The sequence below is a fragment of the Gordonia sp. UBA7599 genome, assembly GCA_002477755.1.
GTDB lineage: Bacteria > Actinomycetota > Actinomycetes > Mycobacteriales > Mycobacteriaceae > Gordonia.
The window spans coordinates 1-57671 of record DLKD01000035.1 but is presented as its reverse complement, the minus strand read 5'-3'; the positions used below and the strand labels follow the sequence as shown (position 1 = coordinate 57671).

The 57671-nt window shown below is 66.4% G+C and carries 53 protein-coding genes and 1 tRNA gene (1 of these 54 running past the window's edge); 31 read left to right on the top strand and 23 right to left on the bottom strand.

Translation table 11 applies throughout. The features are described from left to right. The 6 genes from B4L26_RS04370 to B4L26_RS04345 all read left to right on the top strand — a co-directional run. On the top strand, positions 1-623 hold the 3' portion of the coding sequence (locus B4L26_RS04370) for an SDR family NAD(P)-dependent oxidoreductase (RefSeq protein WP_290716275.1). Its footprint begins 187 nt before the window's first position; the window shows 623 of its 810 coding nt (coding positions 188-810); its start codon lies beyond the left edge, outside the window; the stop codon is at positions 621-623. Positions 624-861: 238 nt separating this feature from the next. Further along, on the top strand, positions 862-3285 hold the full coding sequence (locus B4L26_RS04365) for a nitric-oxide reductase large subunit (RefSeq protein ID WP_290716272.1): 2424 nt from the start codon (positions 862-864) through the stop codon (positions 3283-3285). After that, positions 3282-3911 (top strand): hypothetical protein, encoded by a 630-nt coding sequence (locus tag B4L26_RS04360; protein ID WP_290716269.1) that lies wholly within the window; start codon positions 3282-3284, stop codon positions 3909-3911. Before B4L26_RS04365 ends, B4L26_RS04360 begins: the two co-directional genes overlap by 4 nt. Further along, on the top strand, positions 3908-4684 hold the full coding sequence (locus tag B4L26_RS04355; RefSeq protein WP_290716267.1) for a slipin family protein: 777 nt from the start codon (positions 3908-3910) through the stop codon (positions 4682-4684). Before B4L26_RS04360 ends, B4L26_RS04355 begins: the two co-directional genes overlap by 4 nt. 22 nt (positions 4685-4706) lie before the next feature. Continuing rightward, on the top strand, positions 4707-5774 hold the full coding sequence (locus B4L26_RS04350) for an AI-2E family transporter (RefSeq protein ID WP_290716265.1): 1068 nt from the start codon (positions 4707-4709) through the stop codon (positions 5772-5774). 317 nt (positions 5775-6091) lie between these two features. After that, positions 6092-7948 carry an alkyl/aryl-sulfatase gene (locus B4L26_RS04345; protein ID WP_290716263.1) on the top strand — a complete coding sequence of 619 codons (1857 nt, stop codon included), beginning with the start codon at positions 6092-6094 and terminating at the stop codon, positions 7946-7948. A gap of 66 nt (positions 7949-8014) precedes the next feature. On the opposite strand, the gene B4L26_RS04340 is transcribed toward B4L26_RS04345, so the two are convergent. The 5 genes from B4L26_RS04340 to B4L26_RS04320 all read right to left on the bottom strand — a co-directional run bounded on the left by B4L26_RS04340 (position 8015) and on the right by B4L26_RS04320 (position 11786). Then, positions 8015-8215: a hypothetical protein gene (locus B4L26_RS04340; protein ID WP_290716261.1), complete on the bottom strand. Its 201-nt coding sequence runs from the start codon at positions 8213-8215 to the stop codon at positions 8015-8017. A gap of 126 nt (positions 8216-8341) precedes the next feature. Continuing rightward, the gene (locus B4L26_RS04335; protein WP_290716259.1) at positions 8342-8626 is read right to left on the bottom strand and encodes a hypothetical protein; all 285 of its coding nucleotides are present in this window, start codon (positions 8624-8626) and stop codon (positions 8342-8344) included. 19 nt (positions 8627-8645) lie between these two features. Further along, positions 8646-8909, bottom strand: a complete 264-nt coding sequence (locus B4L26_RS04330) for a hypothetical protein (protein ID WP_290716257.1) — start codon at positions 8907-8909, stop codon at positions 8646-8648. A gap of 84 nt (positions 8910-8993) precedes the next feature. Continuing rightward, positions 8994-10490 carry a DUF4185 domain-containing protein gene (locus tag B4L26_RS04325; RefSeq protein ID WP_290716255.1) on the bottom strand — a complete coding sequence of 499 codons (1497 nt, stop codon included), beginning with the start codon at positions 10488-10490 and terminating at the stop codon, positions 8994-8996. 84 nt (positions 10491-10574) lie between these two features. Beyond that, positions 10575-11786 carry a L,D-transpeptidase gene (locus B4L26_RS04320; protein ID WP_290716252.1) on the bottom strand — a complete coding sequence of 404 codons (1212 nt, stop codon included), beginning with the start codon at positions 11784-11786 and terminating at the stop codon, positions 10575-10577. Between the two features lie 172 nt (positions 11787-11958). Here B4L26_RS04320 and B4L26_RS04315 point away from each other — a divergent pair, with 172 nt between their 5' ends. Then, on the top strand, positions 11959-14340 hold the full coding sequence (locus B4L26_RS04315) for a hypothetical protein (RefSeq protein ID WP_290716250.1): 2382 nt from the start codon (positions 11959-11961) through the stop codon (positions 14338-14340). 12 nt (positions 14341-14352) lie between these two features. On the opposite strand, the gene B4L26_RS04310 is transcribed toward B4L26_RS04315, so the two are convergent. From B4L26_RS04310 to bcp, 7 genes are read right to left on the bottom strand one after another with little or no spacing between them, the layout of a single operon-like run. After that, a complete protein-coding gene (locus tag B4L26_RS04310) occupies positions 14353-14682 on the bottom strand; it encodes a hypothetical protein (protein ID WP_290716248.1) in 330 nt (109 codons plus the stop codon). 49 nt (positions 14683-14731) lie between these two features. After that, positions 14732-15523 carry a cyclase family protein gene (locus B4L26_RS04305; protein ID WP_290716246.1) on the bottom strand — a complete coding sequence of 264 codons (792 nt, stop codon included), beginning with the start codon at positions 15521-15523 and terminating at the stop codon, positions 14732-14734. A 1-nt stretch (position 15524) separates the two neighbouring features. Next, positions 15525-16712 carry a PQQ-dependent sugar dehydrogenase gene (locus B4L26_RS04300; protein ID WP_290716244.1) on the bottom strand — a complete coding sequence of 396 codons (1188 nt, stop codon included), beginning with the start codon at positions 16710-16712 and terminating at the stop codon, positions 15525-15527. Next, entirely contained in the window at positions 16712-19594 is a 2883-nt protein-coding gene (locus tag B4L26_RS04295; RefSeq protein ID WP_290716242.1) for a TIR domain-containing protein, read from the bottom strand. The genes B4L26_RS04300 and B4L26_RS04295 overlap by 1 nt, the downstream gene beginning before the upstream one ends. Continuing rightward, complete coding sequence (locus B4L26_RS04290) at positions 19594-22521, bottom strand: toll/interleukin-1 receptor domain-containing protein (RefSeq protein ID WP_290716239.1); 2928 nt, start codon at positions 22519-22521, stop codon at positions 19594-19596. The genes B4L26_RS04295 and B4L26_RS04290 overlap by 1 nt, the downstream gene beginning before the upstream one ends. 43 nt (positions 22522-22564) lie before the next feature. Continuing rightward, positions 22565-23200, bottom strand: a complete 636-nt coding sequence (locus B4L26_RS04285) for a TetR/AcrR family transcriptional regulator (RefSeq protein ID WP_290716236.1) — start codon at positions 23198-23200, stop codon at positions 22565-22567. A 14-nt stretch (positions 23201-23214) separates the two neighbouring features. Then, complete coding sequence (gene bcp, locus B4L26_RS04280; protein ID WP_290716233.1) at positions 23215-23688, bottom strand: thioredoxin-dependent thiol peroxidase; 474 nt, start codon at positions 23686-23688, stop codon at positions 23215-23217. A 92-nt stretch (positions 23689-23780) separates the two neighbouring features. On the opposite strand from bcp, the gene B4L26_RS04275 reads away from it, so the two are divergent. The 3 genes from B4L26_RS04275 (at position 23781) to B4L26_RS04265 (ending at position 25367) form a co-directional block, all read left to right on the top strand. Beyond that, the gene (locus B4L26_RS04275; RefSeq protein WP_290716231.1) at positions 23781-24011 is read left to right on the top strand and encodes a DUF3618 domain-containing protein; all 231 of its coding nucleotides are present in this window, start codon (positions 23781-23783) and stop codon (positions 24009-24011) included. Continuing rightward, complete coding sequence (locus B4L26_RS04270) at positions 24011-25201, top strand: L,D-transpeptidase (protein ID WP_290716311.1); 1191 nt, start codon at positions 24011-24013, stop codon at positions 25199-25201. The genes B4L26_RS04275 and B4L26_RS04270 overlap by 1 nt, the downstream gene beginning before the upstream one ends. A 93-nt stretch (positions 25202-25294) precedes the next feature. After that, positions 25295-25367 (top strand) — tRNA-Lys (locus B4L26_RS04265). A gap of 27 nt (positions 25368-25394) precedes the next feature. Here B4L26_RS04265 and B4L26_RS04260 read toward each other — a convergent pair. Both B4L26_RS04260 and B4L26_RS04255 read right to left on the bottom strand, forming a co-directional pair. Next, entirely contained in the window at positions 25395-26615 is a 1221-nt protein-coding gene (locus tag B4L26_RS04260) for a tyrosine-type recombinase/integrase (protein ID WP_290716229.1), read from the bottom strand. Further along, entirely contained in the window at positions 26608-27066 is a 459-nt protein-coding gene (locus tag B4L26_RS04255; RefSeq protein ID WP_290716227.1) for a helix-turn-helix transcriptional regulator, read from the bottom strand. Before B4L26_RS04255 ends, B4L26_RS04260 begins: the two co-directional genes overlap by 8 nt. A gap of 124 nt (positions 27067-27190) precedes the next feature. Between B4L26_RS04255 and B4L26_RS04250 the strand changes: the two genes are divergently transcribed. The 7 genes from B4L26_RS04250 (at position 27191) to B4L26_RS04220 (ending at position 34767) form a co-directional block, all read left to right on the top strand. After that, the gene (locus B4L26_RS04250; protein ID WP_290716225.1) at positions 27191-27481 is read left to right on the top strand and encodes a hypothetical protein; all 291 of its coding nucleotides are present in this window, start codon (positions 27191-27193) and stop codon (positions 27479-27481) included. Further along, on the top strand, positions 27478-28005 hold the full coding sequence (locus tag B4L26_RS04245) for a hypothetical protein (protein WP_290716223.1): 528 nt from the start codon (positions 27478-27480) through the stop codon (positions 28003-28005). The genes B4L26_RS04250 and B4L26_RS04245 overlap by 4 nt, the downstream gene beginning before the upstream one ends. Before the next feature lie 73 nt (positions 28006-28078). Beyond that, a complete protein-coding gene (locus tag B4L26_RS04240) occupies positions 28079-28687 on the top strand; it encodes a hypothetical protein (RefSeq protein ID WP_290716221.1) in 609 nt (202 codons plus the stop codon). Between the two features lie 24 nt (positions 28688-28711). Continuing rightward, positions 28712-31717 (top strand): phage/plasmid primase, P4 family, encoded by a 3006-nt coding sequence (locus B4L26_RS04235; protein ID WP_290716219.1) that lies wholly within the window; start codon positions 28712-28714, stop codon positions 31715-31717. Position 31718: 1 nt separating this feature from the next. Continuing rightward, entirely contained in the window at positions 31719-33599 is a 1881-nt protein-coding gene (locus B4L26_RS04230) for a DNA polymerase (protein ID WP_290716217.1), read from the top strand. A gap of 5 nt (positions 33600-33604) precedes the next feature. Beyond that, positions 33605-33874, top strand: coding sequence for a hypothetical protein (locus B4L26_RS04225; protein ID WP_290716215.1), 270 nt, complete (start codon positions 33605-33607; stop codon positions 33872-33874). Beyond that, the gene (locus B4L26_RS04220; protein WP_290716214.1) at positions 33871-34767 is read left to right on the top strand and encodes a hypothetical protein; all 897 of its coding nucleotides are present in this window, start codon (positions 33871-33873) and stop codon (positions 34765-34767) included. The genes B4L26_RS04225 and B4L26_RS04220 overlap by 4 nt, the downstream gene beginning before the upstream one ends. Before the next feature lie 73 nt (positions 34768-34840). On the opposite strand, the gene B4L26_RS04215 is transcribed toward B4L26_RS04220, so the two are convergent. After that, on the bottom strand, positions 34841-36022 hold the full coding sequence (locus B4L26_RS04215; RefSeq protein WP_290716211.1) for a hypothetical protein: 1182 nt from the start codon (positions 36020-36022) through the stop codon (positions 34841-34843). A 355-nt stretch (positions 36023-36377) separates the two neighbouring features. Beyond that, positions 36378-36644 (bottom strand): hypothetical protein, encoded by a 267-nt coding sequence (locus B4L26_RS04210; RefSeq protein ID WP_290716209.1) that lies wholly within the window; start codon positions 36642-36644, stop codon positions 36378-36380. Positions 36645-36784: 140 nt separating this feature from the next. Between B4L26_RS04210 and B4L26_RS04205 the strand changes: the two genes are divergently transcribed. Beyond that, positions 36785-37960, top strand: a complete 1176-nt coding sequence (locus tag B4L26_RS04205) for a DUF7373 family lipoprotein (protein WP_290716207.1) — start codon at positions 36785-36787, stop codon at positions 37958-37960. A gap of 357 nt (positions 37961-38317) precedes the next feature. Further along, positions 38318-38650: a hypothetical protein gene (locus B4L26_RS04200; protein ID WP_290716205.1), complete on the top strand. Its 333-nt coding sequence runs from the start codon at positions 38318-38320 to the stop codon at positions 38648-38650. Here the strand turns inward: B4L26_RS04200 and B4L26_RS04195 are convergent. Next, positions 38647-39258, bottom strand: a complete 612-nt coding sequence (locus B4L26_RS04195) for a recombinase family protein (RefSeq protein WP_290716203.1) — start codon at positions 39256-39258, stop codon at positions 38647-38649. The genes B4L26_RS04200 and B4L26_RS04195 overlap by 4 nt on opposite strands. Positions 39259-40279: 1021 nt before the next feature. Here B4L26_RS04195 and B4L26_RS04190 point away from each other — a divergent pair. The 5 genes from B4L26_RS04190 (at position 40280) to B4L26_RS04170 (ending at position 44304) form a co-directional block, all read left to right on the top strand. Further along, the gene (locus tag B4L26_RS04190; protein WP_290716201.1) at positions 40280-41173 is read left to right on the top strand and encodes a hypothetical protein; all 894 of its coding nucleotides are present in this window, start codon (positions 40280-40282) and stop codon (positions 41171-41173) included. A 202-nt stretch (positions 41174-41375) separates the two neighbouring features. Next, the gene (locus B4L26_RS04185) at positions 41376-42683 is read left to right on the top strand and encodes a hypothetical protein (RefSeq protein WP_290716199.1); all 1308 of its coding nucleotides are present in this window, start codon (positions 41376-41378) and stop codon (positions 42681-42683) included. 10 nt (positions 42684-42693) lie between these two features. Continuing rightward, entirely contained in the window at positions 42694-43071 is a 378-nt protein-coding gene (locus B4L26_RS04180) for a hypothetical protein (protein ID WP_290716197.1), read from the top strand. A 205-nt stretch (positions 43072-43276) separates the two neighbouring features. Next, positions 43277-43636, top strand: coding sequence for a hypothetical protein (locus tag B4L26_RS04175; RefSeq protein WP_290716194.1), 360 nt, complete (start codon positions 43277-43279; stop codon positions 43634-43636). Then, a complete protein-coding gene (locus B4L26_RS04170) occupies positions 43633-44304 on the top strand; it encodes a hypothetical protein (protein ID WP_290716191.1) in 672 nt (223 codons plus the stop codon). The genes B4L26_RS04175 and B4L26_RS04170 overlap by 4 nt, the downstream gene beginning before the upstream one ends. Positions 44305-44383: 79 nt before the next feature. Here the strand turns inward: B4L26_RS04170 and B4L26_RS04165 are convergent, their stop codons facing one another. Next, positions 44384-44728: a hypothetical protein gene (locus B4L26_RS04165; RefSeq protein ID WP_290716189.1), complete on the bottom strand. Its 345-nt coding sequence runs from the start codon at positions 44726-44728 to the stop codon at positions 44384-44386. A 2-nt stretch (positions 44729-44730) separates the two neighbouring features. Then, positions 44731-45306, bottom strand: a complete 576-nt coding sequence (locus B4L26_RS04160) for a helix-turn-helix domain-containing protein (RefSeq protein WP_290716186.1) — start codon at positions 45304-45306, stop codon at positions 44731-44733. A 73-nt stretch (positions 45307-45379) separates the two neighbouring features. Here B4L26_RS04160 and B4L26_RS04155 point away from each other — a divergent pair, with 73 nt between their 5' ends. Continuing rightward, complete coding sequence (locus B4L26_RS04155) at positions 45380-46051, top strand: SMI1/KNR4 family protein (protein WP_290716184.1); 672 nt, start codon at positions 45380-45382, stop codon at positions 46049-46051. Positions 46052-46061: 10 nt separating this feature from the next. Further along, on the top strand, positions 46062-46835 hold the full coding sequence (locus tag B4L26_RS04150) for a hypothetical protein (protein WP_290716181.1): 774 nt from the start codon (positions 46062-46064) through the stop codon (positions 46833-46835). Between the two features lie 15 nt (positions 46836-46850). Here the strand turns inward: B4L26_RS04150 and B4L26_RS04145 are convergent, their stop codons facing one another. Then, entirely contained in the window at positions 46851-47069 is a 219-nt protein-coding gene (locus tag B4L26_RS04145; protein ID WP_290716179.1) for a type II toxin-antitoxin system Phd/YefM family antitoxin, read from the bottom strand. A gap of 45 nt (positions 47070-47114) precedes the next feature. Then, a complete protein-coding gene (locus B4L26_RS04140; protein ID WP_290716176.1) occupies positions 47115-48485 on the bottom strand; it encodes a HEPN domain-containing protein in 1371 nt (456 codons plus the stop codon). A gap of 246 nt (positions 48486-48731) precedes the next feature. Here B4L26_RS04140 and B4L26_RS04135 point away from each other — a divergent pair, with 246 nt between their 5' ends. The 5 genes from B4L26_RS04135 (at position 48732) to B4L26_RS04115 (ending at position 54097) form a co-directional block, all read left to right on the top strand. Continuing rightward, positions 48732-49034, top strand: coding sequence for a hypothetical protein (locus B4L26_RS04135; RefSeq protein ID WP_290716174.1), 303 nt, complete (start codon positions 48732-48734; stop codon positions 49032-49034). A 386-nt stretch (positions 49035-49420) separates the two neighbouring features. Next, positions 49421-52723 carry a type ISP restriction/modification enzyme gene (locus B4L26_RS04130; protein WP_290716171.1) on the top strand — a complete coding sequence of 1101 codons (3303 nt, stop codon included), beginning with the start codon at positions 49421-49423 and terminating at the stop codon, positions 52721-52723. Further along, positions 52720-52884 (top strand): hypothetical protein, encoded by a 165-nt coding sequence (locus B4L26_RS04125; RefSeq protein ID WP_290716169.1) that lies wholly within the window; start codon positions 52720-52722, stop codon positions 52882-52884. Before B4L26_RS04130 ends, B4L26_RS04125 begins: the two co-directional genes overlap by 4 nt. Further along, complete coding sequence (locus B4L26_RS04120; RefSeq protein WP_290716168.1) at positions 52874-53368, top strand: hypothetical protein; 495 nt, start codon at positions 52874-52876, stop codon at positions 53366-53368. Before B4L26_RS04125 ends, B4L26_RS04120 begins: the two co-directional genes overlap by 11 nt. Positions 53369-53656: 288 nt before the next feature. Beyond that, positions 53657-54097, top strand: a complete 441-nt coding sequence (locus tag B4L26_RS04115) for a GNAT family N-acetyltransferase (protein ID WP_290716166.1) — start codon at positions 53657-53659, stop codon at positions 54095-54097. An 11-nt stretch (positions 54098-54108) separates the two neighbouring features. On the opposite strand, the gene B4L26_RS04110 is transcribed toward B4L26_RS04115, so the two are convergent. Both B4L26_RS04110 and B4L26_RS04105 read right to left on the bottom strand, forming a co-directional pair. Next, positions 54109-54558 (bottom strand): holo-ACP synthase, encoded by a 450-nt coding sequence (locus tag B4L26_RS04110; RefSeq protein WP_290716163.1) that lies wholly within the window; start codon positions 54556-54558, stop codon positions 54109-54111. Then, the coding region (locus B4L26_RS04105; RefSeq protein ID WP_290716160.1) for a beta-ketoacyl synthase N-terminal-like domain-containing protein at positions 54555-57671 on the bottom strand (3117 nt) is incomplete at its 5' end. The genes B4L26_RS04110 and B4L26_RS04105, both read right to left, overlap by 4 nt.

The following is a 57671-nucleotide window of genomic DNA, read 5'->3' as shown; positions in this document are numbered from 1 at the left end:
CGGCGGCCGATCTGGCCGCTCGCGTCGGCCCGGTCGACATCCTCGTCAACAATGCTGGCGCCGGACTCGCCGCACCCGTCGCGACGATCGGCGACGACGAGCAGGCCCGCGCCGCCTTCGAACTCAACTATTGGAGCCCGCTCGCGCTGATCGGTGCGCTGACGCCACCGGTGATCGTCAACGTCACCTCGCTGGCGCCGGTCACCCCGTGGCCGCTGTCGGGCGGATACGCCGCCGCCAAAGCCGCACTATCGGTCGCCACCGAGACGCTGCGGATGGAGCTGCCCGACACCCATGTCATCGAGGTCGTCCCCGGTCCAGTCGATACCCCGGTGCAGGCCGAAGTACGTCTGATCCCGGGTAGCGCCCGCGTTCTCGACAAGTTGCCGACAGGCAGCGCCGAGCGACTGGCACGGCGCATCGCGACGGCGATCGAGCGCGACCGCACCCGAGTCGTCTTCCCCCGGATCTACTACCCCGCGCTCGCTCTGCCCACCATCGGCCGTCGAATCCTGCGAGTCCTGGCACGCAACGTTCGAACCGACGACACGGTGTTCCGGACGGGCTCGCAGGGGGATGCGGCGTCGATCGCCGCGCGCGCGAGTTGGCGCCCGCGCCGTTGATCGCTTGGCTCCGAGACTCGTCCGGAGCCTCCATGCAACGAACCATGCAAAAGCGGCGTGAGATGTGATGTGGCTCACACTTTCCATGGGTTTACAACCTTTTTACCCGTTTCGGGACCAAGGCCCATTCTTCGTCGGGACCAACGCCCCGACGATTTGATCGGCAAACCTGCAGGCCTCGCGCGGTCCTACCGTTATTGGCGCAGCTCCACAGCCCACCGGAGAGGTCAGCCCAGCCATGTCCGTCACCGCCACAGAGCCAGAATCCGCCCCACTCGAACCCATCGATCCGACCGAGGAGAAAGACCCGGTCATCAGCCGGGGCTGGGTCCAGGGCGTCGCCCTGGTCATGCTCTTCGGCTTCTTCGTGATGGGGATCCTCGCGTACCGCACCTACACCGCCTCGATGCCGCTACCTGACAAGGTGGTGACGCAATCGGGCGAACCGCTGTTCAGTGGTGCCGACATCACCCGCGGCCAAGAGATCTTCCAGGCCCGCGGCCTGATGCAGTACGGCTCGATCAACGGCCACGGCGCCTACCTGGGTCCCGACTTCACCGCCGACTACCTGCGCCGGTCGACCGAGAACGTCGGCGAACAGATGAAGGCCAAGGGGGTGCCGCAGGTCCACGACGCCGTGGTCAAGGAATTCCGGACCAATCGCTACAACAGCTCGACCAAAACACTCACCTACACCGACTACCAGGTCAACGCCTTCAACGCCCTGACCAAGCACTACGCCCAATTCCTCGGTCCCGACTCCCGGGCCAACGGACTGCCCGCCGATTTCATCACCGATCCCGGTGATATCCGCGACCTCACCGCCTTCTTCTCCTGGAGTGCGTGGGCCGCGGCCGCCGACCGCCCCGGGCACGACTACTCCTACACCAACAACTGGCCGGCCGAGCCGCGCGTCGACAATGGTCCCACCGCCGATCTCATCGTCTGGTCGGCCTTGTCGCTGATCGCCCTGCTCGGCGGCACCGGCATCATGTTCGCGGTGTATGGCCGGTGGAGCCAGCGCATCGGCTGGCATTCCAACACCCAGCAACCACTGGTGTCCTACAAGCAGCCTGGCGAGGTCAAACTCACTTCCTCGCAGCGGGCAACGGTCTTCTTCTTCCTGATCATCGCGGTGCTCTTCTTGATGCAGGCGCTGCTGGGCGCACTCACCGAGCACTATCGCGCCGACCTATCAAGCTTCTTCGGCCTGAATCTCAACGCGCTGTTGCCCTACAACCTCGCGCGCACCTGGCACGTCCAGCTCTCCTTGTTCTGGACGGCGGCGTCGTTCCTGGCCGCGGGCATCTTCATCACCCCGTTCATCACCAGGCGCGAGCCAAGCCGCCAGCACTGGCTGGCCTATGCACTTCTGGGTGCATTGGCCGTAGTGGTCTTCGGCTCGCTGATCAGCGAGGGTCTGTCGACCTTCGGAATCATCAAAGAGGGCACCCTGTTCTCCCAACAGTGGGAGTACCTCGACCTCCCCCGGTTCTGGCAAATCCTGCTGGTCATCGGGTTGTTCTTCTGGATCGTCATCCTGTGGCGCGGGTTGCGCACCACGTTGCGGAGCTCGGCCAAGACGGGCATGCCGTGGCTGTTCTTCCTGGCCGGCCTGGCCATCCCGGCCTTCTACGCGGTCGGCCTGCTGGCCAACAGTGACACCCACTTCTCAGTCGCCGATTTCTGGCGGTTCTGGGTGGTGCACCTGTGGGTCGAGGACTTCCTCGAACTGTTCACGACGGTGATGGTGGCCTACCTGTTCGTCCTACTCGGCGTCGTGCGCCAACGGATCGCCATCGGCATCATCTTCTTGGACATCATCCTGTACTCCGCCGGCGGTGTGATCGGCACGATGCACCACCTCTACTTCTCGGGCACTCCGGTCGAGCACATGGCTTTGGGCGCGTTCTTCTCCGCGGCCGAGGTGATCCCGCTGACCCTGCTGACCGTCGAGGCATGGACCTTCCTGCACCTGGGCTCGCGGCAGCAATCGGGCGACACCAAGCCCTTCCCGCACCGCTGGGCGGTGATGTTCCTGGTGGCGGTCGGCTTCTGGAACTTCCTGGGCGCCGGCATCTTCGGTTTCCTAATCAACCTGCCGGTGGTCTCCTACTACCAAATCGGCACCGCGCTGACCGCCAACCACGGCCACGCGGCAATGATGGGCGTCTACGGCATGCTCGCCGTCGGGATGGCCATGTTCGCGCTGCGGTATGCGATACCGGCCGACAAGTGGCCGGAGCGGGCCGCCAAGACCAGCTTCTGGTGTTTGAACATCGGTCTGGCGTGGATGGTGTTCGCGACGTTGCTCCCGCTGGGCATCCTGCAGCTCTACCACTCGGTGGACGAGGGCTACTACGAGGCCCGCTCGCTGGGCTACATCACCCAGCCCGACAACGTCCTGCTCGAATGGGCGCGCATGCCTGGTGATCTGGTGTTCATCATCGGCGGCATCCTGCCCTTCCTCTACATCGCCTACGTGGCGGTGCGACACTTCTTCAAGTCCGAACCGACTGAGCAGTTCACCGAGAACCCGTTGTTCGAGGTGCTGCCGTCCGACGGGAAGGTTGCGACTAAGGTCGGGGCGGGGGGCACGGCCGGCGCGACCATATCGGGGGCCGCCACGGCGGACACCGGCTCCGACGCCGACTCGTCATGAGTGCACCGTCGATCAGCACCTGGATGGTCGCGACCTATGCACTGGTCCTGGTGGGCGTCGCCTGGGCCTTCGACCAGATGGCAAAGCGCACCTCTCGCCGGGCCGCGCAGTGGCAAACCGGCGACTTCGTCTACCACGAGGACCACGACGCCTGGAAGTGCCCGGAAGACCAGTGGCTCTGGCCGACCTCCTTCGATCCGGAAAACCGGGTGATGCGCTACCGCGCCAAGCCGTCGGTCTGCAACGGATGCCCGGTAAAGGACACTTGCACGACCTCCACGACCGGCCGGGAAGTCAGCCGGGCGGTCGACCCGTGGCCACACTCGGAGGCCGGCCGCTTCCATCGCGGAATCGCCTGCGTGATCGCCGGGTTGGCTGGCATGCTGATCGTCGGCCAGGCCTTGATCTCCCACGCCGTGCCGGACCTGCTGGTTCTGGGCTCCGCCCTCATCGGGCTCGCTGCGTTGGCCGCGCCGTTGTTCAAACACCTGCTCGCCACCCCGGCCCACGCGCCCGACCACCTTCCGGCCCGCACCGCACACGAGGACTCGGTGGCGGCCGCAATCGACAAGTACTCGACGCGCTGGGGCACGGGCATGCGCAGCAAGGAGCCGAAGAATTCATGACGACCGCCTGGTTGTTGGTAGCTCTGCTCGTCGCCGTCACCCTAGGAGTCCTCGCCTGGATGGGCATCACCGTGCTGCGCGAATACGAGCGTGGCGTCGTCTTCCGCGCGGGTCGGCTGCGCCCCCTGTACGAACCCGGCGTGAAGTTCCTCATCCCCCTGGTCGACCGGATCGAACGGGTGGATCTGCGCGTGGTGACACTGACCATCCCGCCGCAGGAAGTCATCACCAAGGACAACGTCCCCGCCCGCGTGAACGCGGTGGTCATGTTCCGCGTCGTCGATCCGGTGCTGGCGATCATGGCCGTCGAGAACTACGCGGTGGCCACCTCGCAGATCGCCCAGACCACACTGCGCTCGCTATTGGGACGGGTCGATCTGGACACCCTGCTGGCGCATCGGGAGGACCTCAACGCCGATCTGCGCACTGTGATCGAAGCGCAGACCAGCGCTTGGGGGGTCCAGGTGCAGGTGGTGGAAATCAAAGACGTCGAGATCCCTGAATCCATGCAGCGGGCAATGGCACGCGAGGCCGAGGCCGAACGCGAACGCCGCGCCAAGGTCATCAACGCCCGCGGCGAGTTGCAAGCCTCCGAGGAGCTCAAACAGGCCTCTGACACTCTGTCGCAGAGCCCGGCCTCACTGCAGTTGCGCTACTTGCAGACCCTGCTGGAGTTGGGTGCCGACCAGAACTCGACGGTCGTGTTCCCACTACCCGTCGACATCATCACGCCCTTCCTCAATGCCGCCCGCGACGCCAAGCGCGACCGGTAACGCAGCGATGTATCCTGCGCCTGTGGGCTCCCCTTCCTTCGAATCCGCAGTCCGACGTCTCGGTGCGACCAGTTGGGCGGCACTCGGGATCATCGGACTGGTAGTGGTTGCGGCACTGGGTCTCAGCGCGGTCAGCGGCATCCTTATCCCGCTGATCGTCGCGGTGATCCTGGGGATGGTTCTCGAACCGGTCGCCGGGTTCTTCCGTCGCCACGGCCTGTCGCCGGCGGGCGCCACGGCCGTGACGCTGCTGCTGTCCATCCTCGCGCTCGCGGTCGTGCTCACCGTCGTGATCCAGGGGTTCGTCCGGCAGGTGCCCGAGATTTCGCGCCAGCTCACCACCGGGTGGAATTCACTGGTCGATTGGGTCCACAGCCACGACCTCGACCCGGAGCTGCTCGAGCGTGCCCGCTCCGCTTTCGACACCTATTCGGGCCAAGTGGGCCAGGGCGCGCTCGGGGCGCTGACGCACACCTTCTACGGTGCGATCTCGCTCTTCATCGGCATCTTTTTCTCGGTGTTCTTCCTCTTCTTCACCATTCGCGACGGCTACAAGTTCTCCGGGTGGATCGCGCGGTCCACGGGTCTCGACCACGACACGGTCAACGACGTTGTGCGCATCTCCCGAGACTCCGTGCGCGGTTACTTCCGCGGAACGGCGATCACCGCCATCCTGACCGCACCGATCTTCATTATCCCGCTGCTGATCCTGCGGATCCCGTTGGTCCTGCCCATTTTCGTCCTCTACTTCTTCCTCTCGTTCCTGCCGTTCGTCGGGGCCTGGATCACCGGGATCTTCGCGGTGCTGATCGCATTCGGCGCGGGCGGCCTGCCCGCCGCGCTCATCATCGGGATCACATTCCTCATCTCCAACGGCACCATCCAGAGTGCGGTCAGCTCCTGGGCGTTGGGTAACTCATTGCAGCTGCACCCGGTCTCGGTCCTGCTGGCGACGATCATCGGCGGAACCATCGCGGGCCTGCTCGGCATGGTTCTCGGCGCACCGGTCCTGGCCGCAACCATGAAGTCGATCAACGTCGTGAGGGCGCGCCAGGTAGCGCCCCCAGACTCAGAAGTCACCCCCGCCTGACCTCCCAGACTGCGACCTGAGGGGAACGATTCCAGGAGGTCGACGTTCCTCCTTACTCAGCGGTCACCCACCTGACCTGCGACGATGCGTATCTGACTCCCAAAGTTGCTCGAAATGCGACATACTGGAGACCTAACCAACAGGAGCCGCGCCATGACTGATCAGAGCCATACCGTTGCCGCAACCCGCTGCCCGTCCGAGTGGCACGGACGGCACCGCACGCGGCACAGCCCCCGTTGCGCTCTGCCCCTCGGTCATGACGGCCAGCATCGCGCGGAGACCCGCGCGGACGACAACACCAACGACCTATACGTCTGGTGACACCTGCGTCGGGGGGCGACGCACCGACGGGTGATGATTACCCGTTCAACGACACCCAGGATTTCGACGACGCTAACCGGGGGCTGATCGCGACGCTTGACGTCGGCGCTATCAAGAACGCCGCCGGAGACACGATCTGGGACCTGAACGCCTACGAGTTCCTCGACGGCGAGGCACCCGACACGGTCAACCCGAGCCTCTGGCGCCAATCTCAATTGTGCGCCAAGCACGGGCTTTACGAAGTCACCGACGGTATCTACCAGATCCGCGGATTCGACCTGTCCAATATGACGGTCATCGAGGGTGAGCGCGGGATCATCATCATCGACCCGCTGATCAGCACCGAGACCGCCGCGGCATCCCTGGCCCTCTACCACGCTCATCGGGGTGATCGGCCCGTCAAGGCGGTGATCTACACCCACTGCCACGTCGACCACTTCGGCGGCGTCAAAGGCGTCACCACCCAGGAAGACGTGGATGCCGGGCGCGTACAGATCATCGCGCCGACGGGCTTCATGGAACCGGCCATCGCCGAGAACCTGTACGCGGGCACCGCGATGGGCCGCCGTGCCGGCTACATGTACGGCGCCGCCCTCCCCCGCGACCCCCGTGGCGGCGTCGGTGCCGGCCTCGGGCAGACGACGTCGACGGGCACCGTCACGGTCATCGAGCCGACCGTCGATATCACCGAGACCGGGCAGGAACTGACCGTCGACGGAGTGCGCATGGTCTTCCAACTCGCGCCCGGTACCGAGGCGCCCGCCGAGATGCACTTCCACTTCCCCGACCGCCGAGCGCTGTGCATCGCCGAGAACGCAACGCACACGATGCACAACATCCTGACGCTGCGCGGCGCCGTCGTGCGCGACCCGCGCGCCTGGGCACACTACCTCGGTGAGGCCATCGAGATGTTCGGCGATGACACCGACGTCGTGTTCGCCAGCCACCACTGGCCGACGTGGGGACGTGAGCAGATCTTGACGTTCCTGCAGACGCAGCGGGAAATGTACGCCTACCTGCACGACCAGACGCTGCGCCTGCTCAACCGCGGCTACACGGGCATCGAGATCGCCGAACAGTTCCAGATGCCGCCGGGTCTCGAGCAGGCCTGGAACACCCACGGCTATTACGGCTCGGTCAACCACAATGTGAAGGCCGTCTACCAACGCTATCTCGGCTGGTTCGACGGAAATCCCGCGAACCTCTGGCAGCACCCGCCCGAGGCTTCTGCGCCGCGCTACGTCGAGTTCATGGGCGGTGCGGACACCGTTGTCGCCAAGGCGCGCAAGTCATTCGAAGACGGTGACTACCGCTGGGCCGCAGAGGTTCTCAACCACGTGATCTTCGCGCAGCCAGACCACGCGGAGGCCCTCGCACTGCAGGCCGACACCTTCGAGAAACTGGGCTTCGCCGCCGAGAGCGGGCCGTGGCGCAATTTCTACCTCTCCGGCGCGATGGAGTTGCGCAGCGGCAACTTCGGCACGCCCACCGCAGCCAGCGGCAAAGACATAGCCGCCAACCTGCAGCCCGAGATGTTCCTGGACGCCCTGGCCATCCAGCTCGACGCACAGAAGGTGTGGGACCTCGACATCACGCTGCGCTGGGTGTTCGGCGACGAGCGATTCCTCACCCGGCTGCACAACGGCGTCCTGCTGCGCGATCACGACAAGCCCGACGTGGCTGCCGCCGCGACCGTCACCGTCCCCGACGGAGTACTCGTGTACCTTGCCACCGGCGATCTCCCGGGTGCACAGGCAGCGGGACTCGCCGTAGACGGTGATCCGGGTGCACTGATCGGGGTGTTGGGCGCGCTTTCACCTCCCGATCCGAACTTCAACATCGTCACGCCGTAGCAATTGCAGATAGCACTCGACCCGCCGACTTTTGTCGACGGGTCGAGTGGCTGTGGCCCGGAGACCCTAGCTGCCGAAGGGTGAGGCAGGCGGCGGCGCCTTCTTCTGCTGTGGCGCATCGCCGCCGATCTTGCAGACCCACTGGTTGGTGCTCGGGCTCCAGATGTAGGTGCCCTTCGCGCCGTTCTGGTCGGTGCAGGGCGAACCGCCCGGGTCACCGCTCTTCGGCACGGCCTGCGCCGCGCCCGCACCGAGTCCAATCGCCACGGCGACCAAAGGTGCACACATCATTGCCTTACGGGAAATCGACACTCGCCACTCCCTTCTTCCTTGGACTGCAGGTCGGCGAACCGACTGCAGTTGGGGACCATCCCCGGAAACTCATTGAACTGATCAGCTGCCGAAGGGATCCGGCGGTGGCGGCGGCTTCTTGCGGCCCACGCGGGGAGCGTCACCGGTGATGTTGCAGATCAGGTTGTTGTTATAGGCCGTCTTGTCGTCGTTCTCCCAGACGTAGTAGCCCGGGGCCCCGTCCTGGTTGGTACACGGGGCGCCGTACCTGGGCTCCGCCGATGCGGCGCCAGCCGTCAGGCTTCCAATCCCCAGGCTGCCGACTCCTACGGCCATGCCGACTGCGGCAGCGGCGATACCGGCCTTCGTGAAATGTGTACGTGCCATCGTCATCTCCTTGCTTCGCTCAGCGCTTGGGCAGGCAGTGCCAGTGGTTGTGGGCTTTGTCGTAGGTGTAGGTCCCCTTGCCGCCATTCTTCAAGATGCAACCGTGACCGCTCGGGTCGTCTTCGTGCCAACCGCCGGCCGACGCAACTCCACCTCCAAGCCCAATCGCCACCGCGACGAGCGGCGCACACACCAAAGCCTTTCGGGTCATCGACATCCCCGTCGTCCCGCCTTTCTCCTTGATCTGCGGAGCGGCGAACCGGCCGCAATGGGACTGTTCCACATCGCAGAATAATCGATACTGATGTCTCACTCCGGAAAATCGACCGATTGGCACGGGATACGCAGAAACCCTGATTCGGCCTGTTCAGTACACGTGCGCGCGCATGAGGCTGACGTTGTAGGTCGACCACTGACTGAGTGTGAAGTACAGTTCGTCCCCGGTCGACCACGGATGCATGAAACCGCCGTACAGCTCCGTACGTGAGCCGGCGTCAACGAGGCGCGCCGGCTCCGACCATGCCCCCTGCGGTGTGCGGGACGTACGGATCATGATCGCGCTGCGCACCGGGTCGAGGTAGGTCATCTCCCACCGATCGGCGGCAGCGTTGTGGCGGACGGAGAGCTCTCCGGTCGGACCGCCGAAGAGCACCGAAGCGGCGTTGGCGTCCCGCGTCGGGGTCCAGCGGCCGTCCCGCCAATACTGGTAGGCCGTCTTGTTGAGCACGTCCTCCTTGCGAACGCGCGCCAAGCCGACCGAGCCGTAGCGCGAATTGGGTGTGCCGAACATGTAGACGTAGTCACCGTCGGGGACCATCGACGACACCTGAAACTGTGACGTCCCGAAGACGTTGTCCCACCGCATGTAGGGGTCCCTCGTCCAGATCGAGCCACCATCGTCGGAATAGGCCAGACCGCCGTAGTTGGTCAGCCACGTGTTCGCCAGCTGCCCCCACATGCGCACCGACATGTACGTCATGAACTGCCGGCCGCCGATCGCGAAGCCCGACGTCGGGATCGTCGTCAGCTCGTAATTGTTGATGTGGCGCGAGTCGACGACCTGCACCGCGTGGCAGCGGCTGTCCTGGATCATCGTGTCGATCGCCATGCCGTCGGAGAGCTTCTTGTCGGAACTGACGCCGATGACGTTGGAGCGCCAGTCGCCGCCGTTGGCCCCCGGCGGCCGGAAGCCCTTACCGAACGTGTCGCCGAAGGCCACCGCGATCTGGCCCGGCTTGCTCTCCCACATAATGCCCAAGTCGGTGCCCATCACCTGCCAGCGCTTGTCGGTGCGGCTTGTCGACCCCTGACCGGTCAGTGTCGACACCCACCGCACCAGCCCGACTCGCGGCGCGCGCGGCGCCCTCTCCAGCGGTGCACGGTCCCAGCCCGGATCAACCTTGGGCGGCGGTGGCGGAAGCTTCGGTGGATTGGGGTTGGGCACCGAGAAGGGAATGGTGATCGGCGACGGCTTGAGGGTCACCTTGGGTGCCTCGAGACTGCCCAGTGATCCGTTCCCCGAGGGCGCGGGTTTCTTGGGATCGGTGATGTCCGGGCACGGGTCGACGCACCGCTTCTTCTTCGACGGCGGTGGCTGCGACTTGATCCGGACCGGATTGGGCTGCGGCGCCGGCTCGGGAACCGGGAGGAACCGCAAATACGGCAAGTCAAGGCGGTATTCCTTGGGGATCATGTCACCCGGCCCGAACGGATGCGGTTGAGGCTTGGGCGGCAGATCGTTGATACAGCCCGAACTCGGCAGGACCGGTGCTGCGTGCACAGCCTGAGCAGAGGACAACACTGCCCCGGTGGCAAGCGCAGCCGACAGCGCGACTAGTGCTGCACGTCTACCTCCTTCGCCCATGGGGCGCAAGGTTACCGCGTCAGATTCTGGTGGACTCTCCGCGACGCGAGGCGAGACCCAACCGTGACGGGACCGGGAGAAGGCTTAGGCGTTGCCCTTCTTCCACACCGACCACGGGATGTTCCAGTCGCCGAGACCGTCGACGCCCGACAGTCGCGGACCCTGGGTGTACTTCACCGTGACCGGGTCGCCGCGCAGCGTGTTCTGCATGACCCACAGAGCATTGTCGGGGCTCAGGTTGAGGCAGCCGTGACTGGTGTTGGTGTTGCCCTGGGCCCACACCGACCACGGGGCGGAGTGAAAGTAAATGCCGCTGTAGGACATCTGCGTGGCGTAGTCGACCGGGGTGCGGTACCCGTCTGCCGAGTTCACCGGCACACCGTAGGTGGACGAGTCCATGACGAGTCGCGCGTGCTTGTCGCCGACGATGTAGATGCCGTTGTCGGTCGGGGTGCCGGGCTTGCCCATCGAGGTGGGCATCCGCCGGATGACCTTGCCGTCGCGCTCGAAGGTCACCATCTTGGTGCGATCATCGGCGGTGATGAGCATCTGCCGGCCGATGCGGAACGTCGACCTCACGTTCTTCTGGCCGTACACGCCGTCGCCGAGGTCCTTGCCGAACACGTTGACGGCGACGCTCACCTTGGTGCCGGGCTTCCAGAACTCCGCCGGGCGCCAGCGCACGTCCTGCGGGCTGACCCAGTAGAACGCGCCCTCGACCTTGGGCTCCGTGGTGATGGTGATCGCGTCCTGGACCGCCTTGCGATTGGTGATCGGCTCGTCGAACTTCACCGAGATCGGTTGACCGACGCCCACGACCTCACCGTTGCGCGGGACGAGGTAGGGCATCGTGAAGTTGTTCGCGGTGCTCGTCGTGAAGGAGCGCGAAACGTCAGCCGTGCCGCCGACGCCCTTGGCCTGTGCCGTCAGCGTGTACCGGCTCGCGAAGTCCATCGGCACGCTGTTGGTCCAGGTCGCACCGTTGTCGGTGATCTCACCCGGGATTACTTTTCCGCCGCTGGTGACCTTCACATCGGTCAGCGAGCCCTGCTCGACCTTCACCGTGACCGGCGAGCCCGGCTGGACGCCGATGGCGTTCTCCTTCAGCACGGCACCACCGTCGGTGATGGTCATCTCGGGAGCCGCAAGGTCGGAGAACCGCGACGCGTCACTGACAGCGTCGGAGTACGTCGGCGACTTGGTGCATGCGCTGAGGAGCCCCACCAGTGCCATCAGCACCGCCAAGACCGCCACGGGCAGGCGTCGAGTCTGACTCAAGCTATGGGGGTAACCCATCATTCTCCAACCATCGATTTCTTCACGATTCGAGCGCAGGTCGGTCAACCGGGTGCGGACACCGGGACAACCTGCGGTCTTGTGTCCAATTGTAGGCGAATCCGGCGAACTTGACACATCGCGCAGGTCGGGCCGGGTGTCGCCGATCGCGACGCGACTAGACTCGCCAAACATGACCCCTGACCCGCCGCGGCGTCCCGTCGGACGAACGGTCTTGACCGTGGTGACGATCGTGGTGGTGGGCTATCTCGCCCTCGTCGCGGCGCGGCCGTCGATTCTCGAAGGCCTGCCCGCGGCGGTGTCGTGGTTCGGCAGCCCGTACTCGGTGTGGTCCATCGTGATCGCCCTGGTACTCGTCCTGTCGCTGACGTACGTCTACACGCGCGGTCACGGTACGTCCGCAGCACCCATTGCGCTGGTCGCCGGTCTGGCAGCGCTGAGCGCGGTGCTCGGAATGGCGTCGTACATGCGTTGCCACGACGGTCAGCACCCCGCCTTCTTCACCGCGGTCATCGCGACGGCCAAACTGATGCGCGGCGACGCCGGCTACGGCAGCGAGTGCATCGCCCAAGCGTCGATCGAGACACCGGTGGCGGTCTATGTCGCGCAGTTGACCGCGCTGACCGCGGTCGTCCTGTCCCTGGTCGGTGTGGCCATCGTTCTCATGCGCTCCCGCTTCGACCGGCTCGCGATCTTCATCAAGACCCGCCTCAATCGGTCGGTCACCGCGGTGGTCGGAATCGACGACGACAGCGCCCCGCTGGTCGCGGCGATCGCCGGCGCACTGTCCCGCCGGTCGATACTCGTCGTGGTCACCGGCTCGCCCGAGCGCCCCTGCATCGTGGCGGCCCGCGCCCATGGAGCGCGCGTGGTGACCGTCGACTTCGCCCGCACCGACTCCTGGGCATCACTGCGGCTGTTCCGCAAGCTCGACGCGCTGTACCTGCTCGATGCGAACGCCACCCTCAACCTCACCAGACTCGAGGTTCTCTCCGAGGTCGGCGCGACGAACAGCCGCACGCGACTGCCGGTCGTCGTGCGCATCGACGACCCGTGGCAGGCGGCGGCCTGGCGCGCCGAGCAGTTCGACCGGGCACGGTCGGAGGCCGTCCCCGCCGGGGATCGCTGGGCCCGCGACACCGTCGGAATCTACGAGGTGACCGCCCGCAAGCTGGTGGACGAGATCACCGACGAGGGCGTCGAGAAGATCGTCATCTGTGGCACCTCTCAGCTGACTCTCGCGCTGTGCGCCGAACTCGCCGCCCGTCAGCTCGACGCCGACTACCACGGAAACACGCCATTGCCCGAGGCCGTTCTCGTCGACACCGGTGCCGACGAGGTCGTTGCCGATCATCATCGCTCCAGGACCGAGATGGGGTTGCCCGCCGAGCGCCCGCCGGTCACCGCCGTCGACGAACCTCCGACCGTGTCGACGATGTCGGGGTTGATCACCGGCGATCCCGGCAAGACCGCTGTGGTGCTGGTCGACACCGACCTCGACCCGACGCTGGCGACACGCATCGCGATGCGCTACCCGAAGACACCGGTCTTCGCACACACCGCCGCGCATGCGGTCGGTACGGCGCCGGTCGGCTACGCGCAGGCCCGTCCGGTCGTTGGCCGGTTGCACATGTTCGAGACGACCATGGAGATCCCCGACGGTCAGGCACACGATTCGTGGGAGGTCGCCGCGCGATCGATCCACGAGCGCTACGTCAATCCCGACGGCGGCGCGGCCGCGCAGCCCTGGGACCGACTCGACGAGTTCTACCGCGAGTCCAATCGGCGTCAGGTCGCCAACGCGCTGTGGATCGTGGAGACGCTGAGCGATCGGACCTGGCGCAGCACCGCCGACGCGCAGCCGTGGGTTCCGGGGCACTCCGATGCGCAACCATTGGACCAGCTCGCCGCCCTCGGCTTCGACGAGGCGACCGTACTGCGCATGGCCCAGGCCGAACACGAGGACTGGTGCCGCTTCTACCGTGCCAATGGCTGGACCCACGGGAAGCGCGACAATGGGCGCAAGCACCACGACTATCTGGTTCCCTGGTCGGAGATCGAGGCTGATCCGGCGAAGGTCACACGCGCGCTGACGAGCCTGGCAGGGACCCTGACGAAATTGCGCGAACTCGGCTACCAGACCGCGCGCAAGAACGACGACGACGTCAGCGCCATCGACGATTGGCAAACGTTCGAGCGCGTCGGCGAGGTCGTCGCGCGACAGCGGTTCGAGGATTGGACGTGGACGACGTCCGGTGGCGACGCGATGACCGCCGGCCCTGGCGACTGGGAGGTGCGCACGTCACCCGATGACCCGGTGCGGTCGGTGCGCGACGACGTCTTCACGGCGACCTACGAGCTCGTCGACGGCGATCGCTACCGCCGGATCGGCGAGGTGCGCGCTCGCCCCGCTCACGACGGCGAGATCATCGATACCCTCGAGGGCCCGGTGCCCGCCCAGCCCGGCGACTGGGTCGTCGAGGGCGGGGGCGGCGAGCAGTGGCCGGTGCCGGCCGATGAGTTCGCTTTGAACTACCGGCCGATCACCCGATAGGCCGAGCTGCGCTCAGGCGACGGGCACCCGTTCCCGCAAGAGTTCCAGCACGCGATCCGGATCATCCGGCGTGACGCAGGGCTTGACCCGCTTACCGACGCCGAAGACCAGCAACGTGGACTTCTTGTGCCGACGCTTGTCCAGCGGAAGCCAGAACCGGGGGTCGGTCGCGCCCCAGACCCGACCTTTACCGGTGGCCCAGTTCATCGTCTCCACAGCCACGCCCTTGATGTCGGCGTACTCGATCCGCTTGGCCGAGCCCAGTGGGAAATAATACTTGCTCAGGGTGAGGCCGCCGTCGTCCAGCGTGATGACATCGTCGCTGTAAATCTCGCCGCTCATGGTGGGGATGGTACCGGTACGACCGTCGGCCGGACGGAACTCAAAAGGTTCACGTCAGGGCGAGGACCCGCGCCGGGCCGCCGGTACCCCCGGCGAACTTCGGAGCCCCGACGACGACCCTCGCGCCCAGCGGCGGCACCGACGTCAGGTTCGCCAGCGTTTCGACGGCATAGCGGCCCGAACCCAGGATCGCGGCGTGCGCGCCTACCGCATCGCGGATGTCGACCGACATCGTGTCGGTCCCGATCGCGACGACCGCCCTCTCGACGATGAGCATGCGCACCGCGTCCGGGTCGAACCCGGCGGCGTCGGGACCGCCGGTGCTTGGCTGCCACCCGGTGTGCAGCGCCACCAGCGACCCACGCGGAATCCGTCCGTGGCGGTTCTCGAAGTCGGCGATGTCGCGTTCGGTCAGCAGCGCACGGGGGTTGCGGCGGGCCTTGCCCGCAATGCTGATGACGACCAGCGGCGCCACCAGATTGGCCGGCGCGATCCGATCGACGGTGATGCCGTTGCCGATCTTGTGCGCGGGCGCGTCGACGTGGGTTCCCGAGTGCTCGGCAAAGCCCAGCCACCGCGTGGCGTAACCCGAGTTCCTAGGGCCCACCGTCGACGTCTGAACGGCGGTGAATGGCGGGTTGCCCGGCCACATCGGGAAGTTCGGCGAAAGAGCGTGCGTGAGGTCGACGACCCGGCCCGACGGCGACGCCGAAGCCACCGCCGCACCTCCCACACCGGTCAGCACCAGCCCCGACGCGACGGCGGTCGCGCGCAACGCATCACGGCGCGAGAGACGGCGCGCCTCGGCGTGGGCGTGGCGCACGATCTCGTCGTCGCACATCTCAGCCGGTCCAGCGAACGCGCAGAACCTTGTCGGCGTGCTCGCCGTTGCTCGTCGTAACCAGCAACGCCCCGTCGGGGGTCACCGCCAACCCGCGCAACCGACCCTCGGAGTCCTTGAGCGCCTCGGCGGTCTCCACGACGTGGCGGCCGTCGGGCGACAGGCGCATGAAGACCAACCGCTTGCCCTTCAGCGTCGAGACGACTAGTCCGCCACTGAACCGGCCCCAACCGCTACGCGGCAAGAACGCCAGGGCGGCGGTGGCGAGAGTCGAGTTGCCGGTCCGCCACACCGGGAAGATCGCGCCCGGCACACGGTCGGGATCGGTCATCGGCACCGACTCGTCATAGATCAGCGGCGCCCGGTTGGGGCTGTAGCCATAGTTACCGCCGGCCCGCAGCAGGTTCAGCTCGTCGTCCTTGTCGGTGCCGTGCTCGATCACGTACACCTGGCCGGTCTCTGGCCGCACCGCAACGTCCTGCGGGTTGCGATGTCCCATCGTGTAGACCGGGCTCGCCGGATTGGGGTTCCCCGCAGCAGGCGTGCCGTCGAGGTTGATGTGCAGCACCTTGCCCTCGAACGTTGCAGGGTTCTGCGCACCGCCGGGACTCACGTTGTCACCGGTCGAGATCCACAGCGTGGAACCCCAAGCCGCGATCCCACACCCGGCATGGCGCCCCGACGCATTGGTGGGAATCCCCGACAGCACGGTGCGCTCACGCGTGAGTCCGGTCCAGTCGTCGGCGACCTTCCAGGCGACGATCTTGATCTCCTGACCGGTGTTCGGCCACGGCACCGGTAGGTCGGAGCTGCCCATCGGAATGGTCGGCGCGCCGGGCCGGGTGTACTCGGCCTGGCATGTGTATGCCCGACGATTGTCGGCGAACCCGGTGTCGAGCGTGACGCCCATCAACCCGGCTTCCTTGACGGCGAACAGCTTCGACAGGTCGGCGCGCATCACCTGCGTGCGACCGTTCGCGTGGACCGCGACGAACGGCCCGGCCCGCTGCGTCACCAGTGCCGTGCCGTCGGGTGCCACCGCGACACCCCACGGGATCTCCAGACCCCGGGACAACGCTGTGACGTCGAGCCGGGGTGCGGCGAGCGCCTCCGGCGGGACGGTCAAGAGGCTGGTAGCCAATAGCGATGCACCAATGGCGACAGCGGCGGACAGCGTGCGAATGGCCATTAGTCCCCTTCGATCGGCAGGTCAGGACAGCCTTTCACATAGTCGAACGACTTGCCGACGACCCGGTTCCACGTGTCCCGGCTCATGTTCGAATCGAGCAGGCCACAGACATCGTCGCGCGTCACCTTCACGCGGAACACCTTGTCGCCGACGTCGAGTCCCCTGCCGCCGGCCAAGAACTGCAAGCCCGAACGCCCGAGCGACTCGGGTAGTCGGACCGAGAAGACCTCCTGGCCGTCGGCGAGGCGCCACACGCGAATCGTGTTGCCCGCCTCCGCATTTCCCGACGAGCGGGCGGCGACCGTGGCACCGTCGGCACTCAGCGCTACGGCATCACCCTGACGCACGGGGAACATCGCCTGCTGCCTGGCCTTCCCCGCGTCGAACGCGCCGGAATAGACGTGCAGATTGCCCGCCTTCCACGAGACGGTGGCGAAGCGGCCGCCGACGATGGTGGCGGCCGACTGGCGCTCGACGAAGTCCTCGCGCGACCGCTCAGTACCGGTCAACCCGTCGACGACGGTCCGCGCGCTCGTCGCGATCATCGCCATCGTCAGTCCGCCGCGCCCTTCGTCGAGCGCGATAGCGAGCACATACTCGTCGTCGTCCTGCTCCCCGTGGTACTCGGCGACCATGCGGCGCTGATCGAGGTCCCAGATCTGGGCGTCGCTGCTGCAGTAGCCGATGGCGACGTAGCGCCCCGACGGACTGAACGCGGCCTTCGCCGACGCGGCGACCGGACAGCCGCGCGGCTCGGTGATCGTGGTTTCGACGATCGGCTGCTCCGCCCCCTGCAGCGCGAAGACCGCCACCTTGGTCTCGCCGGTCAATCCCTCGGTCATCGCAACGCGCATGCGGGTCGGATCGAAGGCGGTCACCGTCGACGGTGCTCCCGCGGGCAGGTCGCGCTCGAACTCGGTGCGCAGCGCACCGTCGGTGAACTTCGCGACGGTCACCCCGCTGCCGCTGGAGCGAGCACTCAAACCGCCCTGGTCATCGTCGACGCCGAGTCCGTCGACGGGCTGCGCGGGCCGCGACAGCACGACGGCACTGTCGGTGGACAGGACCAGGGTGCCGTCCTTGGTGTAGACGAGGTGTCGCACGGCGCCGGGGGCCGGCAGGAGGCTCGGCTTCTCCGAGAGCCACGCCCTGCGATCCGTTCCCTTGACCGGGATCAGCCGGATCCCGTCCGCCGTGGCGAGCGCCACGCGGGTTCCGTCGGAATTGATCGCGATGGCTGGATCTGGCCGACTGCCGCCGACCACCGGGTCGGTCACGATCGAGGTCGATGTGAACACATCCCCGGAGCGATCGCTGCCGTGGAAGATCCGGGCGCCGAACTTGCCCGCGGCGAGAAGCGACTTCTGGTCACCACTGAAAACGAAGGCCGTGCCGTACTGCTTGACGGGCAGGTCGAGGCGCCCGAGACGTCGGCGCTTGAGGACGTCCCACAGGGCGTAGGTCTGGTCGGGCTCCTCGACCACCGTTACCCCCGAGACCATGGTGACCACCGGGTCACCCGTCCCGACCTCAACCCTGGTGTCGGGGCCGTCGGAGTACAGCGACATCCGCCGCTCCTGCGGGCGGCCCGGGACCTGACGGACGACCAACAGCTTGTCGTCGGTCAGCGTCGCGAACCCGACGAGCAGCGGATCGTCGTCGGTCCAACGTCGCGCACCGGTCGTGACATCCCAGTTCTGGATCTGCGGCTTGGTCTCGTCGGGGGCGAAGAGGACAAGGCGGTTGCCACTGCTGGAGAAGTTCCCCTGGGGTGCCTTCTCGAACGTGCCGATCTTCCCGCCGAGCGGCTTTCCGGCGGCGTCGACGAAGGTGATCGTCTCCGTCGACGGATGCCACAGTGCGATCCGGGCGCCGTCGTCGCTGATCGCGACGACAACGGCATCGTCGCTGGTGGTGGTCTTGGCCGTCGTCGCATCGGTGATCCCGGTGCGATTCCCGACGGTGCTCACGACGGTGTTGCCGCCGACGAAGACGCGACCCGACCGCTGACCGCCACCCAGCTCGGCGACGTAGCGGTCGGCCGGACGGACAGCGACGGCACCGGGCAGTTGGTCGAGGAACAGGTCGTTGCGCGCCCGCTGCGTCGCGTCGGACCGCAGCGCCGAGGCGACGGTGATCTTCTGCACGCCCTCGACGGCGTTGGTGTCGATGGCCGAGGCCCCCTCGCCGGCGAGCAGTCGTGCCAGGCTCAGCTGTGACTGCTGCTGCGCTTCATTGCGCTGCATGAGGGCCAGCACGCCGGCACCGAGCGCCAGCACCAGGAGGAATGACAGGCCGACGATGGCGGCCCGGGCCATGCGCATCGTCTTGCGGTGCTGCGCGACGTTCTCCCCGACGAGCACATCGCGATCGATCCCGCGCACCGCCGACGACAGGTCGGCCACCGCGTTGGTGAACCGCGGGTCGTCGGGGTTGACGGTGCTACTCGACGATGTCAGATCGACCCAGCGTGGCTCCTCGGCATATGCACCTCGCAGAGCCTGGGGCACTGTGCTCTGTGCGGTGAAGTCGTTGCGGCTACGGTCCCACTCCAACGAGCCGTGCTGGAGGACCAGCAGGATGGTCTGCGAACCCTTGTTGGCGATCCACCACCCGATCTCCTTGCCGACGTATTCCGAGGCGGCCGACTCGGGCGTCACCAGCAGGATCAGGTGCGATGATTCGCGCAAGCCCCGCTCGATCGTCGACCACAGCGCGGTGTTCGCCGCCATCGACTGGTCGTCGCGGAACACCCGCACCGCCCGCATCTTGTTCCATGGCTTGGCGAAACGCTCCAACGACGTTTGCAGTTGCGAGGCCAGCGCCGTCGACGGTGCTCGGGCATAACTGATGAACGCCTCGTAGGCCTCCGGTGTCGGCACTACTCCCCCTCGATCGGCAGACCGGGGCACGCCTTCACGTACTTGTAGGCCTTCCCGACGGTGCGATCCCACGTCTCGTGGCTCATGTTCGCGTCGAGCAGACGGCACACATCCTCGACACTGGTCTTCAGGCGGTAGACCCGAGCACCGCTGGCCTTGAGGGTCACGCCCCGTCCGTCGTCGACGAACTCCGGGTTGGCGCCCGAACCATCGGCCACCGCGGCGGCGAGGAGCTCTTCGCCGCTGCCGACGGACCAGGCGTACAGCCTGTTGGCCGCCCCGCCGAGACCGACATAGCCGGCTGCCACCGTGTTCCCGTCACCACTGAGTGCGATCCCGCCCACGCGGTCCAGGCCCGTCTCGAAAAGCGCTCGTCCCAAGCGTGATGCCGCGGCGTTGCCGTAGACGCGGATCCGGGAATCGGAGGGGGTGTACAGGGCGATCCGACCACCGGCCAAGGAGGCATTGGCAATCGGATCGTCGAAGGTGTCTTCCACCTCGGTCTTGCCGGTTGCGATGTTGACGACGCTGCGCATCGCGCCGGTCACCACGATCAGCTTCGCATCACGACCAGACTCGTCGAATCCGCCGGTGACGACTTCACCGGTCGACGGCTGGAACTCGCGGACCCGCTGGCCCGAATCGAGGTCCCAGACCGTCGCCCGGTTTCCACAATTCGCGGTCGCGAGATAGCGGCCGGAGTCGCTGAACCAATACGAGATGGGCGACCTTGACGAGCATGCTGGCGGGTCGAGCAGGGTCAGTGTGCGGTTGGGCGCATCACCGCGGAGGGTGACCACCGAGATCTTCAGCCGGCCGGTGGAATCCGCGCTTGCGGACATGGCGATCTGCATCCGCTTGGGATTGAACGCCCGGATCGTCTCGTACGCCGGCGTGCCCTCCTTGCGGAACCAGGGCACGGCGACGCCGTTCTCGTACCGGTACACCTGCACACTGCCGTAGTCGTTGGACACGCCCAACCCCGCCCGGTCGGCGATCATCTCGGGGGCGACGGGGGTTTTGGGGATCTCGAACAGCAATACCCCGCCCTCGGTGGAGAGCAGCGCGCGGCCGCCCCGGCTGAACGAGACGTTGCGCACCCCGCCGGGAGCGGGCAGGGACTGCGGATCCCAACCGTTGGTCGGAACCATGAGCACGCCGTCACGGGTCGTGACGATCGCCTGCTGACCGTCGTGGCTCAGTGCTGCGTTGTTCTGGTCGAACATGGGAATCGACGCCGGGTCGTTGACGATCAGCTTGGCCGACGGTTGCTGCCCGTCGTCGGCGGGAATCGTGAAGACGATCGCCCCGAAACCGCCGGTCGCGAGCATGCTGCCCCCGTCGCCACTGAAGGCGAACTCCGAGAACGACGCCGATCCTGCCGGAGGTTTGACCGGCGCGATACGGCGCGCGGCAAGCAGGTCCCACAACGCGTACGAGCCGTCGACGGCCCTGATCACGGCACGCCCCCGCGGCCCGGTCCAGCTGTCGACTCCCCTGGTCACGTCCCGACGCGTCTGCGGCCCGTCGCCGTAGACCGCGAAGACCATCTCTCTCGTCCGCGCGTCCGGGGAGGCACTGGCCAGGTGCATGACGAGGAGTTTGTCGTCGGCCATCGTGGCGGCGCCCACAATCGTCGGAGTCGTGTCCTGCCACCGCAGAGTCCCCGACTGCACGTCCCACGCCTGGACTCGACGGCGGCTCTCGGAGAGCCCCAGGTTGAACAGAGTTTTACCGCTCGACGAGAAGGCCGCCTTGGGTGCCGCGGTGAACGGCCCCACCGGTGCACCCACGCGCTTGCCGTCGAGGTCGAGGACCTCCAGCATCTGCGTCGACGGACGCCACAGCGCGATCCGACTCCCGTCGGCGCCCACCGCCACGCCGACGGCGTCGGGGTGGCGGCTCACCTTCAGCGTGTCGGCGTCGGTGACGACAGCCACGCCGCCCACCGTCGACAGCAGTGTGTTGCCCGAGCTGAACACGCGGCCCGTCCCCACACCGCTGGCCTCGAGCCCCGACGCACGGTCGCCCTGCAGGATCCGCGCGACGCCGAACAGGTCCTGCTCCATCAGGTCGGTACGGGTGCGCTGCGTCGCGGCCGGCTCAAGCACCGATGCGACGGTGATCTTCTGCACCGCCTCGCGCAACGAGTTGCCGTCCAGCGCGGCGGTGCCCTCGACGGCAAGCCGCTGGGCCAGGCTCAGATTGGCCTGGCGCTGCGCCTCGTTGCCCCGGACGAACGCCAGCACACCGGCTCCCAGAGCGGCAACGAGGAGTATCGACAGTCCGATGATCGCCCCGCGTGCCATCCGCATGGTCTTGCGGTGCTGGGCCACGTTCTCGCCGACGAGCCGGTCGCGATCGATCCCGCGCACGGCCGAAGACAGGTCCGCCACCGCGTCGGTGAGCTTGTCACCGTCGGCCAGCTCGGCGTCGGTGAACGAGCTCAGATTCGTCCAACGGGGCTCCTCGGGGTACGCGCCGCGCAAGGCAATCGGTACCGCGCTGTCGAAGGTGAAATCATTGGTCGACCGGTCCCACGCCAGCGGGCCGCGCTGATGAACGAGAAGGATGGTTTGCGACCCCTTGTTGGTGACCCACCATTCGACTTCTTTGTTCACGTACGGTGACGCCGCCGCCTGGGGAGTGACCAGCAGGATCAGGTGCGAGGACTCCCGCAGCCCGCGTTCGATCGTCGACCACAACGCGGTGTTCGCCGCCATCGACTGGTCGTCGCGGAACACGCGCATCGCACGCAACTTGTTCCACGGCTTCGCGAAGCGCTCCATGGACGTCTGCAGCTGCGACGCCAGCGCCGTCGACGGTTCGCGTGCATAGCTGATAAAGGCGTCGAACCCGTCCGACGAGCCGCCAACGACTGCTGGCCCGCCGCTGGTTGATACCGCCTCGCTGGTGCCCCCGGTCATCCCGACAGTCTAAATTGCGCTTCGCCGTCGTCGATCCGACGCCTCAGCGCTCGAGCTTGCCCTCTTCCCGCAACAGGTAGCCGCCCATCATGCGTTTGAGCTCGGCGACCGTACTAGCGCGATCCTGCCCCTCCTGCACCGAGAAGCTCAGCGCCGAGAAGACGGTGTGCACCAACAGCCGGGCCATCGTCTTGCGGCGCTCCCGCTGGTGCGGGGTCAGCGGGGCCAGGATGTGCTCGACCTGCTCGGCCAACGCCTGCTCGTTGAGCGCTGCCGTCGCACGGGTCGCCGGGGTCGATTGCACCGCCAGCCAGACTGCTCGTCGGGACGGGTCGTGCTGCCACAGCGCGGCGAGATGGTCGAGGAAGCGCTCCAACAGTGCCGGCCAGTCCAGCGAGGGGATCGCCGAGCCCAGTTCGACCAGTTCGGCCTGCACCGCGACGGTGTCCTGGCGGTCGAGTTCGCAGACGATGACGTATTTGTTGGCGAAGAACTGGTACAGCGTGCCAATCGGGACGTCAGCGCGCGCCGCAATCTCCTCACACGTCATCGACTCGAACCCGACTTCGATGAGCAGATCGCGGGCGACGGCGAGCATGGTGTCGAACTTGCGCCGACTCCGCTCCTGGCTGGGCCGCCGCCGCGGTACCAGCGGGCTCGTCGTCGCGCGATTGACCACCGCTACGAACCGGTCTAGACGCCCAGGTCGCGACGCAGCTTGGCGACGTGGCCGGTAGCGCGCACGTTGTACTGCGCGACCTCGATCCGGCCGTCGGGGCCGACGACGAAGGTCGAGCGGATGACGCCGGTGACGGTCTTGCCATAGAGCTTCTTCTCACCGAATGCGCCCCAGGCGGTCAGCACCTTTTTGTCCGGGTCGGACAGCAGCGGAAAGTCGAGGCCGTCGGCGTCGGCGAATTTGGCCAGCTTCTCCGGTTTGTCCGGTGAGATCCCGACGACATCGAGTCCGGCGCCGTTCAACTCGTGGAGGTTGTCGCGAAAATCACACGCCTGCTTGGTGCACCCGGGGGTCATCGCGGCCGGGTAAAAGTACACGATCACGCGACGCCCAGCGTAATCGGAGAGCGATACCGACTTACCGGTCGAGTCGGGCAGGGTGAAACCGGGGGCCTCGTCGCCGACGGCCAGGCGCTGGTTGGCAGACATGCCTTGCAGGCTAACTGATTGGCGTGGGCCGGTGGGCCGCCCGCGGGTAGGCTCGAAGACCGAGTGCACCGACCATCCCGAAGGAGACCCCCGTGGCCGACGACACCGAGCGCATCGAGCAGGAGATCGCGCAGGCACGCGAGAACCTCGCCGCCACGCTCGACCAGCTGTCCGACCGCGTCAGCCCGCAGCGGCTGGCCGACGACGCCAAGACCCGCGCCGTCGACACGCTCAACAAGCCGGCCGTGAAGTACACACTCATCGGCGTCGGCTCGCTGACCGTCGTGGTGCTCGTTCGGAAAGTGACGCGGCGCCGACGGTGATGCAGACACGTAAAGCCCTCGCCCCCGCGCTTGTGGTGCTCGGGGTCGGCCTCGCCGTCACCGGTTGCACCAACGGACCGAGCTACCCCGACAACGTCGGTTCGGTCGGCACGTTCGGGAACCTGGCCAAGCCGGCACTGTCGGTGTCCGGTTGGCAGGGCCGCGCGTTGCGCGATTCGGCCGTCGGCGTGATGCCCGGGGCCCCGATCACGGTGAACACCCGCGACGGCCTGCTGTCCGACGTGGACATGGAAGGACCCGACGGCCGCGTGCCGGGGCGGATGATCGATGGCGGGCAGCGCTGGCAGTCGAATGGGACGTTGTCCTTTGGCGCCCACTACTCGCTGACCGCAGCGGCGCGCGGCGTCGCGGGCGAGCGTGCACAGAAGGTCGGCTTCACGACCAGCTCGGCGTCGAGCTTCGCCTCGCCGTCGACGGTGATCGGCGACGGCGAGACCGTCGGCGTCGGGCAGAGCGTGCCCATCAACTTCGACGCGCCGGTCGCCAACCGGCTCAATGCCCAGCGGGCCATCACGGTGACCACGGATCCGCCGGTCGAGGGTGCCTTCTACTGGCTCAACGACTCGATGGTCCGGTGGCGGCCCGAGCACTTCTTCGCGCCCGGCACAAAGGTGTCGGTCTCGGTGAAGGTGAAGGGCATCGACCTGGGCAACGGGGTGTTCGGCGAGAACAACCTCACCTCGCACTTCACCATCGGCCGCCGGCTGGTAGCGATCGCCGACGACAAAACCAAGCAGATCGTCGTCTACATCAACAACAAGCCGGTCCGCACGATGGCCACGTCGATGGGCAAGGACTCGACCCCGACGAACACCGGCGTCTACATCGTCGCCGAGCGCGTACCGCAGGTGATCATGGATTCGTCGACCTACGGTGTCCCGGTGAAATCGGCCGAGGGCTACCGCGAGGTGGTCTTCGACGCGTCACGGATCTCGTTCAGCGGAATCTATGTGCACTCGGCACCGTGGTCGGTGGGCCAGCAGGGCTACTCCGACGTCAGCAACGGCTGCCTGAACGTCAGCCCCGACAACGCTCGGTGGTTCCGCCAGAACACGCTGCGAGGCGACGTGGTGATCGTCAAGAACACCGTCGGACCGCCTCTCCCGGGCGACGACGGCCTGGGCGACTGGAACATCCCGTGGTCGGTCTGGAAGAAGGGCAACGCCTGAAATCTGGCTCTAACCTGGCCCGAGATCGGGTGGCCGGGAATGGATTTCGCGCCTGCGGCCGACGGTGATAATGTCTTGGAGTCGCATTCGCGAGCGCCATTAGCTCAATTGGCAGAGCAGCTGACTCTTAATCAGCGGGTTCGGGGTTCGAGTCCCTGATGGCGCACAGTTCATGCAGGTGAGGCGGGGTAAGCTACCCCGCCTCTTCCTGTTTCTGGGGCTCAGCGACAGACTTACGACAGGAATACTCCGCGAGAGCGGCGCGGTTATCGGGTGCAACGTCGCTGGGGTTCACGTAGTGACGACGCGTGGTTTCCGGCGTCGCGTGCCCGAGCTGACGCTGAGCTGCTTCGAGCCCCTTCGCCTCGTACACCGCCGTCGAGACCGTCTTGCGCATGGTCTTCGGGACCACCCACTCCATCTCCGCGCCCCGTGCAGCGCGGAGGTCGCGGCGAACGTTCGCCTCGGAGTGGGGTGTCCCGTTGCGGGTCGGGAACACCAGTGGGTACGGGATGCCTACCGACCGCTGTTCCTGTAGGGCTTCGACCGCGAGCGGGGTCAGACTCACCGTGTATGGGCGTCCCCCGCTCTTGCGTCCCTCCACCCTCCGCGCGGCCTTGTCCAGGTGCCAGCCGATGTACGCCGTCGGGTGGTCCGAGTCGAGGTCGTGGATGTCGTCCCAGGCGAGGGATAGCACCTCGCCGATCCTGATGCCCGTACCCAGGAGCACGTCCACGATCCGCAGGCGGTCGTAGCCGCGCTGGGCGGTGTCCTGCATTACTCCCCCGCGCCCACGGTGCTGCCACTCGCGGACCAGGCGACGAAACTCCACGGCGGCGTCGGGAGTGAGAGTGCGACGGTCCACCTCGGCGCGAGGCGGGACGTACCCGCGCAGAGTGGGGTTGATGTCCAGGGCTTCGTACTGCACCCCGAGGTCGCACATCTGGCTCAGCACGGTCTTCGCCATGCGCACGTTCGACGGCAGCGCCCGCAGGAATCGGTCCACCCGCTGCGGACGCAGCTCGCGGAGCCGCACCTTCGCCAAATCGGGCAGGATCACCTTCTCGATGCAGCGCGCGTACTGATCGAGCGAGTCCTGATTCGGCTTGGGCCGCGCGCCGATCTTGACCGCCTGGTCATGGGCGAGCTGCATGTGCGCGATCCACAGCGTCCCGAGGTCGGCGACCGTGCTCTCCGGTGTCAGCTCCCCCGTGCCGCCGTGACGCTTCTGGCGGTCCCTGAGCTTCGCACGGAGCTTCGCCTCGGCCTTGGCCTTGGTCGGCGCAAAGGCTCCGACGGGGCGAGTCACACCGTCGTAGTCGCGGTACTGCGCCGTGGCCCGCCACGCCCCGTTCGGCTGCTCCTTGCACGCAATCGTTCCATACGTGCCGAGGTCGAGTGTGGGTCTACCCATCGGACGGTCCCTCCTCATCTCTCTTTCGCTGGCGCTCGATCTGCTCCTCGCGCGTCCGTTGCTGCACGGCTTCCTCCATCGAGCCAGACTCGGCGGGGTCGGGGAACATCATCGCGATGTCCGCCTTCGCGGCGCTGCGCATAGGTGTCGCGGGGCCACTGTGGGCCTCACGGAGGTCCGCCGATCCACTGGGCAGCGGGAACCGCACCTCACCGAGGTCACCGTACGTGACAGGTCCGACATACCCAGGCAGGAAAACATCCAATGAGAACCCCAGGGAGGCAGCGATTCCCGCAGCCTCCCATAGCTTCGGCTCTCTCCCCGCCTCGATCTTGCTGATGGTCGTGCGCGTTAGCGCACGACCACCCGCAGCCGTCGCCTCGTCGGCGAGCGTGGCCTGATTCCACCCTCGTATCCCGCGTCCAGCGCGCATCACATCTCCGAAGTCCACGCCCGAGGACTGTACCGGATCGGCGACTATTGCGCTAGATCGGCGCAATCGCTACTATCGAGATATGCGCTAGATTGGCGCAGTCGTCGCCAGTATGGCGCGATAGGCGTCAAGGAGGCGCAACATGGGAATACCCACCATCGACGCCGCACTCGCGGCGATCCGCACCAAGCCAGCAGTCCCGCTGTCCACCGCGAGCGTGGCCCTCGGGATCGCATCGTCCACGGCGTCCGCCGCCGTGGCCCGCGACGACTTCCCCGTGCCGTTCGTGCGCATGGGCGCGAGGGTGATCGTTCCGACCCCTGCACTTAGGACACTGCTACAGCTTCCGTCGGACCCGCTCCCCGTGAGCACCCCGACCGTTCCCATGCCCACTCGCTCGGCGAGCAAGGCGCGAGAGGCGGTCGGAGCGTGATCCTCGACCGCAGCGACAACACACGGCCCGCGACCATCGACGGGCGCAAGCTCACGGAAACCGCCACCGACATCCTCTGGCAGACGCTGGGCCTTCTCGCACCCGCGACAGAAGAGATGCATGACGTACCCGAGGGCGCGTTGACCATCACAGTCCGCGCGCCTGGGCTCAAGTCCCTCACGCTCACGCCCCACCAGATCAGGGATGTGTGGGAGTGGATTTCGTCGTGGGACATGACGGGTCACACCGACCCCCTTGAACCCGACCCGCTGCCGACCTCCGTCGGCGAACTGGACCGCCTGCTCGTGCTGGTCGATGCGACGTACATGCCCGTCAGCGACTACGCCGCCCTGCTCGACATCCCGCTGGAACGCGCAGCGGCGGATGTCCGTGCCGCCGCTGCGAAGGGGCTCACGAGCGTGGAATCGACCGCACGCGAAGGACTGTGGGTCGAAGCACGCAGCGCTCTGTACCGCTTGCAGCACGCGGAATGGCCGCAGCCGCGAGTCCCGCGCACTGACTGACCCCAGAAAGCACGAAAGCCACCCCCGCCAGGGTGGCAATCGTTCCCAACAAGCCCCCGATCAGGAGCCCAACATGTCAACCCAGGTTAACACATTCACTTCGCTCGATGACGGCTACACCGCCGCCGAGTGGGAGGCCGAGCAGGCCGAGGTCGCGGCGAACATCGCCCAGACCTCCGAGGTGCCCGCGATGTGCGGCGACCCCTGTTTCGCCCCGCGCTCCCTACGCCCACGTCGTACTGGTCGTGCCCAGGCCGTGCCCACGGTCCCGACGGTGGACCAGATCATCGGCGGTGGACTACCGAGCGGCGGCTGGACCCCTGGCATCGGCATCCCCGACCCTGTGCGGCCTGCTGACCACTTGCCCGACCCCGACGTGATCCTGACGCCGCCCGATGAGCAGCCCGTGTACCGCGAGGAAGCCCGTGTCCGCGAACACGGTCGCCGTCCGTGCCACAAGGTGCCCGACCACCGTCCCTCGTGGGAAGTCCGTTGGCGGACTCCGCAGTCCTTGGGGCTGCCCTGGTGCGGGCAGGAGTTCGTGTTGGTCGGCCCGCCCGACGAGATGGTCCCCGGCACGCACGTGACCGTGACGCACAAGAACGGCGCGACCTCGCTCGCTTACGTCGCAAGCCTTGGCCCGCGAACCACGTGCGGTGGGCGAGTCGGATTCACGCGATAGCGAATAGTTAAGGAAAGAATAGATATGACGCAGGACACCCCGACAACACCGAGCACGGACGATCCCGCTCAGAACGGCGTTCTCACGGCGGATACAGGGGCGCAGACCCCTGATTCGCCAGAGGAGGCGCTCACAGGTGAGACCACGGACACGGACAAGCCCGACGACGCCCTGCCCGACGATGGGGCTCGGATCAGTCCGAAGCACCGTGCGTACCTGGTCGGAGAAGGAATCAGCGCCGCGTACCTCGACCGCTACGCCACTCTCATCCGCACGTCACGCGTGCTATCGGACCTGCCCGAGGAGCTGCGTTGGGTCGGAGACCCACGTGGCATTCTGTTCGGCTGGAAGGGCCTGGACGGCTCACTCACATGGCAGTTCCGCCCTGACACTCCGCCGGTGGACGATGAGGGCCGCGAGATGAAGTACCTGTTCCCTAAGGGGAGCGTGGTTCGTGGTGGTGTCCTGATTCGCGGCGAGGTCGAGGAGGTTCCCGGGGGCAGCGTGTTCGCCCCCGCGCCCCGTCCGTTGATCATCGTGGAAGGCACGAAGCAGGGGCACGCCGCCTCGTCGGCGATCCTCACGGAGGGGGCGACGGGTCGCCGCCGCCACACCCTCGACCGTGCGGACGTTCTGGGCATTCCCGGCTGCTGGGGGTGGTCCGAAGGTAAGTCGGCACCCTCGGTGCTTCGTGACTTCGCCCGTGGTCGCAAGGTATTCGTTGTCCTCGACGCCGACGCGGCGACCAATCGCAGGGTGTACGACGCCGGTATTGCCCTTTCCCGCGAGCTGGGCGAGGCCGAGAGCACCCGCTTCATCCACGTCCCCGGCGCGGGTAAGAGCGGCCTGGACGACTGGATCAAGACGGTGCCGTCTGACGAGCGCCTCGGTGCCCTTGAGGAGTTGGCCGCAGATGCCTCCCCACGCCCAGCGCAGAAGCGGCCTCATCCGAAGTCCTCGCTCATGGGCGCGGCGATGCTCGATGGAGTCGAGTTCGACCCGTTCACGCCCGACGGCCAGTTCCGCCCGACCAGCACGGCGCGTTTCCTGATCAAGCGGCGGCACTACGCGCTGATGCCGGGAGGAATGCTGGCGACTTACCGCGACGGATATTACGCGCCGTCGGATAAGCAACTCGCCGCCGACCTCGTGGATTTGCTCGGGGATATGTACACGACGGGTCACTACAACAACGTCGAGTCGATCATCTCCGCGCTCTGCCATAAGCATGATCGGCGCGTGCGGGATTCCCTCAGCGAGCCTCTCGTCAACTGCCAGAACGGGATGCTGGATATGCGCACGGGCGAGCTGCTGCCGCACGATCCTTCCTACCTGCTGCTGCGCCAGGTCGCGGTCGAGTGGAACCCCGACGCGGATACCTCGGCGTGGGATTCCTGGTGTGCAGAGCGTGTCGGTGCTGCCCAGCAGCCCGTCATGGAGGAGGCGCTCAGCCAGATGCTCGACCCGAGCCGTGCGCCGAACAAGGCTCTGTTCCTGTTCGGCCCCACGCGGTCGGGTAAAAGCACCATCGGGAATATCGCCACGGCCCTGTGTGGCGGTGATGAGTTCGTTTCCGCCGTCGGGCTGGAAGCCCTCGGGGAGCAGTTCGCTGCGGCTGACCTTTTCGGTAAGGCGCTGAACGCGGCGATGGACTTGCCTGACGGCTACATTCCCGACTTGTCGATGTTCAAGAAGCTGCTGGGCAACGACCTGATTTACGCCAACGAGAAGTACGGGAAGACGTTCAACTTCCACAACCGCGCTCTTCCGCTGTTCTCGGCGAACACGCTGCCGACCGTGGGCGACATGTCGGGCGCGTACGAGGCCCGTGTGATCCCCGTGGCGTTTCCACGTAGCTACCTCGGCAACGAGAACCCCGAGGTCGAGGCGGCGCTCATGGCCTCGCTCGACGGCATCCTCCTGCGCATCGTGCAGGGATGGCAGCGCCGCTACCAGCGGGGTATGGGCGGACAGAGCTGGTCGCCCATACACCCGGAGGTGTCCGCGCGCTTCCGTGAGGACTCTGACCGCGTGTCCCGCTACATCGCGGCGGCGACCGTGACCGACTTCCGCGCCCCTGCTGAGCCCGCCAAGCTCATGAACGCGGGAGCGGGCGGTGTCCAGGGGCCTGCCACGAAGTCCCAGACCTACGAGCACTTCAAGGCATGGGTCGCCTCCGAGAACGGGAAGGCCATGGGGCGGAAGAAGTTCATCGAGCGCCTGCTGTCCACGCCGGGGGTTTCCGACATGCGCCACCCCGTCACCTCGGCGCGTGTGCTGAGCATCGGGCTGCTCCCCGAGGACGAGTGGCGGGACGTTCCCCCGTACTCCGACCTGGCCGACCTTCTGCTGCCGCCGCTGGGCAACAGCGATCCAAAAACTGCCCAGAACATCAATGCAGGTCAGGCGGTGTTTTCGGGGGTCGATGGGCAGAATGGGCAGAAATCCCCAGAAACTCCGCGTGACCTCTCTGTCTCGGACTCAGCTTCTCCCAAAGAGGTATCTCTAGGAGGTTTCCCGACCGAACCTGCCTATTCTGCCCAGGCAGGGGTGAAAACTGCCTCTGACCAGGTATTTCCCTCTGGGCAGTTTTTGAGCAGCCCTCGCCAGCCCCTCCCCGAGCCCTTCCACCTGCTTTCGACCGACACCCTGGCCTTGCTCGATGCCCGTGGTCACCACGCGACCCAGTGGGGCGGATCGCCCGAACAGGTGCGGGAGATGGGCCGTGATCAGGGACCGTGCTTCACCTTGGACGAGCTGCGTACAACCGCAGTTGACCCCGATATCCACCCTGATCGCCTGCGGGCGATGGTCCAGCTCCTCTTCCCTGTCTTCGCTCAGCACGGGGTGGTGCTGGCCGAGCGCCGCCTGGCGCTCCCCACAGACGAGAAGGGCACCACGGCATACCTCGGGGAGTACGACCCCGAGCGCAAGACGCCGCAGACGCTCGACGCAGCCCATACCGCCTATGCCTCCTGGCTCATGCCGGGATGGCAGCTCCCACTACCTACCACCTCCCAGGAGAACTGACATGACTGAGACCTTGATCGACAAACCGACCCCAACGATCACGTTCGTGCCTGTTGGCGACGACCCGACACCGGCACTCGACGCCCTCGTCCCGACCGTACGACGGTTCCTCGCCGTCGATGTTGAGACCAATGCCTTGCGGCTGTCAGACCCGCGATATGCGGTGAAGACAGTCCAGCTCGGAAGTCCGAGCGCAGCCGTGATCCTGTCCGCAGACGACGCCGTTCATCGCGCAGCCGCGCGACGGATGATGGTGGAGGAAGCCGGTACTCGGGGATGGTTCCTCACTGCTCACAACGCGAGCTTCGACACGCAAGCCCTCGTGAAGATCGGCGTGTTCTCAGACCTCGACGAGGCGTGGAGCCGCATGGTGGACACCCTCGTGCTGGCGTCAATGATCGAGCCCCCAATGCTTGGGAACGACGCGCCTCCGTCGGCGCGCGCCTATCGCGGACTCAAGCACCAGGCGGCGACCTGGTGCCCTTCCACTGCGCGTTCCGAGGATGCGAAGTCCGCCCTCAAGAAGCTGTTCACCAGCAAGAAGTGGAAGGGGTTGGCGACCACATTCGACGTCTACAAGACACCCATCGAGCAGAACGGATGGGCACAAGTCGATCCCGCCGATGCCACGATGATCGAATACGCCGCCGATGACGTGATCGACGGCGCTCAGCTCGCGGAAACCCTGTACCCCATTGTCTTCTCCGCTCAGCCCTCTACTGCGCAGCGTGAGCATCGCATCGCGCGACTCTGCGCAGGTATGGAGATGCGCGGTATGCGCCTGGATCGTGAGTACACACAGCAGCGTCTCGATGAGGTGACCGAGGAGTCCCGTACCGCCGAGGAAAAGCTCGCCGAGCTGGGATTGGTGAACCCGTCGCGCGGTCTCGGAGAGTGGCTCGTCTCCAAGGGGGTACAGGTCCAGTACGGGAAGTCGCGCACGCTCAAGAACGGCACCGTGAAGCGCACGGTACTCACCGAGGGAACTCTGCTCGCGCAGTATGCCCAGCAGGACGCTGACGTAGCCGCCGCTGTGCCCCTACTGGAACAGTGGCGTCTCGCCGGAAAGCTCGCAAGCACGTACTTCGGGCGCTACCTCGCCCAGCCTGCGGATCGTCTACACCCGGACATCAAGACGGCGGAGGCGGCGACAGGTCGCATGAGCATCGCCAATCCGTCGATCCAGAATGCGCCCCGCAAGGGCGGCGTCCGCGAGTGCTTCATTGCGGACGAAGGCAAGGTCTTGGTCACAGCCGACTTTTCATCGGTGGAGATGCGTGTCGCTGGCGCGCTGGCGCAGGATCGCGCGCTCTACGACGTGTTCGCCTCGGGCGATGATCCGTACTGGGTGGTCGCGCGCCAACTGCACGGTTCCGGTGCATCCAAGGACCAGCGTGATAGCTGCAAAGCGGTGGCGCTCGGACGCCTCTACGGCCAGGGCATCGCGGGACTATCCCGTACGCACGGGATTCCCGAGGACACCGCACGGACCATTACCGAGGCGTTCGACAACGCCTACCCCGATCTGGGGAAGCTGCGGTATCGCATCGAGGATAAGCTTCTCGCGCATGGGGTTCCCTGCTGGACGAACGCCTTGGGGCGGCATCAGCGCTTGGACCCGACGATGAAATACAAGGCGGTCAACTACCTCGCACAAGGGCTCTCTCGCGACGTACTCGCGGAGGCTATGTGCCGCGCGGAGGACGCAGGGTTGGGACACCTCCTGTGGGTGCCGATCCACGACGAGATTGTGGTGCAGGCTCCCGAAGATCAGTCCGAAGAGTACAAGAACAAGCTGGTCGAAATCATGTCCACCACCTTGTTGGGCTGGACCATCCCCGCTGAGGGCATCGTCCTGGGCAAGCGCTGGCGGAAGGCGTGATGACAATGGCTCTCGCGCACTCCCGACCAGCCCGTGCCCGTCGGCATCTGACCCTGGTCCCGCCCCTGTCCGAGACCGAGACCGAGACCGAGACGGCGACCGAGTCCGCGCCCTACGGACAGCCCACGTACGCGGGATGCCCTCCGTACGTGCACTCGATCCCGACCACCGCACCCACGCCCGACTGGTCCGACCACCCTCCGCGCAAGCGGGTGGTCTGGGTTCGCCCGTACACCGACCAGGAGACCCCTGACGAGGAGGACACACAACCATGACCGAGACCGCACCTTCTCCCTGGTACCCGCGCGCGGTCCTGGCGGGCTGCATGGCACTCAGCCTCGCGGGCAACCTGATGCACGCCTGGCACACCTACAACGGTGCGCTGTTCGTGTGGTTCGCTGTCGCATGGGCTGGTATCCCGCCAGTCGCGGTTCCCGTGCTGATCGAACTCGTCGGGCGTGAAGCCCGACGTGGAGGGACGACCGCTGCGTTCCGATGGGCGGTCGGGCTGTCGGTGATGCTGACCGTGATCGCGTTCGCGATGAGCCTCTGGTCGCTGACCGAGCTGGGCGTGTCGATGGGTATCCCGTGGCTCATCGCAGTCGGATTCCCCGTGGTCTTGGACTTGGGCGCGGGCACGGCGACGTTGTTCCTCCTCGACCGCGCGGTGGCTGACGCACGGTCCGTGAGCCAGGGCGAGACAGGCGAGTCGGAGCCCGAGTCACCCGTGATCCAGTCCGACTCAGCCGACTCACGCCCTGCTGCACTCCCCGAGCCGGCCACGAACATGGTCATGTCCGATGACTCTACCGCGACCCGCGCGACGCAGCCCGCTACCTGCGGTGATGCACCCGCGAGTCAGCCCGATGATCCAGCCGTGACGCGGGACATCGGCGTGAGTCAGGTCGGCGGCGCGCCCGCTGAGTCAGGTGATTCACCCGACCCACTCCTCGCCCTGGCGGAGCATCTCGTGACGCAGCGTCGCACGACCCTCAGCGTCGAGGTGACGCACGATGTTCTCGTGCGTCACGCCCGTGGCGCATCGACTCGGGCTATCGCGGGGGAGGTAGGAGAGGTGTCCCCGGCGACAGTTGGGCGGCTCGTGCGCACTGCTCGTGAGCTGACTGCTGACGATGCCGTGTCTGCCAACCTGAGCCTGGTCGGGTGATGCCTGCGCCCGACCCCAGCACACGCGAGAGCCCCACTCCGAGATGCTCGGAGTGGGGCTCTCCTCTGCCCGACTACGCCTCCTCGTCGCCTTGCTGCTGTTCGCGCGCGGTTCGGCGCTCCATGTACTCGCGACGCGATGCGGGGGTGACAACTTGAGTGGCGTCGTCACCGCCTCCGACCGCAGCTTCGTCGGCTACATCGACTTCAGGTTCGGCGTCTGACTTCGGTGCAGGTGCAGGTGCACGCACGGGTGCGGGCGGTGTAGAGCGGGGGACAGGGCGAGGTCCAGTTGAAGGTGCCGACCGCCGCAGTTGCGCAGGTGCAGGTGCTCCCGCGCCGCTCGACCACTTCTCAGCCAGGGCGCGAAGGGGCGCGACCCGCAGCGTCGTCGGATCGGTCACGACGGGCATTCTCGGCACGGGTAGATCGCTGGGGTGTGAGTGAACACGGATACCGTCGTCGATCAACGTGAGCAGTTTGGTCGCCTTCTGCGCGGTGTCCACAGGCGTCCACTTCTCGACGGGCGCATCGTGGTCGAGCGGGTCGAATCCGAGGCGGGTGACTCGAACTCGTTGCGTCTCCTGAGCGTCGATCAGGTCTTCCCTAAGTTCACTGAGACGTGCATTCCGTCGCTTGGTAGCCCAGACGTAGTAGGCGAGCGCGCCGAGAACGACGGGGATGAGGATCGTGCCTACGCTCGCCACGATGGCGGACACGACCGCAATGCCTATAATCCACCAGACGTATCGCTTGAGGGTGGGCAGTTTGAATTTGAGTACCGAGCGGGATAACTCAGCACTGATCTGCTCCGGCAGCTCGGTCAGTGCTCGGTGCGCCGTTACCTCGGCGTCGGAGACCTCGCTCTTGATCCATTCGTTCCACGCCGCGAGCCATTGCTGGTTACGGTCCTCGATTGTCTGGACCACTCCGTCGGCTGCGGTTGCCCACTGCATGAAGGCGCGCCCGTCGGGGGTCTGTCGCCACTGTGCGAAGCTCTGCATATCGACGCGTGCTTGATGCTCCGCCGCCTGCTCGAACTGCTGCTTCTGGCCTTCGAGCTGCATGATCTGTAGATCGAGCTGTTGCTTCTGCATCTGTAGCGACGCGAGGGCGATCTGGTTGCCCTCCTCCTGCGCCGCGTGAATCTGCGTCTGTAGTGCGACCTGCGAGGCGGAGAGCATGTTCTGTTGGGAAAGGAGCCTGTTCGACTTCTCCTGCAAGCGGTTCTGAATCCGCCACTGCTGGCGCTCCAAGAATCGCTGTTCGTCCTGCTGAGCCCACTGGACGCGCTCGCCCTTGCGCTGCTGCGACTGCCGATCCCACTGCTGCTCCTCGCGCGCAGCGTGCTGGTTGACCTCGCCCCACTGCTCGCGCTCGAACTGGCGATGCTCGCGCGCGGACCACGGGCGGTCAGGGTTCTCCGGGTACGTGCGGGGCATCTTCCATCTCCGTTCAGTGCTTGCGGGGGGTGTCCCGCAGTGACAGTAAGCCATGATCCCGTACGCGTCTTACGAAGCCCTTGTCGATTGCCAATGCAGGCGTACCCCTCAACGCCCAGAGCCCGCCCTCCAATTACGGAGAGCGGGCTCGGTTGGTGTCCGTTGTGAATCAGCGGCACTCGTACTGGGTCCACATCCTCTTGCCGCCGACCGTCGAGAGACCGTGAGCCTTCGCCTTGCTGTAGGCGTTCTGGGTTGCTGCCTGCGGGCCTCCGCCGTAACCATCCACGATGTTGTTCCCGAACATCATGCGCGTGTGGTACGTGCAGCTCGACGCCGATGCAGCTCCCGCCGCGACCGTGCTCACTGCTCCGACGCCCGTGAGCACCGCCGCGCCCGCGATCAGCCCTGCCATCGTCCGCTTCATCTTCGTCATCGTGATCCCCTCTCGGTTGGCTGCACGCGGAGGTGTCCCGCGTCGTCGGAAACCAGGCTCTCGATCTTCGCCAAACGGGCGCTTGGCGGGCGCTTGCAGGTGCGCGCGAAGAGGACGGTCCCCCATGTAGCGTGCTCCGCATGGGGAGAAAAAGGGCACCTCTCGTCGCGCTGTGCACGGGCCTGATCATCGCGCTCACGGGCTGCGGCACCGTCGCGGGAACCGCCGTGCCAGACCCGTCGGTGGAAGCTCGATTCAAGCTCGACACGGGCAACTACCCGACGACGCCGAGGGTGATCGAGGCGGGGAACGCGTACGACGCCTGGCAGCAGGAGGGGTGGCGGATCGCCACTGCGGTGACCGCACCGTGGAGCGTGCTCCCCTCCCTGAAAGATGTGTGCCATGGCGAGGGTGACGACCCTGCTCCCGCCTTCTCGGTGCCCATGCTCGCGCGGAGCACCAACGGACTGACTTCCGATCAGAAGAATGCGATAGGCGGGAGTGGGTTCCAAACGGGCTTCCTCGCCTGCGGCACCGACGGTGTGCAGACTCGCTTGCGCGGGGGCATTCTCCGATTCACCGACGAGGCGTCCGCGAAGCGTGCAGTGTCCGCTGTAGCTGCGCTGAACCCATCTGCGGCACCCGCTCTCCCTGGCGACTTCCCTGTCAAAGACGCCACTATCGTGATGTACGGTGCCAATCCCGCGAAGGGGCTCCTAGCGTTGACGGCGATGGTCGCTCGGGGCAACCTAGTGGTCATGTCGGGAATGTCAGCGCCCACCAGTGCGGCACCGACCATGCTTGACCCGGTGGGCAAGTTCATGGCGGCACAGGTCGCGAAGCTCGGCGAATACCAGCAGACCCCATTCGACCCTACGAAGACCGCGTACCCGATGGTCCCCATGGACGACGGTGGAATCTTGGGGCTGACAACGCCAGCCACCGAGGGACGCGGAGCGACAGGATTGTCCGCCAACAACGCGCCGCTGAATGGATGGGGGACGGGGCACGCCTACGAGTTGCGAACCGCCGAGGCGGTGGCGGGTCTCGAACGCTTCGCCGTGAGTGAGCTGAACTGGGTGTTCCGCTTCACCGACGAACAGGCGGCAGCGAGAACGCTCGAATCGTGGAAGGGGGACAAGTCCGAGCCAATCACGGGGCTGTCAGCTCAATTCAGTGGGTGCACAGCGGCGACGAAGCAGACGCTGTGCCTGGTCCGTGTAGGCAGGTACCTCGGACAGGCGGCGTCCACCACTCCGGCTATCGCCAAACAGCAAGCAGCAGCGATGTACGTGCGGCTCAGGTCTGCGAAGTAGGTTCACGTTCCGCACCGTGTACCTGATCACGCGGGACGTGACACGTTCCGCCCCTGCACTTGTCGGTGCTCGCAGGCAGGCTCGGGTCATGGACACACGCTCGCTCATAGCCCTTGCCCGCGCGGAAGGATGGGCCTTGGATCAATCGCGGCGGCACCTGCGCCTAGTCCCGCCGAGCGGATCGGAGTACCCCGCGATCTTCCTGCCGAGAACCCCCTCCGACTGGCGCGGGTGCCGTAATGCGGCGGCGCTCCTACGCCGTTGCGGCGTGCCTGTGCCGCACCGAGGCGGGCGGCTGTAGCGCGTGCGCAAGCCCGCGACTGGCGACGCACAAGGGTGTCCCCGCACGATGTGGGCATGACTGAGAACATCACCGCGAACATCATCACCGACAGCTCGAAGGCGGAGTTGGACTGGCAACTCGACCGTGGCGCAGTGGCCCTGATGATGGGCGTGAGCCCCGACATGGTGGACACGCGGTACGCGATCAAGTCGGGCCAAGAGGTGCGCCAGCGGTATGTGAAGCGCCTCGGCCCCGATGTCGGCATGTACGACGTGATCTTCGCGGAAGCGGTTCGGCGGAAGGCCACGCTCACGATGGATGGTGTGCCCGTGGTGGCTGCGGGGAAGGTCGTGGAGCTGTCCGACGACGTGTCCGTACCCGACAGTCCCGCCGACCTCGACAGCTAGATCGAGGACAGGCGCCGGTACAGCGTCGCCTTGTTCACGCCCATATCGCTGGCGATCACCGACACACTCTCGCCGTGGTCGCGGCGCTCGCGCGCGGCCTCGATCTGGTCCTCGGACAGCTTCGGGCGGCGACCAGGAACGGACCCGCGCTGACGCGCAGCGGCAATACCGGCACGCGTCCTCTCCGACAGCAGCTCACGCTCGAAGGCCGCGAGGACAGCGAAGATGTGGAGCACGAGCCTCCCCGACGCCGAGCTGGTGTCGATCTGTTCCGTGAGCGAGCGCAACGCGATTCCGCGTCCCGTCAGCTCCTCCACGATCCCGAGCAGGTGGGTCAAGTTGCGCCCGAGACGAGAGAGCGAATACACCACCACGGTGTCACCCTCGACCAGCTCGGCGAGCATCCGATCAAGCTCGGGCCGCGAGGTGCGCGCACCGCTCACGCCATGATCCACGTACACCTCCTCGACGCGGAACATCGCGAGCGCGTCCAACTGCATGGACTCGTCCTGGGCTTGTGTGCTCACTCGCGCGTACCCGACGGTGCGGGGCTCGCGGGGCATCGTTGGTGCATCGAGGGCGACGGGAAAGAGTTCGAGTTCGCTCATGTCCCCACATTCGCGCAACCGTCCGACAGGTCTGCGACATCGTGTGTCACGTCCCGCGCTCGGACCTGTTCCGCGACAGCGAACAAGTGCGCGAGGAGACCGTTTCGCATCACGGTTATGCGACTCGAACAAACCGCGCTGTTGCGTATCTGGTCGGTTGCGCGACGACGATCCCGTCCGCGACGACGTTTGTGCATCAAGCGCGGAGGACCGCGCTCGGTAGGTGCGTAGGAACGTGGAAGCCCGTCGAGCGCGAGTGCACGCTCTCCGCGCACCCTCCACTCCCTCCATCCGACCGCCTCCCGACTCCACCCCTGACCACGCCCACGCGCACTGCTCGGATCGTGCCCACGGATCAGCCCTACGGATAGCGCCGTGGATCAGACCGTCGGACACCCCCTGTTCGGCACCGAACAGGGCGTCCTCCCATCCGAGCAGCGGGCGAAACGGACAGATGTGCCCTCTCGCAGCGATCCGTGATCCGCGATTCCTGATCTGCACAGCCATCCATCGGGCTGATCCTGCGCGCGGACGCGGGCGGGGCGAAAACGAGGTCGTGTTTCTCTCCAATAGGGGTGTTCAACTGCTGCGTTTATGAACGCGCGCACGTTCTCGCAGCACCCTCTCGCAGCTATCCGACCCGCTATCCGAGCGCGGTCCGCCTTCACCGTCGCAATCATCCGCAGCGTGATCCGTGGGATGATCCGTGCGCTGGGGCTGATCGGGCGCGAAAGCGGGCGGATTGGGCGGGATCAAGCCCGATTGGGCGATGCCAAGCGGCGTGCAAGGGCATTGACGGATACTGCGACCGCAACGCATCGCACGGGTGGGACTGTCCCGCGCGTTGATCCGAGGGTGTATCGGGCGGGATGGGGTGAGCAGGGGATGGGGATGTTCGGGGTCATGCACAGGGGTCTGATCGCGGGGGACGTGACATGAAACTGGGCTTGGCACAGGGCTGTTCGCGTGCCGTCGGTGGACGTCAACATTGGTTGACGTTACTGTGAGGAGAACGAAGGAGATGGACATGCGCAAGACAGTGAGCACGGTCGCCGCACTCGCCGTTGCGGGTGTGGTGCTGTCGGGCTGCGCGCGTGAAGTCGCGGGCGCACCCGTCACGGATGTGGGCGCCGCTGGGGCCGTGACCATCACGGGCGGCGGTACGCAGATCACGCCCGCGAAGGTGTCGAGCGTGACGTGCGCTCCTGTCCGCCCGCTCACTGACGATGCCTGGTGCGACACCTCCTCGGTCACCGCGCGCGATATCCCCGCAGGCTCCACGATCACCGTGAAGCCTGGTGACGCGATCCGTTTCGTTGGAGGCGTTCCGTCATGGACTCGGAGCGCTAGCGCGACGGATCGTATCTGCACCATCGCAGCGTTCGCCAGCGACGGGCGCGATACGTGGGCACTCAGCGGGGACCACTGCACGGACGCGGACAGTGACGGGCGAAAGGGCTGGAAGCCGAAGTCGGGAGCCACCGCCTCTACCGTCGATGGCTACCGCCTGGGCGATGTCACCGCGATCCTCAACGACCCGAACGGAGTGAGTGCGGGGCCGGGGAACATGTGGACGGTGCCCGCAGTGAAGCTCGGCGCGAACGTCAGGATCGCCGCGACTTTCACGGGCGTGACCGCACCGGAGGCGGGCTCGCCCGTCGATGTGCGTGGTGCGGCGTCGGGGCCGATCACAGGGCTCTCCGCTTCGATGGTCTCCGGCGGATTGACGTGGAAAGGTGAGGGCGCAGAGCCGAAGATCGCACTCGGTGACCTCGGCGCGCCCGCGACGCAGGGCGGAAAGTTCGTGGGTATTACGAGCGGACAGGCCGCAGTGTCGATGTCGCTGCTGACCCCCGACAAGCTCACCCCGGCGCTCGCGAAGCTCGGTGCGAACGCCAAGATCGCCACTCAGTAACCCTCTCCGCGAGGAACCTCCGCTCGGCCATCGAGCGGAGGTTCCTTCGTTCTGTTCTCCGAACGTGTCGGGAGTGGACGGCTATGCCTGTGCCCGAGAACGATTGAAGGGAATCGGACACGCACATGAACAGGAGACCGCCGTGGCACCAGGCGACCCACCAGAAGATCAGCTCACGATCAAGCCATCGTCCGCGCCGCAAGTGACAGCGGACTACGCAAAGATCGCGGCGACCATCAATCGCCTCGGCGTCGAAGTGGCGACACTGAAAACACAGAGCGAAGGGCGGTTCCCCGATCTGATCAACGCCGCGCTCCCGAAGATCGGTCGCGCTTTGACTGACATCGGCCTGCGTGCGCACGGGATTTCGGCGTCGGCGCAGCAGCAGGTGGACCTCGAAGCGCAGTACCTTCCTGATCACACTCGCGGCGTACAGGACTTGAACGCCGCGAAGCTCGCCGCTATTGCGGCGGCGAAGAACCTCAGCGACGGAAACGTAGCCCCGCAGGCGGGGGCGAACCAGCTCACCTCGGCGACTCAGGGAGTAGAAGCAGCCCGCGCGCGTCTACAGGGAACCTGGGACACCGCGCAGGGCAATGCCGCTCAATACGCGGCTCCGATCCCTGGACACACTTCAGCGGCGAAGACGGCGGCGCAGGACGCGGTGAACGCGCAGATCGTACAGAGCGGGCCTGCCCCCGCGAGCGCGCCAGAGTCGCCGAGCACGGTGGCACCGTCGCAGCCGATGCCGAGCGTGCTCAATCAGGTCAAGCCCTCGGGCAACAAGCCGACAGAGAACAAGTCCAGTTCGCCGAACAAGCCGTCGGAGAACAAGAACTCGGTCGATGACCCGACCGCGAACAAGAACACCCCGCCGAACGCTCAGACCCCGCAAGGGCAGCTCCCGCAGAGCGCGGGAGCGCAGCAGGGGCAGCCCCAACAGGGCGGTGCCGCAGGTGCGCCGACAGCGGGTGGAGCGGGTGCACCGCAAGGGCAGCAGCCGCGTACAAACGTCGCCCCCGTGGTCTCCCCGGTACGCGCCGGGGACATCGGCGGCGGTCGTGGGTCGAACCCGAGCGTCCGCCCCACGCCTTCGACTCCGAAGCTCACGCCCGCGCAACAAGCGGGACTCAGTGGTCGCACCGCTCCGCTTGGCAGCGGAACGGGAGCTACTGGCGGTGGAGGCATCAGCCAGAACCCCGCCGCCGCGAACAAGGGCGGCATCACCCCATCAGGCACGGGATCGAGCACGAGCAACGGCACGTCGGGTGCTCGCGGACCTATGGGCACGATGATGGGTGCGGGCGCAGGTCATGGTGCAGGCGGGCAGGGCACCGTACGCCCGAAGGGGGAAGTGAAGTCACGCGATCCACGGATGCAGGGAGAAGACATCGCCTCGCAGGCCATCGGTGGCGTGTACCGCGACGGCCCCGCCGACGGAGCGCCAACGCCGCCCGCCGTACCAGGCGCACCGACACCGCCCACCCCGCCAACACCCACGGCCCGATAGGAGACGACCGATGGGAAACGACTACACGAGGGCGGATTTCAACGCCCTCAAGGCGGTCGCTGCACAGCTCCGCGCCGTCAATGCACAGCTCGCCCAAGTCCAGATCGCGGAACCGGCTGCATCGCCCGACAGCCGCGCGACCAACACAGCGCATACCGCGTACAAGGCTGCGAAGGGCGAGTTCGCCCAGGCGCTCGCCACCGCCCAGCCTGTCCTCCTCCGCGAGGCGGAGGTGCTCGAAAAGTGGATCACGGAAACGGAAGCCCGCGATGCCGAGACCGCCGCGAAGGTGAAGAAGCTCGCTGGTGAACTCCCGAATATCCCGACTCCGACGAACAAGACGCTCGCGGGCGGAGCTGTTCTCAGCGACGGGACGGTGCGGACTTGACCATGCCCGTGTCGTCGCTCGCGGACATCACCGTCGGACGGAGACACTGAAAGAGCGGGAGAGCCCGCCCAATTCCGAAGCCCCTTGCGCGCGTGTCCGAAGCTCCCGCGCAAGGGGCTTCGACGTTGCGTGTCGGAAGTCGCGCCGAGACCCCTTGTGCGGGTGTGATGGAGAAGTAATTCGGACACGACGCTAGGAGCATTCCATGTCCAGCAACACTTCTCTCACCACTCCCACCGACCTCGCCCGCCTGCGCGCTCTGCTCGACGAGGCCGACGCCGCCGCGAACGATGCGAGCGCGGAATGCCAGGCGTACGACAGCCAGGGCGTGGCGATCCCGCCGTTCGTGCGCGACCGCGCGCACCTTCTCCACCGCGTCGTGGGGCAGGCTGCCGTCGGGGCGATGACTGCACGCTCGGCACCTCGTGAGGAGACCCTCGGCCTGATCGCTCGCCTGCACAACGTTCTCGTGTACGGGGTGGACAGCCCGCAGTGCGCCCCTGAGCCGCTGCGGGCAGCGGCTCCCGACGCGCGGCCCGTCATCGGATCGGGAGCGCGCGCATGACCACGAACAAGAGCAGCGTCATCGACCACGCGCGCCTCGAAAAAGCCGCGCGGGACATCCGCGCTCACGCAACAGATTTCAACGTGGACGCGGAGTGTGCCGCAGTGCTCGAAGCCTTCGACCGTGAAATCAAGGAGGGCACGGACTGCGATATCTCGGCGAGCATCTGGCAAGAGCCTCGGGAGAACCTCGTGCGCTGGCTCGGCCTGATCCGCGAGAAGGTGGCAGAAATCCAGGGCGGGATGAACGACGATGCCGCGTGGCTCGAAGAGTTCAGTCGCAAGGCCCGCGCGATCCAGGACGACGCCGCGACGAAAACGCAGAGTCTCGGGCAGGAGCTGGGCGGGCTTGGCATCGGCGGAGGATCGCCCACGTCGAGCAAGCCGAGCACCTTCGACCCGTCGCGGTTCCATGACGTGACCCCGAGCATCACCGTCCCGACCCCGAGCGCGCCTGCGGCACCGGAGAGCACGACGCCGCCGACGGGGCCGACGGGCAACACCACGGAGGTCGCGCCGCCGAGCCCGCCCAAGAGCACGAACACGGCGGAGTCCACGCCCACTCCGCAGAGCGTGCAGCGCGCGCCGACGCCCGCGCCACAGAGCAACGTCGAGGAGACCGCGCCCACCGCTCCGACTCCGCAGGGCGGCAACGCCGTCGAGACGTAGGCGTCACGTTCACTGCCCCGCACCTGTGCAGGTGCGGGGCAGTTCCATGTCCGAGGGTGTCAATCGTGGTTGACACCCATCAATCGTCGTCGAGCACAGCGCTCGCGGGCAGCAGGGTGATAGTGAGCAGACCGCCGTCCAGGATGATCGTGACGACAGGACTCTCGGCAATGCGGTCAGTGACCTCCTCCATGACGACGGGCGCGACCGCCGCAGGTATCCCGAGCTGGCCCAACACAGCGGGGAAATCGCAGGGGGTCCAGACGCTCCACGCGTCCACGTCGTCCAGCCACTCCGCCGCGAGGGTGGCGTAGACCCTGCCCGCCCGTTCTCGGGTGATGAGTGCGACGTGCGCAGCGACGGTGGGCTCACCGTGGCAGAAGAAGATGAACTCGCTGAGGCAGTACGGCTGATCGAAGCACATCCTCAGTCCCGTCCACTCTCGTCGTACCAGGACTGAAAGCTGCACTCATCCAACTCCGCCCACTCCCACGGCGGGTAGGCATCGGGGCCGCCGTGCTGGTCCACCGCCTCGCGCAGCGCCGAGGGCGGGAAATGCTCGTCGGACCTCCGCAGCGATGCCGTGCCTCCGAGCCAGAGGAAGAATGCACCCGCCCATCGGACATCGCGGGCGTTCGTACCTCCGGGTACGAAGATCGCCGCCTTGGCGTGATCCGCTGACGGCGGCATCAGCATGTGCGCTGGGCTGGTCCCGAGAGCGATGCACAGCGTGAGGAACCCATCCAACGACAGCGCGTCCCCGTCGCCCTCTTCCCAGTTTTCCAACTCGTAGGGCTCGACTCGGATCGCATCCGCGACGGCGGCGATGGACAGTCCGAGCGCCCTGCGGCGACGACCGCAGTTCACGCCCGCGACCGCGCCGTACTTGGGTGGATCACCGACGGGTTCCATGATCCATCGCCTGCCCTTGGGCAGGGGTGGACGTTCGCCCTGTGCGAGAGCAGCGGCGTTCTCTCGCAGGTACTGATTCATGTCGGTCACACCCCTGATCATGGTTGCGACCACCGACATGCGCAGGTCCGCGCGGTCACGTCCCGCGTCTTACGATCACTTCATGCACACGCTCATCGCGCGTCTCGACGCCGCTCTCGCCGCGAGCTGTCCGACCCTGTACGAGATGCTCGGACCTGGTTCGCCGAAGGAAGACCTTGACGAGCTGGAACAGCTATTCGGGATGCCGTTGCCTGAGCTGTACCGCGAGTTCCTCGCGTGGAGGGGGCCGAATCGCGCAGAGGATTCAGAGGGAGACATCCACGTCAGCATTTTCACCCTCACGACGGCACGGCGGGCCATCGGGAAGTTGCAGATGATGCGGGACCTGTGGGCGGGTGAGCCAGGGTGGCGCGAGTCTGGGTGGTGGGGCGAGTTCTACCTGCCGTTAATGGAGCACGGCGGACCTGAGTTGGTGATCGACGTGGCGGGTGAGACGCGCCTGAAAGATGACGAGGACTCGTCCGAGCCGTTTCACAGCATTCCGGGGCAGGTGATGGAGTTCCACCACGCAGACGAGTTCCGTGACGTTCACGCGCCAAGTTTGGACGTGTGGCTCGAAGCCCTTGCGATCACTTTCGAGCGCAAGCTGGTCGAGGAGTACACCTGGGACGACGAAAGCGGGCGGGGAGCCGAGGTGGAAGTCGATGAGCCGTTCGACAAGGTTCTCGGCGAACTCGCCCCCTCGTACCCGCGCTACCTCCCTGTGCTGCATCAACCCGAAGAGTTCTGGTGAGGTGGACGGTATGAACCTCGACGAACTGATCGAACGTGGCATCGCGCGGGGGCAACTAGATGGACTCCGATCACTGCGCGCTGCGGTGGAAGATGATCTCAGTGACGTTCCCGCATGGTGGTCTGATCTGGTCGGGGTTGAGCCTCGTGTAGGCGCTCAGATCGCCGCAGAGGCATGGGCGACCGCGTATCCAGATCACCTCGGTGAGTTGCGCCGATTGCTTCGGGAGACGGGGTTCGCCACAGCGGGGTGGCTTGAGAACGAGAATTACTCGGGACCACTGGTACTGTATTTCATTCCCGACGGCGGCGAGTACGGGGTGAAAGACGGAATCGACGGGCAGATCATGGCCGGGTACCCGCCCGTGAGCGACTCGGCTGCGGTGGAGCGGCTGCAACAGTCCGTGCGCTCGTTCTACGAAAACCTCCACGACGGCCTCAACATCACGTTCGTCGGGCGCAGCGGATCGAGCATCGTTCGCTCCGCAGCGCTGGAAGACATGGAGACCGTCACAGGCGTGGGACAGGAAGCGATCACCGACGACTTACCGCTGCCAATCTCCGCCGAAGATTTGCTCGTGCTCTGGACCGACCCGAACGGCTCCAAGGTGTTCGTCGATGTCGGGAAGACGCAGGATGAGCGGATCGCCTACGACTGGTCCGAAGGCTATGTCGATTGGCACCCGAAAGACCTCCCTGGGTGCCCTGCCGCCGTGAACCCTATGCAGCTCGTGGAGGACAACATTCTCGGGATTCTCGGTTACGAAACCGAGCTGATCCTGTAGCCGTGGTTGGCACGCTCAATGCTCCGCGTCGAGCAAGTACAGAGCGTGCAGCAGATCAGCCCTCACCGCCGAGCGCACGTCCGAGGTGATCGGCTGCCCGCGCTGCACCGTCGAGGGGCTCACGACCACGGCGACGGCCTGCCCGTTGCGCGTGAGCGTGACCGGGTACGTAGCTGCGCACTCGATGATCCAGCTCAGGCTGGCTCTCGCGCGGTGGAGGGGCACGCTGGTCATGCCCTGATCATGCTCGCGGACACCGACACGGGCGGGCGGGCGTGGTCACGTCCCAGGTACGTGGACGGTGCCCTCGGCCAGGCTGCGCATGATTTGCGCGGTATTGGCTCGCACGAAGTCGATGCGGTCATGGCACTTGAGTGCCGCCTGCAACAGTTCTCCATCAATCTCCGCCCGCAGCAGCAGAAGCACTCGGAGCATCCACGGCACCACCTCGGTGATCGCGATGTGTTCCTGCACGCGCTCTGGCAGGGATGACTTGTCCAGCACCGCGTGGTGCACGAGGGCGTTGCGGGTGCGGGTGAGTAGAGCTGGGAGGTTCTCGATGGACTCGGCCAACTCGGGTACTGCTGCAAGCACTTCGTTCGCGATGTCCTGTACTCGGTCCCGATAGGACACCTGCTCGAAGAACGCGACCGACTCACCCACGGCTGTGCCAACCGCAGGGGGATCGAGGTCTCGCTGTCCGGCCGCTTCTCGTGCTGCGCGACGCGCCGCCTGCTTGATCTTGTCGAGGCTGTTGCGCGTGGCCTCGGGGAATCGGCTCTGGGAGGTTGGATACAGCCTTCGGTGCAGCCCTTCCACCAGTGACAGGTACAAGAGCACCTTCGCCTGTGTTGCCCCGCGCACGCCTTCGACAACAGCCCAGCCGAGCTGGTCCAGGGTGTCATTGAGGGCAATCCAGTTAGCGAACCTCTGGATTGTGAGCTGTTCGGTCGGGAGCATCGACTCATCGGCGTGCAGGTCGTCTGCGTTGAAGCCGTGAGCATAGACACGGAGCCACTTGTCGTCGCTCGCGAGGCGGACTTCCGTTTCCCGAACGTCGAGTTCGACGCCTGTTATGAGGCGGGCGAACAGGAGGCACCCCAGGACCACTCGGGCCTTTAGCACGCGAAGTGGTAGCGGTCGAGGAGTCTCGTATACGAGCCACGCGCCGTCGGATTCCGCGACGACCGACAGTGAGGCTCCGTCGTCGGGGACCGTGGCGGACTCGCCCTCCGTCAGGTGCGCGAGCCACATATGGTCGTCGATACGAAAGCGTACGGAGGCGTACCGTGCGCTGCTCTCGACGTGGGCTCCCACCACGACCGCCCACGGTTCGTAGCGCGGCATTCCCGAGCTGCCGTATCCAGGTCCGCCGTGGTTCTGGGCACCGATCAGGCTCACGGCCTCACCCGAGTCCAGCATCCCCAGCAGCGTGCGCGGAAGGAACGACTCGACGTGTTTCGCTGCATCGGCGACCAGCGAAGTGACGGTGTACTGCCCCTCCGTCCGAGTTGGGAACCGCGCGTCGCGCTCAGCCCACCCGTCGAGAGTCAGGCGTGAGCGATCCTTCGATCCGAGCGTCAGTTCGCCCCGCACCCGTCGTTCTAGTCCTTCGACCCAGAACTCGCCCAGATAGTTCACGTCGCCCATGCGCAGATCGTAGGTGAAGCTACCGACAGGTCGGCGTTCGCGCGCCGAGCCGGCGACACAGTGTTGTTCCTGGTCAGCGCTTGTTTTCATGCGGACAATGGGAGGTATGAGCCGCCAATCCCTACCCGCCCCGTACGTGCCGACCGCCTACCGACCACGGACACCCTCGCGCAGAAGATCGAGCGCGAGAACGAGGAGTCGCGCAAGCGTATGGCGCGCGAGGCTGCACGCCCCAAGGGGCACCCCGTGAGCACCGACGCACTGCGCGGGTACTTCGACACGCCCGACGCCCGCCGTCATCCCGAGAAGGCGGCAAGGGTCCGCGCTCGGATCGCGGAGCTGGACGCCGAGGAGGCCAAGGGCCAGTGCGGCGAGAAGGCCGAGGCCGAGCAGAGCGGTCCCCGCCGTCGCCAACGTCGGCCTGGGCAAGCTCCGCGCCTCGGGCCGTGGATCAGGGTCTACGGGATCGTCTGCCCGCGTTGCCATGCCGTGAGCGGGGAGCTGTGCCACCGGATCGTGGGGTTCGGCCCCACTTCGAGGTCGCGCTGACCGCCTGGGAGAACGGGATGAGTGCGAAGGCGGCTGGCCTGGTCAATCAGCTACCCGGGGACGAACCGCAGCGTCAGCGGCAGGGCGCAGGGACTCGACAACAGCAGGCCCGAGGGGTTATCGGAGGGGGTAAGCAGGTCACGCGGGCCGCACCCAAGGACAGGGTCCAGAGCAAGAGCACGAGCGGGTCAGGGGTCGCGGGGATCGCCCGAGCTTGGCTCGGGAGCTGGGTGTCCGCGTTCTCCACGGCCTACCGCGATTTGGGCGTGGCCTACGAGGAGGGGAAGCGACGGTGACGGCGTGATTCGAGCAGATAGGCGATGTGGTCCTGCTCGATTTGTCGCACTCGGACAGTGGCGAAACAGGCAAGCCGGTAGGTTCCTCACGTGGGAGATTTCGAGAACGCAGTAGCTGAGTACGGCGCACGCGCGAAGGCGAAGCTTTCGGGTCCAGGCGAGCGGGAGGCACTGCTCAGCGGTCCTGTGTCCGAGTTCATCACCGCTGTCGGCGCGCTATCGTCCAAGAAGGTCGTCGCGCACGACGAGGTACGCGAACTTGACGGGACGGTGCGTCCTGATTTCGGGGTTCGGGTGAACGGGCTGCTGGTCGGGCACATCGAGTTGAAGGCCCCTGGCGTCTCGCTCGATCCGACGACGTACGCGCCGAACTCGCACAACGGTAAGCAGTGGAAGAAGCTGGAACTACTGCCGAACCTTCTGCACACGAACGGCATTGAGTGGCGGCTGTGGCGATTCGGCGAACTCGTGGACGAGCCCGTGCATATGCACACCCCCGACCTTACGAAGACGAAGGGGACACTGACCGCCCCGTCCCGTCTAGAGCTGATACTCAGCGCATTCCTCGGGTGGACGCCGACGCCCATCTCCTCGCTGACCAAGCTCGTGGACACCCTCGCGCCCCTCGCCGCCATGCTCCGCGAGGAAGTAGCCGCTGCGCTTCGAGCCGAAAAGCGAGCGGTGAAGGCGGGCGCGGACCGCGACTCTCAGCCATTCATTGGTCTTGCCAAAGACTGGAAGCTGATGCTGTTCCCCCACTCCACGGACGGCGAGTTCGCCGACAGGTACGCGCAGACTGTGGTGTTCGCGCTCGTACTCGCGATATCCGATGGCACTGACATCGCGACGCAAAGCCTCCACGAGGTCTCGAAGCAGCTCGAAGGGCACCGCCACACCTTGATGGGGCGGGCTCTGAACCTCCTCACGGAACACATCGCGAACTCTCCCGCTGGACTTGCTGTGGAGATGATCACCCGCGCGCTCGGCGCGGTCGATTGGGCGAAGGTCTCCGCTGGTTCATCCGACATCTACCTCCACCTGTACGAGCACTTCCTCGGCAAGTACGACCCCGCGTTGCGCAAGAAGTCAGGTTCTTACTACACACCGGTCGAGGTGGTGGACGGGATGGTCCGCTTGACCGATCTGGCGTTGTCCGAGTTCTTCAACAAGCCCGAGGGGCTGCGCAGTCCAACGGTGTCAGTGGTCGATCCGGCGATGGGAACTGGCACTTACCCCCTGTCCGTGCTGCGGCGGATAGGCGACAGTGCCGCAGCGCTGTACGGGGATGGAGCGACCGCCGACGCGGTGACCTCGGCCATCAACCGCCTATACGGGATCGAATTGCAGTCAGGACCGTTCTCGGTGGCGGAGCTGCGCGTCGCTGGAGCTGTTGAGAAGTTCGGCGCGCAGGTACCGAGTCAGGGGATGAACTTGTTCGTCGCCGACACCCTCGAAGACCCCGACGAAGGCAGCGATACCCGTCTGTCGTACACCCTCCAACTGATCGCTCAGCAGCGCCGTCGTGCGAACGACATGAAGCGTAAGACCAACGTTCAGGTGGTCATTGGGAACCCGCCGTACATGGAGCGAGCAGGCGGTCGCGGCGGGTGGATCGAGTCGGGTATCGACACGAACACTGGTGTAGCGCCGCTGGATGCCTTCCGCACGGAAGGTAATGGGCGCAATGAGTTCCCGCTGTCGAACCTCTACATCTACTTCTGGCGTTGGGCGACTTGGAAGGTGTTCGAGTCCACTGCGAAGTCCGCAGACGAGGGCGATACGGGGATCGTCTGCTTCATCACCGCTACGGGTTACCTCACGGGACCAGGATTCAAAGGAATGCGGGAATACCTGCGACGTAAGGCGTCGCACGGTTGGATCATCAATCTCACCCCCGAAGGCAAGAAGCCACCCGCGAAGAGCGCTGTGTTCAACATCGAGACCCCTGTCTGCATCGGCATCTTCGCTCGGACACCCGACACCGATGAAGATGTTCCCGCCGACATCAGGTACATCGAGTTTGACGGTTTGCGTGAGGAGAAGTTTGAGAACCTCAAAGCGTTGGTGTTCGACGATCAGAGATGGCGATCAGCTCGGACGGGGTGGCAGACGACGTTCACGCCCGCTGCTGCGGGAAACTGGGACTCCTTCCCTGCCCTCTTTGACCTGATGCCCTGGGCAAGTACAGGGGTGACCCCGAACCGCAACTGGGTGATCGGTCCATCGAAGGCATCGTTGGAGCTGCGGCTGCGGACGCTGCTCTCCGAGAACGACCCGCAGGTGCGGGACGCCATGTTCAAGGTGACACGGGACCGACGGATCGACAAGCGGTCCAAGGCACTGCCCGGTGCGGATGTCGAGACCGATACGACACCACTGTCGTCGGTTCCGCTGATCGCGAAGCCGAAGCTTGTGCAGACAATGTTTCGGTCGTTCGACCGCCAGTGGGTACTCGCGGACAACCGATTGATGGACATGGCGCGCCCACCGTTATGGGAGTCCCGTGTTCCCGGGCAGGTGTTCGTCGTGGAGCAGCACTCGATCCACCCTGGCGCTGGTCCAGGGCTGCACTTCTCCGCCCTCATGCCAGACATCAATGCGTTCAACAACCGTGGCGGGCGCACCTTGCCACGGCTCCATCCGAACGGGTCGCCCAACGTCACGCCAGGGCTCGACGCCGCCTTGAAGAAGGAAATCGGACCGTCCGCCTCCGCAGCAGACATCATGTTCTACGTCGCGGCGATCACCGGACATCCAGCTTTCGTGGAGCAGTTCGCCGATGAGTTGTCTACACCTGGGATTCGTATCCCGATCACCGCCGAGCCCTCTCTGTGGGACACCGCTGTGCGGCTCGGCAAGCACGTAGTGTGGCTGACCACGTACGGGGCGGAAGGCGAGAGGTCCGAGGACCTTGGCGACACCGCTCCCGAGGAGCTGCCGCAGTACGTGAAGTCGGTGGGCTCGGTCCGCCCTGAATCCTACGAGTTCCACTCCGACGAGGGTGTCCTCACTCTCGGGAGTGGACGGTGGGAGAACATAGCCCCAGAGGTGTTCGGGTACACGGTGGGCAACGTCGCCGTTGTCCAGTCGTGGCTCAAATACCGCATGGCGAAGCCGACAGGGAAGGTGTCCTCACCTCTCGACGAGCTTCACGACCCCAACTGGGCACCTGAGTGGTCTATCGAGCTGACGGAACTGCTGCGTGTATTGACGAACCTGGTGGCTATGGAGGGTGACCTAGACCAGCTCCTCGGAGATGTGCTAGCGGGTCCGCTCGTGTCCATGGAGCAGTTGGTCGCGGCAGGGATGCGAACGGGGCTGGATGCGGACGACCGTAAGCCGAAGCGCACACCGTACACCGTCGGGATGTTCGCTGAAACGAATGAGCCGTGAGCGACTCTGCCGACGACACTGCCGTCCCCGCACTGCCCACATGGGTGGAGCAGATCATGTCCGATGAGCGGACGTACTGGCGCACACTCCGCGCCGGGCGCGCAGCGCCGGAAGCTGAGCTGTGGGAGTCATGCAAGAAGCAGTGGGGAGTTGCTGAATGACGCCCTGGGCCTCGCTGCTGGGGTCACTGATGATCGGGAACGCGACAAACAAGTGCGCGAAATGATCGTCGCTCGGGCTTCCGCCCTCGTCGGCATCGCGAGCGAAGCCATCGGCGTGCTGAACGGTTCGTTCACATGGTCCGAGGAGGACCGCGTTCAGGAGTTCGTGAAGGCGTCGAACCTGATCCAAGGCGAACTCGCAAGAGAGGTCCATGCGCTGATGGTGGTGACCGAGAAGTTGGAGCAACCAGCGATGAAGGTCTCCAACGCAATGGGGCGGCTCCTCAAGCAAGCCCACGCGACCGTGTTCATCCGAGCCGACGCAACCGAGCGAGAGCGAGCTGATGAACGAGCGAACCTGTCCCGCACTGCCACGGGGGCTACTCAGAACGTGAGCGAGTTCGCCATCGCCGTGCGTCGGGTCACGCAGGAGCTTCCAAAGCGGAGAGGCTTCCGAAGGCGCGGACGCGGTACTCGGACCTGATATCACGTGCTCGCATCGGCGCTGGTCGCGCCTCTCCCCCGACGACACGGAAACCCCGCCAGCGTCATGGAAACGACAGGAAAACTATGCCCACCCGCCGCTACTATCGGAACTTCGAACGCGGGGCTAGCTCGCTGACCAGCACCCGAGCGGCGCTATCGAACACTATCGAACGTGCAGCTTACGATGAACCATTATCAGCGGGTTCGGGGTTCGAGTCCCTGATGGCGCACTAGAAGACCCCGCCCATCGGCGGGGTTTTCTCGTTGCGGGGCTAGGGTTTCAGGCATGACTGTCGTGTCGCGCAACGGTGATCGGCTGACTGCGCGCGAGGTGTACGAAATCTGGCGCATCCGAGATGTGGTGTTCTCGGTCGAGCAACAGTGCACCGAACCCGACGTCGACGACATTGACCTGAGACTCGATTGCACCCACCTCTGGATCGCCGACGACGGCGGCACAATCCAGTCGTACCTACGCACCTATCTCAGCGACGGCGTCCGGAAGATCGGCCGGGTCGCCACGCTGCGCGAAGCGCGTGGACGCGGACTGTCGGGAACCCTCCTGCGGGAGGTCATCGACCGGTGGGGCGACGACGAGCTCCGCCTCGGCGCCCAGGCCCACCTCGAAGACTGGTACGCGTCATTCGGTTTCGGAGCGTGCGGCGAACCGTACATCGAAGCCGGAATCGATCACCTGCCGATGGCCCGGCCGGCGCGCGCGATGTAGGCGCGCCGGGCTCACTCGGCAACGGAACGGGCTCGCTCGGCGACAGTTCGGGCTCGGTCGGCGGCGGGCGGGAGCTCCTCGAGGATCGCCACGGCGGCGGCGGTATCACCGTCGTGGGTCAGCGAGACATGCACGCGGGCCTGCGCGAGGAACTCGCCGATCGCACCGGACAACCGGATCGCCGGGCGGCCCCAATTGTCGGTCACCACCTCGATGTCGGAGTGCACGATCATCGGCAGCGCCGGGCGCCGCGCGAAGCGGCTCACCGACCAGGCCTTGATGACCGCTTCCTTAGCCGCCCAGCGGGCCGCCAGGTGGCGCTCGGGTCCACCGGTCCCCGACCGTGCGTCCCGGCGCTCACCGGCGGTGAACGCCTCGGCGAACCGCGTCCCCGGCTGTTTCCATTGCTCGGCGAACTCGGGGATCGACACGATGTCGAGCCCCACGCCCACCACGCTCACAGCTGACAACCCTGGCGGTAAGCGCCCTGTGCATCCAGGCGTGCATCGGCGTCGAGCAGCAGCGCCGCTTCCTGCGCCGTCTCGGTCTGCGCGGCCTCGTCGTCGAACCGGCGTCCCGATGGGCGGGCGTAGGCCGGGTCGCCACCGCACATGGCGGCGAGGATGCGCTGCTGGCCGTCACGCAGCCGCTCGCCACGGCGGGCGCGGTAGGCCTCCCGCTCATCAGCCGGCAGCGATGCGATGAACGCCTCCGGGTGCACGACGGCGATCAGACCCGACACGTGGCCGAAGCCCAGTGACGTCAGCAGGCCCGCCTTCAGCTCGAAATTGCCGCCCATTTCCAGGGTGCTCGTGGGCCACACCAGGTGGTCGTAGACCGCCAAGGCGTCATCGACGCAGTCCAGGCTCCGGTTGGGCGGAATGCTGCCCGACGCGAGGACCTGGCACAGGCCGATGAGCTGGAAGGCCGCGGCACCGCCCTTGGCGTGGCCGGTCAGCGCCTTCTGCGAGACGACGAACAGCGGGGCGCCGTCGCCGCGCCCGATCGCACCGGCGAGGTGCTCGTGCAGCTTGGACTCGTTGGGGTCGTTCGCCTTGGTCGAGGTGTCGTGCTTGGACACCACCGCGACGTCGTCGGGACTGACGCCCAGCTCGCGCAACGACCGGGCCAGCGGGGACTGCTCCGCGCCGCGCGCCGCGCCCAGCGCACCGATGCCCGGTGCCGGGATGGACGTGTGCACACCGTCGCCGAAGCTCTGCGCGAACGCGACCACACCGAGGACCGGCAGGCCCATCTGCGCTGCGACGTCCCCGCGGGCCAGCAGCACCGTGCCGCCGCCCTGCGACTCGACGAACCCGCCGCGCCGGCGGTCGTTGGCGCGGGAGTAGCGGCGCTCGTCGATGCCGCGCGCGGCCATCGCAGCGGAGTCCGCGGTGGCCGACATGTCGCCGAACCCGACGATGCCCTCGATGCCCAGGTCGTCGAACCCGCCGGCGACCGCGAACAGCGCCTTGCCCAGGCGGATCTTGTCCGCGCCCTCCTCCACCGAGACGGCGGCGGTGGCGCAGGCGGCGACCGGGTGGATCATCGACCCGTAGCTGCCGATGTAGGACTGCACGACGTGGGCCGCGACGACGTTGGGCAGGGCCTCCTGCAGGATGTCGTTGGCCTTCGATTCGCCCAGCAGGGTGTCGACGTAGAGCGAGCGCATCGACATCATGCCACCCATACCGGTGCCTTGTGTGTTGGCGACCAGCGTCGGGTGCACCCAGCTCATCAGTTCCTCGGGGGTGAACCCGCTGGAGAGGAAGGCGTCGACGGTGGCCACCAGGTTCCACAGGGCGACACGGTCGATCGAGCTGGCCATGTCCGGCGTGACGCCCCAGCGGACGGGGTCGAACCCGGTCGGGATCTGCCCGCCGACGGTGCGGCTCAGTTCGAAGCGCCGCGGGACGCGGATCTCGGTGCCGGCCAGGCGGGTCACGGTGAACTCGCCGGTGTCGGGCACCTCGGCGATCCGGGTGTGCTCGGGATCGGAGGCGACGAATGCGCGCGCGGTCTCCTCCGACGACACCGTGAAGGTCAGGTCCTCGTCGAGGAACACCGACTCGAGCAGCGGCGACGAATTGTCGATCATCGCCCCGTCGTCGGCGTAGCGGCGGATGCCGCAGCGCGCCACGACCTCGTCGTGGTAGCGCTCCCAGATCTCCGACTCGGCCACCGGGTCACCACTGGCGGTGTCGTACCAACCCGGCTTCGGGTTCTCCTCCCACGTGATGAGTCCGGTGCTCCAGGCCAATTCGGCGACACCGGCGGCCGACAGCTCACCGGAGACCTCCATCTCGAAGCGGGTGCGCGCCGAGCCGTACGGCCCGACCTCGCCCGCGCCGACGATGACCACGAGGTCCTCTGGCTTCACGCCGATCTCCGGCCAGGCCACCGGCGCGTCCTGAGGGGCGCGCGCCGGGTGCGGCAGGGCCGGGATCCCGGCGTCGGCCGCCTTCGCCGACGGGGCCTCGGCCGACTCTGCGTCGGCCTGGGCGGCCTTTGCCAGAGCCTTCAGGTCGATCGACGGGTCGAGCCCGGCGGTCAGATCGGCCGACAGCGGTGCCTGCAGCGCAGCGGTCCGCTGCTGCGGCGTGCACAGCGCGAGCAGTTCGGCGGCCATCTCGTCGGTGCTCCACGTGCGGACGCCGGCAGCCTCGACGGCGGCGACCATCGGATCGTTGCCGCCCATCAGCCCGGTGCCGCGGACCCAGCCGATAAGGGCATGGGCCAGCGTGGTCCGCGAGCCCCACGACGACTCGGCCGACCAGCGGGTGACGACGGCGTCCAGGGCGGCCTTCGCCTCGCCGTAGGCCCCGTCTCCGCCGAACATGCCGCGGTTGGGCGAACCCGGCAGCACGACGTGCAGGCGGGCGTCGAGGTTGTGGTCGGCGTGCAGACCGGACAGACCACCGATCATGCGCTCCACCGACCACAGCAGGACCTTCATCTCCGCTTCGGCCCGCGCACCGGCGTCGGTCAAATCACCGGCCACGCGAGGTGCGGCGAAGGGGAACAGCAGCGTCGGGCGCATCGCCGGCTTCACGACCTCCGTCGCGCCGCCGAGCGTCTGGCTCTGCTCGTCGCCGATCCACTCGACCAGCGCGTCGACGTCGGTGTAGGACGCCAGGTTCGCCGGGACGACCCACAACGCCGCACCATAGCGCGCATTGCCGCGGTAGAGCCGCTTGAAGAATTCCAATCGGTCGGCGTTCAGGCGCGAGGTCGTCGCGATGACGGTCGCGCCGCCGCGCAGCAACCCGGCCGCGACAGCACCGGCGATGGATCCGTCGGCGGCACCGGTGACGACGGCGATGTCATCGGCGTAGATCCCGGGAGCGGGATCGGTGGCCAGCGAGGCGATCTCGGCGAACACCCGCGCGTGCACATCGCGGCCACGGGCCAGGGCCTTGCCCTGCCACCAGGTGGCGTGCTGCGCGACCGTCTCCCCCGCACCGCGGAAAGCCTCGGTCTGCTGCGTGAACTCCGCGTCCAGGTCGTCGGCGTCGGTCAGCCACAGTCCGGCCAGGTCGGCGCGCGCACCGGCCCAACGGTCGTCGAGCAGCAC

Coding starts and splice junctions, on each gene's coding strand:
- B4L26_RS04210 (WP_290716209.1), bottom strand. CDS start 36,644: ATGACGAAGATGAAGCGGACGATGGCAGGGCTGATCGCGGGCGCGGCG.
- B4L26_RS04315 (WP_290716250.1), top strand. CDS start 11,959: ATGACCCCTGACCCGCCGCGGCGTCCCGTCGGACGAACGGTCTTGACC.
- B4L26_RS04170 (WP_290716191.1), top strand. CDS start 43,633: ATGACCACGAACAAGAGCAGCGTCATCGACCACGCGCGCCTCGAAAAA.
- B4L26_RS04200 (WP_290716205.1), top strand. CDS start 38,318: ATGACTGAGAACATCACCGCGAACATCATCACCGACAGCTCGAAGGCG.
- B4L26_RS04240 (WP_290716221.1), top strand. CDS start 28,079: ATGTCAACCCAGGTTAACACATTCACTTCGCTCGATGACGGCTACACC.
- B4L26_RS04175 (WP_290716194.1), top strand. CDS start 43,277: ATGTCCAGCAACACTTCTCTCACCACTCCCACCGACCTCGCCCGCCTG.
- B4L26_RS04180 (WP_290716197.1), top strand. CDS start 42,694: ATGGGAAACGACTACACGAGGGCGGATTTCAACGCCCTCAAGGCGGTC.
- B4L26_RS04195 (WP_290716203.1), bottom strand. CDS start 39,258: ATGAGCGAACTCGAACTCTTTCCCGTCGCCCTCGATGCACCAACGATG.
- B4L26_RS04335 (WP_290716259.1), bottom strand. CDS start 8,626: ATGGCACGTACACATTTCACGAAGGCCGGTATCGCCGCTGCCGCAGTC.
- B4L26_RS04260 (WP_290716229.1), bottom strand. CDS start 26,615: ATGGGTAGACCCACACTCGACCTCGGCACGTATGGAACGATTGCGTGC.
- B4L26_RS04190 (WP_290716201.1), top strand. CDS start 40,280: ATGGACATGCGCAAGACAGTGAGCACGGTCGCCGCACTCGCCGTTGCG.
- B4L26_RS04365 (WP_290716272.1), top strand. CDS start 862: ATGTCCGTCACCGCCACAGAGCCAGAATCCGCCCCACTCGAACCCATC.
- B4L26_RS04320 (WP_290716252.1), bottom strand. CDS start 11,786: ATGGGTTACCCCCATAGCTTGAGTCAGACTCGACGCCTGCCCGTGGCG.
- B4L26_RS04225 (WP_290716215.1), top strand. CDS start 33,605: ATGGCTCTCGCGCACTCCCGACCAGCCCGTGCCCGTCGGCATCTGACC.
- B4L26_RS04235 (WP_290716219.1), top strand. CDS start 28,712: ATGACGCAGGACACCCCGACAACACCGAGCACGGACGATCCCGCTCAG.
- B4L26_RS04205 (WP_290716207.1), top strand. CDS start 36,785: ATGGGGAGAAAAAGGGCACCTCTCGTCGCGCTGTGCACGGGCCTGATC.
- B4L26_RS04325 (WP_290716255.1), bottom strand. CDS start 10,490: ATGGGCGAAGGAGGTAGACGTGCAGCACTAGTCGCGCTGTCGGCTGCG.
- B4L26_RS04300 (WP_290716244.1), bottom strand. CDS start 16,712: ATGGCCATTCGCACGCTGTCCGCCGCTGTCGCCATTGGTGCATCGCTA.
- B4L26_RS04220 (WP_290716214.1), top strand. CDS start 33,871: ATGACCGAGACCGCACCTTCTCCCTGGTACCCGCGCGCGGTCCTGGCG.
- B4L26_RS04145 (WP_290716179.1), bottom strand. CDS start 47,069: ATGACCAGCGTGCCCCTCCACCGCGCGAGAGCCAGCCTGAGCTGGATC.
- B4L26_RS04355 (WP_290716267.1), top strand. CDS start 3,908: ATGACGACCGCCTGGTTGTTGGTAGCTCTGCTCGTCGCCGTCACCCTA.
- B4L26_RS04360 (WP_290716269.1), top strand. CDS start 3,282: ATGAGTGCACCGTCGATCAGCACCTGGATGGTCGCGACCTATGCACTG.
- B4L26_RS04230 (WP_290716217.1), top strand. CDS start 31,719: ATGACTGAGACCTTGATCGACAAACCGACCCCAACGATCACGTTCGTG.
- B4L26_RS04165 (WP_290716189.1), bottom strand. CDS start 44,728: ATGTGCTTCGATCAGCCGTACTGCCTCAGCGAGTTCATCTTCTTCTGC.
- bcp (WP_290716233.1), bottom strand. CDS start 23,688: ATGTCTGCCAACCAGCGCCTGGCCGTCGGCGACGAGGCCCCCGGTTTC.
- B4L26_RS04290 (WP_290716239.1), bottom strand. CDS start 22,521: ATGACCGGGGGCACCAGCGAGGCGGTATCAACCAGCGGCGGGCCAGCA.
- B4L26_RS04140 (WP_290716176.1), bottom strand. CDS start 48,485: ATGGGCGACGTGAACTATCTGGGCGAGTTCTGGGTCGAAGGACTAGAA.
- B4L26_RS04150 (WP_290716181.1), top strand. CDS start 46,062: ATGAACCTCGACGAACTGATCGAACGTGGCATCGCGCGGGGGCAACTA.
- B4L26_RS04310 (WP_290716248.1), bottom strand. CDS start 14,682: ATGAGCGGCGAGATTTACAGCGACGATGTCATCACGCTGGACGACGGC.
- B4L26_RS04155 (WP_290716184.1), top strand. CDS start 45,380: ATGCACACGCTCATCGCGCGTCTCGACGCCGCTCTCGCCGCGAGCTGT.
- B4L26_RS04270 (WP_290716311.1), top strand. CDS start 24,011: ATGCAGACACGTAAAGCCCTCGCCCCCGCGCTTGTGGTGCTCGGGGTC.
- B4L26_RS04305 (WP_290716246.1), bottom strand. CDS start 15,523: ATGTGCGACGACGAGATCGTGCGCCACGCCCACGCCGAGGCGCGCCGT.
- B4L26_RS04115 (WP_290716166.1), top strand. CDS start 53,657: ATGACTGTCGTGTCGCGCAACGGTGATCGGCTGACTGCGCGCGAGGTG.
- B4L26_RS04250 (WP_290716225.1), top strand. CDS start 27,191: ATGGGAATACCCACCATCGACGCCGCACTCGCGGCGATCCGCACCAAG.